The sequence below is a fragment of the Pseudomonas sp. NPDC087614 genome, from assembly GCF_044743485.1.
Classification (GTDB): Bacteria; Pseudomonadota; Gammaproteobacteria; order Pseudomonadales; family Pseudomonadaceae; genus Aquipseudomonas; species Aquipseudomonas baetica_A.
This window is the reverse complement of the sequence record NZ_JBIUWN010000039.1, coordinates 6,392-54,132: the sequence shown is the minus strand read 5'-3', so window position 1 is coordinate 54,132 and position 47,741 is coordinate 6,392. Positions and strand designations below refer to the sequence as shown.

The window sequence follows — 47,741 nt, the reverse complement described above, 5'->3', positions numbered from 1 at the left end:
CTGTCGATGGCCTGTTTGCCCAGGATCACCAGTTGAGGCTGTTCCTTGTCAACCACGGCCTTGAGCAGCTTGGCCACGGCGAGGGAAGTCAGATCTTCAGCGGATTCGACGAGGATGGCGCGGTCGGCACCCAGAGCCAGCGCAGTGCGCAGTTGCTCTTGAGCGGTGGTCGGGCCGATGGAGACGACGACGATTTCAGTCGCAACACCTTTCTCTTTAAGGCGTACGGCTTCTTCCACTGCGATTTCGCAGAACGGGTTCATCGACATCTTGTCGTTGGCGAGGTCTACGCCGGAATTGTCCGCCTTGACGCGAACCTTGACGTTGTAATCCACAACGCGTTTGACAGCTACAAGAACCTTCATGGATTCCTCGTTACTCTCCGGTGAAAAGAAAGTCGCCTAGGCGAACCTGGCGGTTGATGCTCATCGGGCTAAAAGGGCACCTCTAAAAACGCCGGCTTGTGTCGGGGTGATTTCACGAAGTGGAGTGCGATGACCGTTCGTCAGTGGTGACCGATAAGTCATTGATCTTCACGCTGTGTAAACTGCGCGCCAGGCCTGCGCTGCGCATCACCTTGTATTGCCTACGCCCTGTCTTTAGAGGTGCTCTTGAAACCGCCAGTCTGCCTACGGCGAGCGCAAAACCGCCCGTATATTGACCGGAACGCCTATTCCGGTCAATACGGCAAAATGGTCACTCATAAGCCGCGCTTCTTTGATTTCTCTGGGCTGGAGCCAATTCAAACAAACGTTTGTATTGGACGCTCGGAGTGGTGTAGATATAATGCGCCCCCTAGAGAGAAAGGTGGGTTTTCCAATATTCCCTTTGACGTTAACGTAAAGGCAATAGCGGATGCGACATCGAACCTCCAAATTAGAAAAAAAACTGTTGAGCCTTGAGTAGGAGATAGCCTGTGGAACGCGAATACATGGAATTCGACGTGGTCATCGTCGGTGCCGGCCCCGCTGGCCTGTCCGCCGCCTGCCGTCTGAAGCAGAAGGCCGCCGAAGCCGGTAAGGAAATCAGCGTCTGCGTGGTCGAAAAAGGCTCTGAAGTCGGCGCACACATCCTTTCCGGTGCCGTATTCGAACCCCGCGCTCTGAACGAATTGTTCCCGGACTGGAAAGAACTCGGCGCCCCGCTGCACACGCCGGTGACCCGCGATGACATTTTCGTGCTGAAAAACGCCGAAAGCGCGCAAAAAATCCCCGACTTCTTTGTGCCCAAGACCATGCACAACGAAGGCAACTATATTATTTCCCTCGGCAACCTGTGCCGCTGGCTGGCTCAGCAGGCCGAGAACCTGGGTGTGGAAATCTACCCGGGCTTCGCAGCTCAAGAAGCGCTGATCGACGAACAAGGCGTGGTCCGCGGGATCATCACCGGTGATCTGGGCGTTGACCGCGAAGGCAACCCGAAAGAAGGCCTGTACACCCCCGGCATGGAACTGCGTGGCAAATACACGCTGTTCGCCGAAGGTTGCCGTGGCCACATCGGCAAGCAACTGATCAAACGCTACAACCTCGACAGCGATGCCGACGCCCAGCACTACGGCATCGGCCTCAAGGAAATCTGGGAAATCGACCCGGCCAAACACCAGCCAGGCCTGGTGGTACACACCGCTGGTTGGCCGCTGGACATCATGGGCACCGAGAACACCGGCGGCTCGTTCCTCTATCACCTGGAAAACAACCAGGTTGTAGTCGGTCTGATCGTCGACCTGTCCTACAGCAACACCTACCTGTCTCCGTTCGACGAGTTCCAGCGCCTCAAGCATCACCCGGTGCTGGCTCAGTACCTGGAAGGCGGCAAGCGCATCAGCTACGGCGCTCGTGCCATTTGCAAGGGCGGCTTGAATTCGCTGCCGAAGATGGTCTTCAAGGGTGGCGCGCTGATCGGTTGCGACCTCGGCACCCTGAACTTCGCCAAGATCAAGGGCAGTCACACCGCGATGAAGTCCGGCATGCTCGCCGCCGAATCGGTGGCCGACGCGCTGTTCGCCGAAAAGGATGGCACCGAAGAGCTGAGCACTTACGTCGACGCGTTCAAGAAGAGCTGGCTGTACGACGAACTGTTTGCCAGCCGTAACTTCGGCCCGGCGATTCACAAGTTCGGCGCCATTGTCGGCGGTGGTTTCAACTGGCTGGACCAGAACATCTTCGGCGGCAAACTGCCGTTCACTCTGCACGACACCAAGCCGGACTACGCCTGCCTCAAGCTCGCCGCCGACTGCAAGAAGATCGACTACCCGAAACCCGACGGCAAACTCAGCTTCGACAAACTCAGTTCGGTGTTCATCTCCGGTACCAACCACGAAGAAGAACAGCCGTGCCACCTGAAGCTGACCGACCCGAGCATCCCGATCAGCAAAAACCTGCCGTTGTACGACGAACCGGCGCAGCGCTACTGCCCGGCCGGCGTCTACGAAGTGATCACCAAGGAAGACGGCGAGAAACGCTTCCAGATCAACGCCCAGAACTGCGTGCACTGCAAGACCTGTGACATCAAGGACCCTGCGCAGAACATCACCTGGGTCACGCCGGAAGGCGCTGGCGGCCCGACTTACCCGAATATGTAAGCCGAACCGCTGAACATCGAGGCTCCCGAAATGGGGGCCTTTTTGTTGCCCGCAATATTTGCATCACCACGAAACCCGCTCCCTCAGGCACTGTGGCAACTCAGGCTACGCGCTCGTCCCCCGGGCTGCGCTCGAAATAACGTTTGTACTCGCGGCTGAACTGCGAAGTACTCTGATACCCCACCCGATGCGCCACCTGCGCCACACCCAACCCCTCCGCCACCAACAACGTCTGCGCCTTCAACAACCGCAAGCGCTTGAGATACTGCACCGGCGACAACAACGTGCTGCGTTTGAAGTGTTCGTGAAACGTCGAAACGCTCATGTTCGCGCAACTGGCCAGCGTCTCGACATTCAATGGCTCGGTGTAATGCGCATGCAGATGGCTGATCGACGCCGCCACCCTCGCAAATTGCCCCTGCTGCTCGACCAACGCCCGCAACACATCGGCCTGCGGCCCCCGCAATGCGACGAACAACAATTCACGCACCCGTGCCGGCCCGAGAATCTGGCATTCCAGCGGATCGTGCAGACAGCTCAGCAGCCGTTCGACACAACCGCGCATGTCATCGTCGAGCACCACCGACGTCATCGACTCTGGCGTCTGCGCCGGAATATGCCGCCCCGGCGCGAGTCCCATCGCCAGCACCAACTCGCCCAGCAACACCCGATCAATCGCCACCGACACCCCTAGCAACGGCGCATCCGGCAAGGCGAAGGTTTCACATTCAAAAGGCACCGGCAGCGCCTGAATCAAATAGTGCCCGGCACCGTATTCCATCGTCCGAGGCCCAAGGAACGCCAGTTTGCTGCCCTGGGCGATGATCATCAGACTCGGCTCATAAATGTGCGGGCCACGGGCGACGTCGCAACTGGCGCGCAACACCCGCACACCCGGCAGTCCGGTCCGGGAGTAACCGTCGCGCAGTGCCAGCGGTTCAATCAGTGAAACCAGCCTGGCATTGGCATCAAGGTGACGGGTCAATTGCATCGAAAGTGTCTTCACAAAATTCATGGAAAAAGGGATGAAAGCATCATCGCAGATCCTTTTGCCTATGCGACCGATCAAACCTGCATGCCGGAGGATTAGGCATGAGACCCGGAGGAATCGTCATGGCCGGACCGGCGCACGGCGCCCAAAATGCGCCGCCTCACCTGTCACTGCTTTTGCGAGGTTTCACATGTACACCGCCATCGGCTATGCGGCCCAATCGGCCACCACTCCCCTCGCCCCGATGAAGTTCGAACGTCGCAGCCCACGGGCCGATGATGTCGCCATCGAAATCCTCTACTGCGGCGTCTGCCACTCCGACATTCACCAGGCACGCAACGAATGGGGCATTGCTGTTTACCCGTTGATGCCTGGCCACGAGATCGTCGGAAAAGTCACCGCCATTGGTACGAATGTCACCCAGCATAAAGTAGGCGATCTGGTCGGCGTTGGCTGCATGGTCGATTCCTGCCGCACCTGCGAAGCCTGCCAATCGAACCTTGAGCAATATTGCCTCGAAGGCCCGACCATGACTTACGCCACCCCGGATCGGGTCGACGGCAGCAACACCATGGGCGGTTATTCGGACAGCATCGTCGTCAGCGAACACTTCGTGGTCCGCATTCCGGAAAAACTGGCATTGGCCAGCGCCGCACCGATCCTCTGCGCCGGCATCACCACGTACTCGCCGCTCAAGCACTACGGCGTCAAGGCTGGCGACAAGGTCGGGATCCTCGGCATGGGCGGCCTGGGCCACATGGGCATCAAGTTCGCCAAAGCCATGGGCGCTGAAGTGACCTTGTTCACCCGTTCGGCGAGCAAGGCTGAAGAGGGCCGTCGTCAGGGCGCCGATCATGTGATCGTCTCCACCGACGCCGAGCAGATGAAAGCCGCCGCCGGTTACTTCGACTTCCTGCTCGACACCATTCCCGTGCAACACGACCTGAACCCGTACCTCGACACCCTGCGTTTTGATGGCGTACACATTCTGGTCGGTCTGATCGAGCCGGTTGATCCACCGGTGCACGCCGCCAAACTGGTATTGGGTCGTCGCGTACTGGCCGGTTCCTTGATCGGCGGCGTCGCCGAAACCCAGGAAGTGCTGGATTTCTGCGCCGAGCACAACATCACCTGCGACATCGAAATGCTCGATATCCGCCAGATCAACGAAGCCTACGCCCGGATGATCGCTGGTGACGTGAAATACCGTTTCGTGATCGACATGGCAACGCTCAAGGTTTAAATCTTAAGCCCGAGCTCTGCCGACAGCCGGGCTGTGACCCCTTTGATCAGGGGAATCAGCTCGGCCATTTTTTCCAGTGGCATGTACGGCACGGTGCTGGCAATGCTGATCGCCGCGACGATACGTTTGCTTGCATCGCGGATCGGCGCCGCCACGCAACGGATCGACGGTTCATTGTCTTCCAGATCGAACGCGTAGCCACCAGCGATGTATTCAGCCATTCGCTGCTCAAGCTGTTCCCAAGATTGCTGGGGATGCTGCGGCCAGAACTGACTTTTCCCACCCGCCGGCAGGCTGATGTCGTACAGGCGCTGCCAATCCTGCGGCGAATCATCGAGCATCAAGGCCTTGCCGATCCCGGTGCGCGCCAACGGCATTCGATGGCCGACCCGCGAACGCATTTCGGGGCCATTGCGTCCCGGATTCTTCAGCAGATACAGCACTTCGTCGCCTTCGCGAATCCCCAGGTGAACGGTGTCTCCGGTCAGCGCTGACAACTCGTCCAGATACGGCCCGGCCAGACTCACCAGCGGCAACTCTTCGCGCGCCTGAAACCCCAACTCAATCAGCTTCGGCCCGAGCAAATACCCGACCTGCGGCACCACGCGCAGATAACGCTCGTCGACCAGACAACTGGCCAGTCGATGAGTGGTGCTGCGCGTCGTGCCGATCAGCCGTGCGATCTCCTTGAGATCGCGGGCGCCACTGGCCACGGCCTGCACCACGCCCAAGCCGCGCAGCAGCGTTTGCGTGCCGGTGGGCGCGGCGTCCTTGGTTTTTTCCGGGGCGTCTTCCTGCATATCCAGCCTTTACCGTTGAGCGAGGGAACGGGCGGCATTATGGTCGCCCGATGCTGACCACTACAACTTGATACGTTCGACCTTGCCCACCAGCAGCACGTAGGACAAAGCGCCGATCAACGCGAGAACCGCGATATAGGTGATCGCCGGGGCAAATGAATCGCCACTGGCGAGGAACCCGATCACGATCGGCGTGGCAATCGCCGACAGGTTGCCGATGAAATTGAACACCCCACCGGTCAGGCCGAGCAGCCGCGCCGGCGCGAGGGTCGACACCAGCGACCAGGTGATCGATGCCAGGCCGTTGCCGAAAAACGCCAGGGCCAGGAAGGCGATCACCAGCGGCGTCGACTCAACGAAGTTGGCACCGATGATCGACGTGGAGATCAGCAACCCGCCGATGATCGGCAACTTGCGCGCAAACCCTACGGTGTAGCCGCGACGAATCAGCAAATCGGAAAAGAACCCCGAACACAGCACGCCAATGAACGCCGCGAGAAACGGCAGCGACGCCAACAGGCCGGACTTGATGAAGTCCATGCCGCGGTATTTCACCAGATAAGTCGGGAACCACGTCAGGAAGAACCACAGCGTCGAGTTAAGGCAGAACTGACCGAGGTAAATGCCCCACAACTTGCGCTGGCTGAGAACGATGCCCAGATCTGTCCAACTGAATTTGGCTTTGACCCTGGCAGACTCGGCCTGGATATCCACCAACCCGCCGCCCTCACGAATCAGATCGATTTCCGCCTCATTGACGCCTTTGAAATCTCGCGGCTCGCGATACACCGCGTACCAGATCGCCGCCCAGATGATGCCCACTGCACCGGTCGCAACGAACACCATGTGCCAACCGAATTCGTGTTGCAGCCAGGCCAGCACCGGGGTGAGAAAGGCCAGTCCGACGAATTGCCCGGAGGTATAGAAACCGATCGCCGTGGCGCGTTCGCGCTCAGGAAACCAGGTGGTGACCACGCGGCTATTGATCGGATAGGCCGGTGCCTCCAGCGCGCCGACGGCCATGCGCAGGACGAACAGCGCGATGAAACTGGCGGCGAAGCCAAGCATCACCGTGGCCACCGACCACAGCAGCAGCGCGACGCTGTACAGGATGCGCGGCGGCACTCGATCCACCAGCCAGCCGCCGGGGATCTGCATGGCGGCGTAGGTCCAGCCGAACGCGGAGAAAATCAGGCCGACGTGAATCGGGTCGATGCCCAGCTCAGTGGTCAGCGCCGGCGCGGCAATCGACAGGTTGCTGCGGTCGAGGTAGTTGATCACCACGGTGATGAACAGCAACACCATGATGAAAAAACGCTTACGGCTAGGCGTGACTAAAGACGCCTGCCCGGTGAGGGGTTGCGGTTGCATGGGGATGCCTCTTGTTATGTTTATTGAGGTCGTTGAATGCAGATACCCCATCCATGGAGATCTAAATGGTGGGAGCGGGCTTGCTCGCGAATGCGATGTGTCATCTGATGCAACATCGACTGACAAGCCCTCTCCCACAGGGGGACATCAGTGATGTCGGTGACTCACCACTCGGCAAAACTGCCATCGGCATGGCGCCAGATCGGGTTGCGCCAGCGGTGGCCGACGGCCGCACGTTCGATCACGTATTCCTCGTTGATCTCGATCCCCAGGCCGGGCCCATTCGGGATCTTCACGAAGCCTTTGTCGTAATCGAATACCCGCGGATCTTTCACGTAGTCGAGCAAATCGTTGCTCTCGTTGTAATGGATGCCCAGGCTCTGCTCCTGGATAAACGCGTTGTAACAAGCCGCGTCCAATTGCAAACAAGCCGCCAGCGCAATCGGCCCCAACGGGCAATGCAGCGCCAATGCCACGTCGTAGGCTTCGGCCATGTTGGCGATCTTGCGGGTTTCGGTGATGCCGCCCGCGTGGGAAGCATCCGGCTGGATGATGTCGACGTAACCTTCGCTCAACACCCGTTTAAAATCCCACCGCGAGAACAGTCGCTCACCGAGGGCAATCGGCGTGCTGGTCAGCGGCGCCAGCTCTTTCAACGCTTCATAGTTTTCGCTGAGCACAGGCTCCTCGATAAACATCAGTTTGTACGGATCGAGTTCCTTCATCAGCACCTTGGCCATGGGCTTGTGCACCCGGCCATGGAAGTCGACACCGATGCCGACGTTCGGCCCGACCGCATCACGCACGGCGGCGACGTTGGCCAACGCGAGGTCGACTTTTTCGAAGGAGTCGAGAAATTGCAGCTCTTCGGTGCCGTTCATTTTTACCGCGGTAAAACCACGACTGACGGCCTCTTTCGCGGCGCGTGCTGTATCGGCCGGACGGTCGCCACCGATCCACGAATACACACGGATCTTGTCGCGCACCTGACCGCCGAGCAGATCGCTGACCGACACACCGAGGGCCTTGCCCTTGATATCCCACAGGGCCTGATCGATGCCGGCCAGTGCACTCATGTGGATCGCGCCGCCACGGTAAAAGCCGCCGCGATACAGCACCGTCCAGATGTCTTCGATGTTGCGTGGGTCTTTGCCGATCAGGTAGTCGGACAATTCTTCTACGGCGGCCGCCACTGTGTGCGCGCGACCTTCAACCACAGGCTCGCCCCAACCGGTCACGCCTTCGTCGGTTTCGACTTTGAGGAAACACCAGCGCGGCGGGACGATGAAGGTGGTGAGTTTGGTGATTTTCATCTTGTTGTCTCTCTTGTTGGATGCGCCAGCGTTCTTAGCGAAGGACTTTCCAGGCAGTGACATAGGCCTTGGCATTGACCGCCACTTGCTCCGGCGTCATGCCCGGTTTGAATAGCCCGGAACCGAGGCCGAAACCTTTCACTCCGGCGTCGATAAATACCTGCATGTTGTCCGGGGTAATGCCGCCGACAGGCGCCAGCACCGTGCCCGTCGGCAACACCGCCAGCCAGGCTTTGACGACCGCCGGGCCCATCTGCTCGGCCGGAAACAGCTTGAGAATGTCTGCGCCCTCCGCCAGCGCCGCAAACGCTTCGGTCGGTGTGGCCACACCCGGCGACAGGTACAGCCCCGCCGCTTTCGCGGCGCGCAGTACCTTGGCATCGCTGTGCGGCATGACGATCACCTGGCCGCCCGCCTCTTTCACCAAGTCGACCTGCTCCGCCGACAACACCGTACCGGCACCGATCAGGCAATCGGCGGGCAAGGTCTTGCGCAGGATGCGGATACTTTCGTACGGCGATGGGGAATTAAGCGGTACTTCTATGACGCGAAATCCGGCTGTATACAGGACTTCTCCGACAGCGGCGGCTTCCTGCGGATACAGGCCCCGCAGGATCGCGATCAGACCGTTTTGCGCCAATGCTTGCTTGAGCATGTCAGGCCTCCAGTCAGGGTTAACGGGATGAGGGATCAATCAGTCCGGCGGCCAGCGCCAGTTGCCACAAACCACGCTCGGTGGCCTGTTCGGCCAGCGTGACCTTGGCGAAACCGCAGGCATCGAGGGCGCGGCTATAGCGCGCGCAGAGTGGCGCGTTGCCGATGAGGATGATCGAAGGAAGATTCGGGTTGTTGCGGCGACGCCGTTGCACTGAGGCGAGCGCCGCCAACTCATGACCGATCATCAGGCCGGACAGATAATCCGCTTGGGCCGTCGGGCTCAGTTCACCGGTCAGCCCCAAGGTACGGGCGCTAAACAACGTCGAGAGCACGCCGAGTTCACCGTCCGCCGACAGAGCCACCTGTACGCCCCGGTCAAACGCCTGACCATCGAACGCCGCACCTTGCTGTTGGGTACGGCCGAGGATGCTGTGATCACTGAGCACGGCGAATACTTCGCCGGTCATGAAGGTGTCGAAATGCGTGATGCAGCCATCGACCACCTCCACCCATTTCGAGTGACTGCCCGGCAGGCCGATCAACAGCTCATCGCCCGCCTCGACCGGAAGATTCTGCAGAACGCCGAGGACTTGCGTTTCTTCGCCGCGCATTACGTTCGGCAGACGCGAACGCTGAATTACGCCCGGCACGATATGCACTCGCGTACCGCGAAGACTGACAACTGTTTGTAGGGAGTTTCCGAGATTGGCGACGTTCGCCGGCGTCTCGCCGTAGGCCGCTTCGCGCCAGCCCTGAGCACTGCCGACCATGCCGCAAGCGATCACCGGCAGATCCGGCTGCGCATCGAGCCAGTCGCCACACGCCTCGTCGAAGGCCAGTTCAAAACCATCGGTGCATTCGCGACCGTTGATGACTCGCGGGGTTTTCGGCAGTTGCATGATCCCGGACGACAGCGAGCGCTGCTCCAGCACCACACCGCCCGCCGCAAGTTTGTAAGCACGTAATGAGGTCGTCCCCCAGTCGAGCGCGATCAATTGCGCCTGCATCGCTTCACCTGTTTTGTTTTTGGCAGTGAGTGCGACGGACTATAAACCTTGGCGCAGGAAAATCTCAATATATAAATATCAATCCCATATTATGGGATACGAGTGTGCGGCAAGTATTGCTTTTCGCAGCCTTTAACATGCCGATCCGCTTCCACTCGGCCATCGCGCACCGGACATGTTCAAGGAAGAAATGTGTACGAGCAGGCGTTCATTCTGACTCTGCATGCGATTAAATTTCGCTCCTCTAATTCAGCGTCCAAGTCCTTGCAGTTCATCTGCGTTTCACTCGATGAGTCCTTCACTCTATAAAGCATGAGGCCCGCGTTAAAGGCTACCCCGTTGGGAGGCGATCCACCCCTCACCATATTCATTCAGATTCCTGAGACCAGGCACTGGAAACTTTCATGGCTTTTTCGCGGAGCGCTCCAGCACATACCTGAAGTATGAAACGGCAACGCACCAACTCCACCCGCGGGGCTTGTCAGTTTGCAAGAACAGCAAATAAACGTTATTCAAACACAGAAAAAAATCGCTCACACCTGGCCGAGTTCTGAGCCTCGGACATATAAACAATGCCTACGCATTAGGCTGACCAACATCCTACAAGGGCTCTGCAGTCTGGATAAGCGAATTCAATACCAACTTTATTTCTGAAGCGGGATCTTTATGCCCTTGCAATATCAACCCCTCCGACAGAGCGGTGAATGTCTTTGCAAGATTGGCGCACTCCAACGGAGGCTTCTTTCCTGAATGATTGAATATAATCGCAATCAACTTGCCCAAGGCCTCACTATTCTCCTGATGCAGAGCGTAGTAATGCGCTGAAAACTCCTCATCGCGCAAAGCAATCAGTTGTAACTCCGCATCCAAAATGGCACAACTGGCGTTATTTTTAAGCGTATCGATATAAGAATTCAATCCATGCACCAGTTCTTCTGATGAATACCCGGCAGCCAGCGTGACGCCCAGCCGATCGATTTCAACCCGCTTGAACCTCTGGGTTAATTGCAGAAGCAAGTCTGACTTGCTGGTAAAGTTTGAAAAAAAAGCTCCCTTTGAAAAACCCGCCTCCTCAGATATAGCATTGACACTCGCGGCATGAAAGCCTTTTCTAACCATAAGATCAGTGGCGGTATCGAACAATTTATCCCGTGTTACTTGCTGGCTTTCTTCACGACCCATTCTCTTCTTAATCACACCCTCGGCTCCTCTGGCCAAACAAAAAAAATCTATTTGTAACTAAATGTAATGAACTTGCCATTCACTGCGAATACGAATTTAACGACTATACCTTATACCAGACTACCTTAATCAATTTACATTTAAGCTTTTAAAATGTGCCATGTAAATGCCATGCATGGAAACGGAGGCGGCGAAATGCACTGCGTCGACATGCAACCCCGACAGTGCAAGCGCTTGCAACTCATAAAGAGGTGGCAACTGCAGCACGCTCAGGCACTTCGGTATCCAACCGGACGCGTGGCCCACCCGATCGAATCAGCAAGGCTGTCTTGGGGCTCCCCCAAAGGAAAGCGGCGAGCGACGAAAAATTCCCTTCAATGGCCTCAATTCTCCCAAACCAGGTGAGACGACCACTACCATAAAATCTACAAACTGCTGATTTTAATGGATTTTAATCCAACTCAACGACCTCCCCCCTACAACCAAAACGAAATACCGCTTGATTTTCAGATACCGAATGGTTTTTACTTGCGCCGTTGGTTCAGCCAACACCTGATCAGAGCATTGAGCCCCGTGACATCAATCTCAATGCAGCAGCAGGTTACCCCACAGGAGCTGGATTTTAATGGAATATGCCTTTGTTACAGGCGCTACTGGCCTGCTCGGTAATAATTTGGTTCATGCGCTTTTAAAGCGAAACATCAAAGTAAAAGCACTGGTTCGTTCCGTAGAGAAAGCCAGGAAGCAGTTCGGCAGTCTGCCTGTCGAATTTGTCGAAGGCGATATGCTCAATGTCGACGCCTTCAGCCATGCCCTGCAAGGCTGTGATGCCTTATTTCATACCGCTGCCTACTTCCGCGACAGTTATAAAGGTGGAAAACACTGGCAGAAACTGTATGACACCAACGTCACCGGGACCGAGCAATTATTGCAAGCCGCCTACGCCGCCGGCATTCGTCGTGCAGTCCATACTTCATCCATTGCCGTATTGAAGGGCAACAAAGATGAGGTAATCGATGAGACGATGTCCCGCAGTGAATCGGAAGCTGATGATTACTACTTGAGCAAAATACTGTCCGAGCAAAAAATCCAGGCGTTCTTGTTAAAACACCCGGACATGTTTATCGCGATGGTATTACCGGGCTGGATGTTCGGCCCCGGGGATATCGGCCCGACCTCATCAGGACAGTTCCTGCTCGACTTTGTCGGAATGAAATTGCCTGGTGTGCTGCCAGGCAGTTTTTCCGTAGTAGACGCCCGGGATGTGGCGGAACATCAGCTCGCAGCCATCACACGCGGCCGATCCGGAGAACGTTATCTGGCAGCCGGCAATCATATGAACATGAAAAGCATCTTCCAGGTTCTCTCCAGTGTCAGTGGCGTAAAAGCCCCGGAGCGAAAAATCCCGTTGTTCATGCTGCGAATAATTGCCTTGATGTATGAAGGTTATTACCGAGTGACAAAAAAACCGGTGCTCATCAGCACTTCCACCGTAAAACTCATGGAGCAAGAGCAAGGGCGCACTCATTTCAGCCATAACAAAAGCCTGAAAGAGCTGGAATGCAAGTTTCGCCCCGTAGCAGAAACACTGACCGACACTCTGGACTGGTATCGAAAGAACAACTACACAAATGCATAGTTGAAACACTTTATCTGTAGCCTGCCTCTGTATTACTTTTTTTGTCTAACCATTACTTCAAGGATTGAGAGGGGTTGGTAAATGAAAAGCCTTTCATATAAAGAAGGTTTTCTGCATCGTTTCGTCGGTTTTTCAGAATCGTTCCCGGACCACGTTGCGATCAGGAACCTGGACGCGGAAGAAGAGACTGTCACTTACCGTGGGTTGCGAATAAAGGCTGAAGAGTGCAACGGCGCACTGAAAAATCTAGGTGTATTACCAGGTGACAAAGTGGCGGTTGTTCTACCCAATGGGGTGGAGTTCATCGCTTACTACCTGGCGATCATCGGGCGCGGGGCGACTCCGGTTATCCTCAACTACAAACTGACGCCATTCGAAATGAGCAGCGTCATCAGTATTGCCCGCCCGACGCTGGTCGTGACGACCGAAACGCTATTCAAGCAACATAGCGAGACATTTCAGCCTGCCTACGGCGTTCATCACTCCTTGGTGTTGAACACCGCAAGCGAGCCATCCCCTTCCCTGCCCGACAACGCAACGGCCGAATCACAGCTTCCTCGACAGACCGAACCTTTGTTATTGCCTGAAGGCAATCCGATCGTCTCGGTACAGTTCACGTATAGGGGCACCGGCAAACCTCTGGCCGTTCCTCACCGCTACCTTGACCTGACGCAATCGAGCGATGGACTGCATGAGCATTTTCATCTTCAAGGGGTCGGATCCGTTCATCTGGTGACGCTGCCGCTGTATGCCATCTTCGGACTGTCCGTGATGATGGTCTTTCCATTGAGCGTGGGCGCCACCCTGCTCATGACCAACACCCTGCTCAATAGGGATCTGGCGGAAGTCTTGTCCCGTCATCAGGTCACTTTTGCCTGCCTGGTGCCTGACGTCATTCGTTACTTCAATACGCGACTGGCCAAACGCAAAGGCGCGCTGTTGCCGATGCACCCACAACTGATGATTTATTCAGGTGGCAGCCATCTACCGGCAGACGAAGCCGACAAACTGGGAAGGCTGCTGGGGTGCAATCCGGTGCTGCAAGGCTATGGATTGACCGAGAGCATGCCGGTGATAGTCCAGAGCTCGATCGACAAGGTCCATCGTGGCGCCATGGGCCAGCCGATTCGCAACGTAGAACTGCGGGTCGTCGATGCTCAGGGTCAAGACGTCGCAACGGGGCGTATCGGCGAACTGTTGATACGCGGCCCGATGGTTATTGACGGATACAACGATGCCGCGCAAGCCAATGCCCGGTTCTTTCGTGAAGGCTGGCTGCACACGGGAGATCTGGTCTGGCGGGACGATGATGGGCATGTGTTCTTCTATTGCCAACGCCTGCGAATCTCGAAGATCAAAGCGCAAATGGTCGACCTGACCGAAATCGAATCCATTGCCCTGAAGCATCCTTGCGTGGTGCGCGCGAAAGCTTACATCGTCCCTGACAACAAGGAGGTCAACGTATTGCACCTGTGCGTCGAAGGGAGCGGTGACCTGACCCAGAACGCTATCTCCACCCTGCTCTCGCGCTACCTCTCAAGCTTCAAACTGCCTAGAACCATCGAGATTGTCTCTCTCAAGGAAGAGATCCATGCCAGCAAATAGCACACAACCGGTACTGGCCGTTTTCGACTTTGACGGCACACTGACCGACAGACATACGTTCTGGCGCTACATGCGTTTTATCGTGGGAACCCAGTCGTTCTGGCTAAGGATCGTTCCCCTGCTGCCCAAAATGCTCAGTGTGATCCTTGGCATCACACCGTTGATGCAGGCGCGCCTGGCGTTCATTGCCTGCTACCTGGGCGGCCTGTCAGTTGAGCAAGAGCGCGAACATGCCAAGTATTTCATTAGCGAACAGCTACCGCTCTGGCTCAGGCCCGAAGCCTTGCGCCGGCTGCAATGGCATCAGTCCATGGGCCATGTCACGGCACTGGTCAGTAACTCGCCGGAGAACTATCTGATTCCCTGGGGGCAGGCAGCAGGTTTTGACTATGTATGTGGCACCCGCCTGGCGACGGCGAAGAACAAACTCACTGGCGGGATATCAGGTACCAACTGTGTTGAGAGAGAAAAAGTCACACGGCTCAAAGGCTGTTTGAGCAACCTTGATGATTTTTACATTTATGCCTACGGAGATTCATCAGGTGACGATGCCCTGCTCGGCATTGCCAACTCTCCCTTCTATAGAAACTGGTACTAACAGATGAACACTCTGAGCACGTTGGCACCCAAGCACCTGGGCCTCGGTAGAAACCCGACCGTCATGATCGTCGGTGCTGGCCCTATAGGGCTGTCCCTGGCAATCATGCTGAAGAAGTGGGGCGTCTCTTTTCGCATTATTGAAAAGAATGCCGGCCCCTCCACCGCCACCAAGGCAATGGCCATTCACTCCAGAACCCTGGAAATTTTTCGCGATCTGGGTGTTGCCGATCAGGCCATCAGCGACGGGTTCACGATCAACCAGTTTTCGGTGCAGTCGAACGCCAAACGGGTACTGAACTACAACTTCTCCTACCTGGATACAACCTATCCCCTGCTTCTCAGCCTGCCACAGCCGCAAACAGAAAAGATTCTGCTTGAGCGCCTTAAGAAGTTGGGGGTGGATGTCGAGTGGAATACCGAACTGGTTGATATAGAAAACCAGCCGGGTTCCGTGCGAATGACGCTTCATCATGCGGACGGTGACGACGAATCCTTCAGCAGTCGGTGGGTGGTCGCGTGCGACGGTGCTCGCAGCAACATCAGAAAACGTCTTGAGATGCCCTTCGAAGGATCGTCCTACGACCGTTTCTTCATGCTGGCCGATGCCGATATCGAGTGGTCTGGCAGCAAGGACGAAGGGGCTTTCTTCCTCGGTGCGCAGGACGGCTATGTGGCGGTCGCACCGATCAGCGCGCAATCGCGTTATCGACTGTTCATCGAGATGCCCTACGACCTGCCGCCAGAAGGCGAGCGGCCGTCCTTGAGCCTGGAGAACTTTCAGCGGTTGTGCGAAGGACGCGGGCAAAAGATGACGTTGTCCAATATTTCATCGACTACCATCGCCTCTTTTCAACATCGTCGCGTGCAGTCGCTGCAACAAGGCTCTGTGTTTCTGGTGGGCGATTCGGCTCATATCGGCAGCCCGATCGGCGGGCAATGGATGAACCTGGGTGTTTCCGAGGCTTACAACCTGGCGTGGAAAATGGCCTATGTCGATCAGGGCCTGGCGGATCAATCACTGCTGGAAAGCTACAACGAAGAACGTTATCCGGTTGCCCTGGAAGTCGAGAACACGGCACACCGACTGACCGCATTGATAACCCTCAGGCATCGCGCCCTCGTTTGGCTGCGCGACAATGTTCTGCCACTGCTGAGCAACAGACGCAAGGTTCAGCGCACGTTGCCCACGATGATTTCCGGTCATCAGTACCACTACGGCAAAAGTGATTACATTCAAGAATCACTGACGAAAAAGCAGCGCATGAATTGGGACAAAAAAGGGAAGAAACCCGAATTCCAGACGACTGCACCTCGCGCAGGTCAACTGGCTCCCGATGTTGAGTTGTGGCAACGGCAGGGTTTGCCGCAAAAACGCTTGATCGACTTGTTCCAGGGAACCTTCACACTGCTGATTTTCAGCGCAGCCGATCAGTTTTCTCCCTTGCTACCGGGCTATTGCTCGCTGGCCGAGTCGGTAGAGAAGGATTACCCGGGCATCAAGGCTTATTGCATCATTGATGCATTGAGTAGCTCCGAGCTGCCTTTCTGGCACTCAACGTTGTTGGACCCCGATTGGCGGCTGCACAAGCGCTACCACGCCAAAGAGGGCACATTGATGCTGATTCGTCCTGACGGCTATATCGCTTTCCAGGGGGCTGATGCAATCACGCTCTTCACTTATCTGAACGTAAGATCCGGGCTGCTCAAAGGGGCCAGAAAAACAACATCTTCCGAGATCGACGCAGTGGAACTCCAACTTTAAGTCTCTATATGGCTACTGCCTGTTTGCTTCATTGAGTGACACAGGGCCCAGCCTTGGGCCATGACTTTTGATTTCTTGTTGATAGAAAACATATACCGACTTTGGTTAGGAGAACCCCATGCGCGCCCAACTCAACGATGTTGTGCAGGAATTCATCGTGTCCAATGGAAAAATAGCGCATAGCTATTTCTCTCTTTCAGAAAAAATCATTGATTCACTTTGCGATTCCAATATCGAAAAAGAGTCCATATTGATGCGTTTGCTAGAGCAGGCCGAAACGGTCACTGCGCATTACTTCAACGCTCATCAACAAGTCCTGGAAGGTGTTTATGCCAATGGGGTTGAAACCCCCGTCAATAGAAGCCTGCCCGCCCTGGAGCCCGTACACGCCAACCCGGTAGTGCTGGCATCGGCAACCGTTGCCGACCAAACGCCTGCGCTCAGCTACGCGCAATGGTTGCGCGCCGAAATAAGTTCGGTTACTGGATTCAAGAAGGAACAAATCGACTTCGATCAAAGTTTCGAGAGTTTGGGCATCGACTCCCTGGGGCTGGTCGATATTTTCGAATCCCTGGCTCAACACTTTCCGGAAAAGAAAGAACTTACCTCATTACTCTTTGATGCGCCCTCGCCTACCGTCCTGCTGGCACGACTTGAAGCCAATCCGCAGGCGCCTGTCGTGAATATCGAAACATGGGTACTTGAGCAATTGGCGAATATCACCGGTTTTACCGCTGACCAGATCGACCAGAAGCAAAGCTATGAAAGCCTGGGCCTGGACTCCCTGGTGCAACTGGACTTCCAGGAAGCGATCGTCGCTTTGTGGCCGTCACTCAAGGCCAACAGCACGGAGTTGGTCAACGCCAAGTGTCCACAGGAAACAATCGTATTGATTAAAGCCGCCCTGGCCACCCCCGAATCCACCTCAGGCATACCCAGCCAAACGCAACCATCCAGCACACCAGCCCCCCAGGAGCCGCTAAGCAATCTGCTTTTAAACGCCCTGTCCCCCCTGATCCCCGACGCGCCACAGCCGATCGACATCGAGACGCCTTTCGCGCAGTTGGGGCTCAGCGGTTTTGCCCGCGAAACCCTCTGCCAATCAATGGCGCAACAGTGCCCTGTCAGCGAATTCGCCGGTGAGGCGCTGATGTCGCGTCGTACGCCGCAAGACGCCATGTCGTTGCTGAAAAAACTGGGCTGAGCCGCTGTAAAAAAATGGAATGGAACCCGGTGATCGCAAAGATCACCCGGCATTTTGACAACCAGGAGAACGGGTATGAGTGGCGCGGTAACGACAGAGGGTGATTTTTGCTTCAGTGCAATGGCTGGAGAGTTTCCCGGGGCCCCCTCAACGGATGCGCTTTGGCACTTGCTCGCGCAGGGACAGGTAGCGCCCATCGATTCGATGCTGACACGCTGGGAGCTGGATAAGGCGACAATCTATTCGGCCAAGAAAGGGGAAAAGGATCGTACTTACCTGGACAGTGCTTTTTGCCTGACCGATGACGCATCGACCCCTTCACGCCATGAAGGACGGCAGGTCGCCATCGGCAAGAAAGTACTCCAGACACTCCTCACCCAGCTTGCCGCACAAGGCTCGGTATTGATCAAGGAGCGCACCGCGTTGGTGGTCGCGACGTCCTGGAGCGATGAGAGTTACTTCGTCACCGGCGTCTGCGCAACAGCCAATACACCACGCGGTTATACGCCGGGTGAGCAAGTCGCTGAACTGGCGGCGGCTTTTGCCTTGGGTGGCCCCGCGTTATCAGTAGACACCGCCTGCAGTTCGTTCCCCTATGCAATCGATATGGCCCAAGCACTGGTCAACAGCGCACAGGCAGACAACGCGATTGTCATGGCACTGAACACCGTGCTGCCGCCGGCGCTGTTTCTGGGGTTCTCGCAGTTGACCGCTTTTTCCTCCCGAGCCCAAATGCAGGCGTTCGGCCAGGACGCTGACGGCATTGTGCCGGGCGAATGTGCGGTCGCCTTTCTGGTCGAGCCTGTCTCGCAGGCCCTGATTGCGAAGCGCCGTCCCTTGGGGGTTTTGCGGGCATTGGGACTGTCGGCCGACGGCGCCGAAGGTTCGGTGTTTGCGCCAGGCAAACAGGCTCAATGCACGGCTTACCAGCGTGCCTATATCGGTCTTGACCCCAACGACGTCGACTACATCGAGACCCATGGCACCGGTACACCGCTAGGGGATGCGACAGAGCTGGACTCGTTGAACAGTTTCTTCGCCCCTCATCGCACAGCAGGCAAAAAGATAATGATCGGTTCGATCAAATCCGTCATTGGTCACCCATTGGCCGCCGCCGGAGGCGCTTCGCTCGCCAAGGCATTGATGATATTGCGTCACAAAGGTATTCCCCCTCAGCCCGACTACCGTCCCAGCGCAAAAGTCGATGAGACCTGCCTGCAGTTGGCCACAGCGCAGGTACAGCCCCTGGCAGATCGTCCGTCGGCGATTCGGGTTGGCATATCCAGCTTTGGTTTCGGCGGCGCCAATGCGCATCTGGTGGTGGATGAGTACATTCCCGACAACCGCGCTGCCGTCCCCCGGGTCGCCCCCGGCGTGCTGATGCTGGACCTTGCCATTGTCGAGGCTGAAGCGGCGATCGGCAGTCACTTCTCATTGCAGGCGCTCAAGCAACAACTCGATCAGCCAGCAGCACCGTCAGTCAGTTTCCCTTATGGGCGCTTCGTTGATTGCGCCGCCACTGCGGGCCAGCCGTTACTGGGGAAATTCCTGTCGCAGGATCGCGTCATTGATATAGACGGTTTCGGCATGGGGCCCAAACATCTGGCCCATGTCGATCCGTTCAAGCTGTTGGTCACCGATCGCATCAATCATTTACTGCAACGCCTGCCAGGCGTGGCCGGCTCACCCGGCACTGCGATGGTCATGTGCTGCAACATGGGTGGGGAGCGTTTCAGCAATGCGTATAGCGGCGCCCACACGTTCTATTCCAAGGCTCAAGGCATGCCGCCCGGTGTGGAGGTGACGGATGTGGCCACCATGTTGCCGAACATGTTGTCCGGCTACCCGGCGAAAATTTTTGACTTCAAAGGTTTCCATCAAACACTGGTCGGCACCCCTGGCTTGTTCTGGCAAACCTTGCTGGCATCGCAGCAGTGGCTCAAGGGCGGCGTGACGACGCTCTTGCTCGGTGCAGGGCGTTTTATCAGTGGCGAAATAGAGATCGAACGCGCCCGGCACTCAGCGACACGGCAAGGCGAAGGGGTGGGGGTGATCGCTCTGCGCCCCTATCTACCAAGCTCCAGCGACAAGCCTTTACTGGTGATCCGCGCAGCAGTCTTGGCCCATGCCGCGAACACGCTGCAAGAGGCTTGCCAACTGCAGGGCAAAGCGCTGAGTCAATACCAGAACATTGAAGTCTGCGAACTGCAGCCTGATGCAACTCATGCCAGCAGTTCACTGCAAGAAATGACCGGTTTTTTGGCCGAAGCCAGTGGCATCGAAACCCTGTTGGCGGTGCTGTTGAGTGCCTCGGTTCACACGGTGATCGAGGTGCGCGAAGCCGGCAAGGCTGTGATGTGGTTATTTACTGAAAAACTTCGGGAGTGGCGCACGACCGCCGCCGAACCCGCCGCGGCCGTCAAGCATCCCTTCACGTTGCGTTTCGCTCACTCGGCGCCCCAGGCGTTGCAGAAGGTCATCTCGCCTGCACACCCTGTCAGCCTGGTGAGGGAGCCGCGACACGACGGTGTCGACGTACTGGAACTGAGCGAGTTGCTGACCAGCACCCTGCTCTCGGGGCTACGTGTCAGAACTCGCGCTGTGGAGGGACTTCTCGCACTGCACCGTGGCTCGCAAGCCCAGCGCCCCGCGCACTGGCAACGTCGCCCGGAGAATATCGTGATCGCCAACGTCCAGCGTGGCCCTCAGTCACTGCACGCCCAGCTCGTGGTGAATGAAGCGCACCCTTACTTCTTCGACCATCCACTTGATCACATCCCCGGCATTTTATTGCTCGAGGGCGTGTTGCAACTGATTGAACTCGCCATGCCCCCACTGAGCGGCCGAGTGGCCTATGTCAAAAACCTGAGTATCAAGTTCCAGCAATACGTACAGAAGCAGGGTGCGATTGAGCTTCATCTGGAGCAAGGCAAAGACCCTCAGGTCTTCAATGCCAAGGTCATGCAGGCCGGCAAGTTGATGTGCACATGCATCCTTGGCATGGCTTACAACTCGGCGTTCGAAACATCGCCCGCCGGCGAATTCACGGCTGTTCGCTGCCGCGACAAGGCGTTGCTGCACAAGGCCAGAGAAGAAAACATCATCGTCAGTGACATAAGCGGTATCGCCCAGCGTTTGAGCGTAGACACGCTCAAACTGCCGGAAGAGCACATCTTCCAGGAGGGCGATCCAGAGCACTATTCGATGGTCTATTTCCTCGAAGTTGCCCGTCAGTGCTACATGCAGATTGCTCACAGCCATCTACGAATCCCACTCAATACCCCGATGAACCTGCTTGCCTTGAGTTTCACTCTCGATCGGCCAATCCCCAGAAACAGCCCCCTGTCATTGGCACCGCAAACCGGTTTTGACGCGCAGGATCAGCCCTTCAAAACGAACCGGATCTACATCGACCTGTTCAACCGGGGCGAAAAAATCGGTCAAGCGAATATTACCGCTCAAGTGCTGAGTCAATCCGCGCCGGCTGCGTGACAGCCCCACACAACAAAGGTGTCGCCGTGAACGATGTAAATGTGCAAGTCCGAGTCAAATCGCCTCCTTCTGAAATCTGGGAGATCTGGAGCAACTTCTCAGAAGCGCCGTTATGGGATACCGACGTCAGACATTGTGAACTCGATGGCCCGTTCCAGCCTGGAACGCGGGGCAAGTGCGTCCTCAAAAATGGCCTGAGCATGCCACTGAAACTGGAAGCGGTGCGGCTGCATGAAAGCTATCGGAACACGGCAAGACTGCTTTGGATCGACCTCGAGTTCGATCACCGGATGCACAGGCTTTCCCCGCATGAAACCCAGGTCACCCACAGCGCGAAGATCTCCGGCCCCTTCAGTTTTTTATACCGCGGGCTATTACGAAAGATGCTGACGGCAGCCATGACCACCGCACTGACCAACCTGCGCACCCTGGCGGAACAACGAGCTAAAGCGATGAACAGCCTCGTGTTCGAAAAACCTGACGCGCATTGCCAGCACTAAAAAAATACCGGGAACGGGCGTGTTGAACGCTCACGCCTGAGCAAGATTCGTCTACTTATCGATAACGGCACACTTCGGACCGAGCATGAACTTACTAAAAAACACCCAGTATCTCGTGATGGGCGTCATAGGCATGGGTTTCGTCAGCCCGGCGTCCAGTTCCGCCGACACACTCGGCCCCTACATCAGTGTCATGGGCGGCCTGAACTGGGTTGCGCCGCAAAACCTTAATCAGAACAACCTCGATTTTGTCGAGATGCAGTTCAATCACCCCTTAAACTCCGGCTACGCCACGGGACTGGCATTGGGCTGGCGCTTCCCCGTCGGGCTCAGACCCGAGGTGGAACTCAGTTACCGCAAAAACACACTGACCCAATTCAATAACCGGGTCTACGAAGGCGGCGGGAGCATCCCGGGCAAAGGCAAAGAGGAAGTCACCAGCCTGATGGCCAACCTCTGGTATGACTTCCTGAACCTCCCGGCGCCCTTCCGTCGGTTCACGCCCTACATGGGTGGCGGCCTGGGCTACAGCACCGTATCAATCAGTGGCCTGGAAGCCGGCGGCGTCCACTTCGGCAATACTCACCGCGACAACGTGTCGGCCTATCAACTCGGAGCCGGGGTCAGTTTCGAGCTCACCGATCAATGGTCCACGTCCCTGGATTATCGATACCTCAAGACGCGCGATGCGCACTTCGGCGACATTCAGGGCCTGCCCCAAGGCGATGTGCGCACTGACTACAGCGCCCAGTCATTAGTGCTCGGCCTGCATTATTGGTTCTAAGCGGTTAAATGCATCGACGCCTGGCACGGCGTCGCTATGACAAGCCTGAGGATTGAATAACGCCACTGCTGTTCCACGACGATATTCGGTGTCACTTCGTTTCGCTGTCACAGTGCCTGTTGAAGTTGGCCAAATTTTCATGGCCAATCTCAAAGCAGATGTCTGCAGCCGACATCACTGTTTGCAACAACAGCCGGCCGGCGCGCTGAAGGCGTGCTGGCCGGCGTGTTCAAACATTAAAACCAGGTTTCCATTTGTATCCCGTATTGCCAAACACCTCCGGCGTTGAAGTCCGTCTTGCCGAAGTTGTCTGTGGAACTGTATCTGTCCAGATCCGAAGACCAGTTCATGAAACTGGCGAATACTCGTAATTCGGGACGTGTGAGAAGGTCTCCAACGTCAGGCTTGAAGGTCGGAGCGACCGTGAATTTCCAGAAGTTACCGTCGACCGCATTGCGTTGCCTGTAGCCCTTGGGGTCGAGGTCCATGGTTTGCCAGCTCATTTCGTAGGCCATCTCGAAATTGCTGTTGATTGCATTGGCCAAACGCACGTTCAGGGTCATCCAGCGGTAGTCGTCACCCTTGACGTATCTGTCCTTGCTCTGTTCGGCCAGCAAGCTGGGGCCGATACGCCAGCCGGGGGCAATGGGTGTCTCACCATAAAGCGCCAGGCGCAGAGCGCGGGCGTCGTCGATCAGTTCGCCATCCGAACCGATGTTCTTGACCTCTGCCCCCAAACCTTGTCCATAGAGCAGCGCCGTTTTGAAGAAGCCTTCCCGGCCGAAGAAGTTTTTCTGATGATTGGCCAACATGCTGTGCAAGCCGGAATCCGCAGGCGTCAGGCCTGCTTGATTGCTGCGATTGCCGAAGTCGTTTTTCTTTGAGCCAATGCCATTGAACATCCACTGCCACTGACCATTATCGAAGAACTGGTTGGAGGTCAGGATGTAGCTTTGCACATCGGCATTGACACCGCCCTCACTGAAATCCCCATAGCTACGCCCGATCAAAGAGTAGTTGGAGCGCCAGTTCTTGTTCATCTGCACATCGTAGATACCACCTCCGGTGCCGGCCAGATAGACCACGTCGGAGTCCAGCCAATGGATATCGAAGTTATCCCTGTCGAATCGTTTGCCTGCCCACAAGGTGGCGTTCTCGAACACTGAGTTGCCCTTGAAGGCGGCAAGATGATCGAGCTCGGTAAAGACCTGACGCACGTTCAGGTTGCTCTCGTCGGCCGTCCAGTCATTGGAGCTCTCCACACCATCGGCGATGGACACCGTGAATTTGGCGCGGGTGCCGTTCTGCGCATAGGTTTCTTTCGACAGGTCTATACGCATGTAGGTGTCGTCTTCGTTGCCGAGTCGCCCGACAGCACCACCAACTGAGCCGGCCGGCGTTGTATAAGGCCCGCCACGGCCTCCACCAAGCCCCTCGTCAATCAGCAATCCGGAGCGGGCATAGCCTTTGAAGCTGAACCCGTCTGTAAGGTGTCCAGTACTGCCCGTTTTTTCCATGCTGTCCTGACGGGCTTCGAGTTTTGCCAGCCGGGTATCCAAAGCAGGCGTCGAATGGGCGGCGGCAGTGGACGCAGCGGGCTGCAAAGCGGGAGTGGCGAGTTTGATTTGCTGCAGTTCCCTGGCGAGCGCCTGGGTTTGCTGTTCGGCTGCGGCTGCACGCTGTTCCGCTGCGCTGGCACGGGCTTCAAACGCGGCCATGCGCTCTTCCAGAGTCGCGGCCTGAGAGGTGGCCGCCGATGTGCCGAGCACGCCTGCGAGTAGCCAGCCTGATGCTTTCTGCATGTGGATTTCCCTGTTTTGTTTTTATTGTTTTGTTCCCGCGACCGGCCATTTTTCGTCAGTTGTGAATTGTCGCAATCGACGAAAAAAAGGATGCCCCATCGCAAATACGCTGCTACATTTGGCGATGTTAACGTTAACTTTTCTAAAAACAAAAATAAAGGGTGCTCAATGAAACATCTGAAATCTCTCCTGCCAACCACACTGTTCGCCCTCTGTGCCGGGTTTCCATCCCTCTCGAACGCAGCCCATTTGACGATCTCGTGCGGTGCGGTGGGTGCGGAGTTACAACTCTGCAAGGAGGCTGTCGAGGCGTGGTCGAAACAGACCGGCAACAATGTCGAGGTGGTTTCCACGCCCAACTCGGCGACCGAGCGGTTGTCGTTCTACCAGCAGATCCTCAGCGCGCAGTCCGCCGACATCGACATCATTCAAATCGATATGGTGTGGCCGGGGATGCTGGCCAAACATCTGCTGGATCTGCGCGAGGTGCTTCCTGCCAACGCGACCCAGGGCTACTTCCAGGCACAGGTGGATAACGCCACGGTGAATGGACGGTTGGTGACGATGCCGTGGTTCACTGACTCGGGCCTGCTGTATTACCGCAAAGACTTGCTCGAAAAGTACCACCAGCCAGTTCCCCAGACCTGGCAAGAAATGACCGCGACCGCCAGAAGTATTCAACAGGCCGAACGCGCTGCCGGGAACCCCAATGCGTGGGGTTACATTTTTCAGGGGCGCGCCTACGAGGGCCTGACGTGCAATGCGCTGGAATGGATCAGCAGCCAACCGCAAGGCGGACTGGTCAATCCACGAGGCGACATCGTGGTCAACAGTCAGGCCTCGAAAACGGCTTTGACCCTGGCGAAAAGCTGGGTAGGAGACATCTCCCCGCGTGGCGTACTCAACTACACCGAGGAGGAAGGACGTGGCGTATTCCAATCGGGAAATGCGCTGTTCATGCGTAACTGGCCGTATGTCTGGGCCTTGGTACAAAGCCAGGACAGCGCCGTAAAAGACAAGGTTGGGGTCGCTCCCCTGCCCCGCGGCGGCGAAGCCGGCACACATGCCTCCACCCTCGGTGGCTGGGGCCTGGCGGTATCGCGCTACAGTGCCAACCCAAAACTTGCCGCAGAACTGGTGAACTATCTGACCAGTGCCCAAGAGCAAAAACACCGTGCCCTGATTGGCGCCTATAACCCGGTTATCGAGTCGCTGTATCAAGACCCCGAATTGCTCGCGGCCATGCCTTATTACGCTCAGTTGCACAGCATTCTCAACGATGGGGTGATGCGCCCCGCCTCCATCACTGCCGATCGCTATCCACGGGTCTCCAATGCGTTCTTCGATCGAGTGCATGGCGTGCTGGCGGGCGAGTTGCCTGTCGATCAAGCGCTGGCCGAACTGGAAAGCGAACTCACGCGTATCAAACGCCGGAACTGGTAAGCCACAAGGAAGGAAATCACCATGTCTGCCTCCACTACACTCGCCCCCGGCGACGAAGAGCACCTGCTCACTCGGGAAACGCCGGTACAACGCCGTCGCGTTCGCGCCGCGTGGCTATTCCTTAGCCCGATGTTGCTGTGCCTGGCCCTGGTGGCGGCCTGGCCGCTGCTGCGCACATTCTGGTTCAGCCTGACCGACGCAAGCCTGGCCGAGACGGGCGATGCAACCTTTGTCGGCTTGAGCAATTATCTGTTTCACAGCAGTGCCGGCTGGTCGGGCATCCTGGTCGATCCGCAATGGTGGAATGCGGTGCGCAATACGTTGCATTTCACTGTGGTGTCGGTGGGACTGGAAGTCGTCCTGGGGCTGCTGGTGGCGTTGCTGTTGAACATCAAGTTCACCGGCCGTTCGCTGGTGCGTGCGTTGATTCTGATTCCCTGGGCGATTCCAACCATTGTCTCGGCGAAGATCTGGTCATGGATGCTTAACGACCAGTTCGGCATCATCAATCACCTGATGCTGAGCCTCGGCCTGATCGATGCGCCTCTGGCCTGGACAGCCGATGCAGATCTGTCGATGTGGGCGGTGATCATCGTCGACGTCTGGAAGACCGTGCCTTTTGTCACGCTGCTGATGCTCGCGGCCTTGCAGATGTTGCCGAGCGATTGTTACGAAGCCGCCAGGGTCGATGGCATTCATCCGCTGAAAGTGTTCTGGCGTGTCACGCTGCCACTGTTGATGCCTGCTCTGCTGGTGGCGGCCATCTTCCGCATCCTCGACTCCTTGCGGGTATTCGACGTCATCTATGTGCTGACCTCGAACTCATCAAGCACCATGAGCATGTCGGTCTATGCCCGCCAACACCTGGTGGAGTTTCAGGACGTCGGTTACGGCAGCGCCGCTTCGACCTTGCTGTTTCTGGTCGTAGCGGTAATCGCCATGGCTTACCTGTACCTCGGACGCCGTCAACTGGAGGTCCGCTCATGAGCCCGCGCCTGCTGAAAAAAACCCTGCTGCGTCTCGGGTTCTGGTGCCTGATCGGGGTGTTGCTGCTGTATGCGGTCTTCCCTTTCTACTACGCCATCGTGACGTCGCTGAAGCCGTCCAGCGCCTTGTTCGAGGTGAGCTACTGGATCGAAACTCCCGACTTCTCCAATTACACGACGGTACTCCACCAAGCCTCATTCCTGCGGGCGATTGGTAATTCGCTGGTGGTTGCGTTGTGCGTAGTGACACTGGCGCTGTTCCTCAGCCTGACCGCCGCCTATGCCTTGGGAAGGGTGAAATTCCGTGGACGTGGCACGGTATTGATGATGGTTCTGGGCGTGTCGATGTTTCCCCAAGTCGCCGTACTGTCGGGGCTGTTCGAAGTGATCCGCGCCCTGGGTCTGTACAACACGTCTTTGGCGTTGATCCTGAGCTACACGATTTTCACCCTGCCCTTCACCGTCTGGGTGCTCACCACGTTCATGGGCCAACTGCCCCACGAACTGGAAGAAGCGGCAATCATGGATGGCGCCTCGCCCTGGGTCACGCTGACCCGAGTGCTGTTGCCGTTGCTATGGCCCGCACTGGTCACCACGGGTTTGTTGGCCTTCATCGCCGCGTGGAACGAGTTCCTGTTTGCCCTGACCTTCACCCTCACCGACACCCAACGCACCGTGCCAGTCGCCATCGCCTTGATTTCCGGCGGCAGCCCCCATGAGTTGCCTTGGGGATTGTTGATGGCCGCCTCCGTGGTGGTCACCGTCCCACTGGTGATTCTGGTGCTGATCTTCCAGCGCCGAATCGTTTCCGGTCTCACTGCCGGCGCGTTAAAGGGTTGATGCCCAACAAAGACAAGGAACAGCATCGTGATCAAATTGAAACTGGACAACGTGAACAAACAACTGGGCGGCGTACGGATTCTGCGCGACGTCAGCCTGGAGATCGCGGCGGGTGAATTCGTGGTGTTCGTCGGCCCTTCGGGCTGCGGAAAGTCGACCCTGCTGCGATTGATCGCCGGACTGGATTCGATCTGCGGCGGCGACCTGCTGATCGACGGGCGACGGGTCAACGACCTGGAACCGCGCGAGCGAGGCGTCGGCATGGTATTTCAGTCTTATGCGCTGTACCCGCACATGAGCGTCTACGACAACATCAGCTTTGGTCTCAAACTGGCCAAGACTGAAAAGAGCAGCCTGCGCGAGCGCGTGCTGAAAACAGCGCAAATCCTGCAATTGGACAAACTGCTGCAACGCAAGCCAAAAGAACTGTCCGGTGGGCAGCGTCAGCGTGTGGCCATGGGCAGAGCCATGGCGCGCGAACCGGACATTTTGTTGTTCGATGAGCCGCTTTCGAATCTGGATGCATCCTTGCGGGTGCAGATGCGCAACGAAATCGCCCGGCTGCATGATCGACTGGCCTCGACCATGATCTACGTCACCCACGATCAAGTGGAAGCGATGACCCTGGCTGACAAAATTGTGGTGCTCAATGGCGGTCGCGTAGAACAGGTCGGTTCACCGCGCGAACTCTATGAGCGCCCGGCCAGTCGCTTTGTTGCCGGTTTTCTCGGTTCGCCAAAAATGAACTTCCTTGCGGCGCGCCTGCATGCGCCGGGCGAAACCAGCCTGATCGACACCGCCGTTTTGGGTATGACCGCCCTGCCCTTCGACAGCTCGAACCTGTCGGCGGGCACGCAGTTGAGCCTCGGAATTCGTCCGGAGCACGTCTCGCTCAAGGCGGCGGATGGAACCGCCGGCGTCGTCGTGACCGGGGTCGAATACCTGGGCAGCGAAACCTATGTGCACCTGGATACCGGTCAGGACGAGCCGCTGACCTGTCGTTGTGAGGTCAGCGCCAGTTGGCAGGTGGGCGATCGGGTCGAATTGCAACTGGACATCGACAACCTGCACCTGTTCGACGCCGACGGCGCAGCCTTGAAGCGCCATCCTCAAGCCACTGAAACCCTGCCCGACGGCGTCCCTCTGCGCCCGGTACGAGCACGCGCCCTATGACCTTGTCTTTGAAGACCCTGAGCGATCCAATGCCTTGCACCCTTGACCTTGCGCAGCGTGCGCTGAGTGATGGCCTGTCCCGCGTCATCCAGGATTATCGACCCGGTTATCATATTGCCCCCCCGGCAGGCTGGATGAACGACCCTAACGGGGTCGTGTACTTTCGGGGCGAATATCACGTTTTTTATCAACATAACCCCTTCGAAGCGAAATGGGGCCCGATGTATTGGGGTCATGCCAAGAGTGCCGATCTCGTTCATTGGCAGCACCTACCCATAGCGCTGGCACCGGGCGATGACTTCGACCGTGACGGATGTTTTTCCGGTAGCGCTGTGGTGTGCGCAGATACCCTGGCACTGATCTACACCGGACACACCTGGCTGGGGGAAGTGGGTGACGAGCGCTTGATCCGTCAAGTGCAGTGCCTGGCAACCAGCACCGATGGCATCCGGTTCGTCAAGCATGGCGCCGTCATCGAGACCGCGCCGCAAGACACGATCATGCACTTTCGTGACCCCAAGGTATGGAAGGAGGATGACTATTGGTACCTGATTGCCGGCGCACGCCTGGGCGATAGGCCGCTGCTCCCGCTGTACCGTTCCACGGATCTGCACGTTTGGGAGTTCCTTGACTATGTATCCAGCGGCAGCGAGGGCGATGGCTATATGTGGGAGTGCCCGGATCTGTTTCGACTGAACGGACGCGATGTGCTGCTGTACTCCCCCCAAGGCATGTCATCCCAAGGTTACGACCGACTCAACAAGTACCAGACCGGTTACCGAGTGGGCCGACTCGACAGCGACTGGCACTTCACTGGCGGGCCTTTTATCGAGCTGGATAACGGCCACGATTTCTATGCCGCGCAAACGCTATTGGCCGCCGATGGCCGGCGCCTCGTGTGGGCATGGCTCGACATGTGGGAAAGCCCGATGCCGAGCCAGGCCCATCACTGGTGCGGCATGCTCGGTTTGCCACGCGAACTTGAACTGTGCGCCGATCGCCTTTGCGTGTTTCCGGCACGGGAGCTCACCGCTCTGCGCACAGCGCCATTACCGGGCACGCTTTGGTGGGAGGAGTCGGGAGCCCGGTGGGTGCCAGAATTGAATGGCGATATGCTCGAAATCCATGTGCATCTGGACTTGCTCGGCTGCACCGACGGCCACCTGGGCATCGCCTTGCGCTGCAGCGTCGATGGCCAGGAAGAAACGCGGCTCTACTACGATGCGTCACTGCAGCGTCTGGTGCTTGACCGTAGCCGCTCGGGTACGCAAGTCACAGGTCAACGCAGCGTGTCGATAGACCCGACACAAGCGCGACTGGAACTACGGGTGTTCCTCGATCGCTCATCGATTGAGGTGTTCGACGAAAACGGGCGCTTCAGCCTCAGCAGTCGCCTCTACCCAAAGCCCGACAGTCTTGGCGTGAAGCTTCTTGCAAGCGGCAGTGGCGGGCGCGTCTCGATTACCAGGGCATGGCCTCTCGCCTCGGGATGGCTATGAGCAGCGTCACTCGAGTCGCGAGAAGCGCGGGCTATGTGTCATGATTCTGCGTCAATCTGATCGGTTTCGCCTGACATGACTTCAGTGAAAGACGTTGCACTGCTGGCCGGCGTGTCCCTGATGACGGTTTCTCGAGCGCTCAACAACCCGGAAAAACTGAGCCCCGAAACCCTTCTGCGGGTGCGTCGCGCCATCGATGAACTGCAATTCGTACCGAGCTTGTCGGCGCGCAAAATGCGCGGCGACAACCTCCAGTCGCGAACCATCGGTGTGTTCGCGCTGGACACCGCGACCACACCGTTTGCCGTCGAGTTGCTGCTGTCCATTGAACAGACCGCGCAGCAGGCGGGCTGGAATGTGTTCATCCTCAACCTGTTGAGCAACCCACCCACCGACCAAAACATCGACCTGATGTTGTCGCACCGTCCCGACGGGCTGATCTTCAGCGCCATGGGCTTTCGCCAGGTGTGCATTCCCGAGCGTTTGAAGAGCAAACCACTGGTACTTGCCAATTGCCTGGCGGATGACAGTCGCCTGGTGAGTTATGTGCCCGACGACGAAACGGGGCAGTATCGCGCTGTACATCACGCATTGAGCCAAGGCTATCGGCGCCCTCTGTGTATCAATCTGCCAAAACAGAGTCTGGCCTGGGACCTGCGACAAAAAGGCTTGCAGCGTGCCTGCCAGGCATTTGGCCTTGCGCCTGACGCAGTCCTGCAATACGACCTTTGCGATCATGATGCCTATGGTGAAGCCGCCGCCATCCTCGACCGGCACATCATTGAGGGTCGTCCCCAGTTCGACATTCTGATCTGTGGCAACGACCGCATTGCCTTTTGTGCCTATCAGTTACTGTTGGGCCGTGGCCTGAAAATTCCCGACGATGTCGCCGTTCTCGGCTACGACAACATGATCGGTATTGCTGAGCTGTTCATCCCGCCGCTGACCACAGTGCAACTGCCGTACTACGAGATCGGTCGCAAGGCTGCCCGGCACCTGATCGAGTCCCTCGACGAATCGGGAGCCCAGCCAGTTGATTGTCCATTGGTGATCAGGGCATCACTATAAGCATTAGGTGATAGCACACCCGCTTGCTTTCGATTGGCCATTCGTCTGTCACGTCCCCATCGGTGTTCAGCCTTCGGCGAACTCGCGCAGCACCTTGCCATCCATGCGATACCTCACCCATTCTTCCTGTGGTTGGGCGCCGAGGGATTTGTAGAAGTCGATGGCCGGGGTGTTCCAGTCGAGCACGCTCCATTCGAAGCGGCCGCAGTCGTTGTCACAGGCGATTTTTGCCAGATGGCGCAACAGGGTTTTGCCGGCGCCGCCACCGCGTTGTTCCGGGGTGATATAGAGGTCTTCGAGGTACAGGCAATTGCTGCCCAGCCAGGTCGAATAGCTGAAGAAGAACACGGCGAAACCGATGGGCAGGCCGTCGCGCAGGCAAATCAGGCCATGGGCGGTGGCGCCTTCGCCGAACAGGCTGCGTTCGATGTCGACGACGCTGGCGATGACTTCGTGGCGGGCCTTTTCGAAATCTGCCAGTTCGGTGATGAAGGCGAGGATCTGCGGTGCATCGCTGGGGGTCGCCGGGCGGATTTCGATCGACATGAACGGGCCTTGTTGGAAATTGGAAAGCGCCATACTAAGGCGCGACGGAGCGCTCGTCACATGGCAATTCAACGCTTGACCTTGGCAGGGCCGGGCAGCTGATGATTTAACGCCGCGCCCACAACAATAGCGCTCACCTCAAAGGATGCTAATGAACCCTAACGCTTTTGTACCACTGGCGACGTTGGCAACGGATCTACTGCCCCACGCCCTTGAGCCTTCAGACGACGGTGCTCACGACCTCGCGCACCTGCAGCGGGTCTGGCACAACGTGCGTACGTTGCAGGCCGAGGAAGGCGGGGATCTTGAAATAATGCTGGCCGCGGCGCTGTTGCACGATTGCGTGGCCATCGAAAAGAACTCGCCGCAGCGCTCGCAGGCCTCGCGTCTGGCGGCGGAAAAAGCGTCAACGGTGCTGGCAGAACTGAACTGGCCGTCAGCAAAAATCGCCGCGGTTGCCCACGCCATTGAGGCGCACAGTTTTTCCGCCAACATCGCCGCGCTTACCCTCGAAGCAAAAATCGTCCAGGACGCCGACCGTCTCGATTCGCTGGGCATGCTCGGCGTCGCTCGCACGTTCTATGTCGCCGGGCGCATGGGCTCGGCGCTTTACGACCCGCAAGATCCCGAAGCGAAAGAACGCAACTACGACGACACACGCTTCTGCCTCGATCATTTCCAGACCAAACTGCTGCACCTCGCCGACGGTTTCCAGACCGCCGCCGGTCAGCGTCTGGCGCTGATCCGTCATCAACGCCTTAAGGGTTTCATGGAGCAATTGAAGGAAGAAATCGGCGTCGCCTGAGTGCAATCGCGCTCGACCGTTCGTCGCTCATCAGGCACCAATCCGATTCGAGGGCAGACCAACGACAGGTAAGGATTTCAATCACTGGAGAAGCCCTATGATCCCGTCAAGGTTGACCGCCCTCGTATTCACCGCCCTGCTCTGCCCCGCGGCATTCGCCGCCACCGCTACAGGAACCGGCCCGACCGATCCGGTCGAACACCCCAAAGCCCCCGCCATCCAGAGTACCCCCGGCATGAATACCGATGGTTCGGGCGTCAACGTTGCTCCGCCAGCCACCGGCACCGACCCGCGCACCCAGGGTAACGATCCTGGACGTCAGGGCGGAACGTCCGGCAACCCGGTGCCACCTGTGAACTCAGGTGCCGGCGCGAGTTCGAAAACCACCACCGGTGGTTCGGGCTCCGAGGGTTCCAGCCAGTAGTTCGCCGACGCGAGCGTCCTATTCACATCCATGAAGAGGTAACCATGAACGTCGATAAAAACCTGGAAAAAGAAGTCCTCACTCGCCTGCTGCACGCCCACCCAAGTGGCTTGGGCAAAGAGGTGCTGGACAATTATCGCGGGGAGAAAGTCGTGGCCAGTGCCCTCGCCGCTTTGCAGGATCGCGGGCTGATTCACCATGGTCATGTGACGTGCAACGAGGCTGGCGAACATTCGTTGCACCTGCCGATCAAGCTCAGTGCCGCCGGGGTTGAAGCGGCGCGCAAGCTGGATCTGCAGTAGTCGCCGGGCCGTTCGCCGCACGTGCGGCGGACGGCCGAATCAGCCTGCGCTGATCAGCGCATCCACCTCAGCACTCTGCGGCGCGGTTGCCGGCCCCCAGCGAGTCACCGCCAACGCGGCGGCCGCATTCGCCCGCCGTGCGGCGTCAAATGCCGAAAGCCCCTGCGCCAACCCGGCCACAAAGACCCCGGCATGGGCATCCCCGGCACCATTGCTGTCCACCGCATTCACGGCAAACCCAGCGACATGCCGACGCTCGCCAGCTTGCTGAACCCAGCACCCTTGCGGCCCGTCGCGCACCACCATCAGCACCTCGCTGGGCAGGAATTCTGCGAGGCGATCAAGCGCAACAGAAATCTCTTCAGCCCCGGTAAAGCGCCGCGCTTCGAGGCTGTTGCTGGTCCACACGTCGATGCGCGGCAACAACGCCTGCATCAGCGGCGAGTCCGGCGATTCGACGAGCGGCCCCGGATCGAACACCACACTGATCGACGCCGGCAATGCCAGCGTCCAGTCGAGCAAGGCTTGGGCCTTGCCTTCGTGCAGCAGGCTGTAGCCGCTGAGATAGACGTAATCGCCCGCCTCGGCCGCCACGCTGTTCAAATCGGCCTCGGTCACCTCACCCTCAGCACCGATGTAGGAAATGAAACTGCGCTCGGCCGAAGCATCAGTCAGCGCCACACACAAACCGGTGTCGCGTTGCGCAGGTGCGCTGATGCCGATGTGAATGCCTTCAGCGTTCATCGCATCACGCGCCAGATCGCCGAAACGCCCGGTGCCGTGACGACCGAGATAGACAACCGGCAGACCATTACGCACAGCCGCCGCCATCACATTGAAGCCGCCGCCGGCCTCGAAACCGGCAGACTGGGCCAGCACGTCACCGCCGACTTGCGGCAGTTTTTCCACGGCCATGACCAGGTCGATGATGACCTGGCCGGTGTGCAACATCTTAGGCATGAGCATTCTCGACTAGCGCGGCGCGGCGATCTTTCGCCCCGCCGAGCAGGAAGTAAATGCCACCGGCCACCACGAACGTCACGATCCAGCCGAGACCGTTGTGGCCCAGCCACGAATCAGACAGGAAGCCCTTGAACCAGACGTTTTCGGCGGTGGTGCCAATGGTGGTGAAACTGAAACCCAGCACGATGGCCATCGCCCACGCCCCGAATGCGCGCCACTCGATCCCACCGTGATACCAGTAGGCGCTGCTCGGGCTGACGTCGAGCAGGTCTTGGGGGCTGTAGTAATGACGATGGATCAGGTCGACCACAAAGATCCCGACCCACGCGGTGATCGGCACCGCCAGCAGGGAAATGAAGGTGATGAACGGGCCGTAGAAACTGTCGGCGATCAGCATGAAGTAAATCGAACCGGCGAAGATTGCGACGATGTCGACCACCACTGCGTAGACGCGTTTGACCTTCAGGCCCAGGGTCAGCGTGGTCAATCCGGCGGAGTACACCGACAGGTTGTTCGACAGCAGCAGGCCACCGAATGCGGTGATCAGGTACGGCACCGCCATCCAGGTCGGCAGCATGTCGCGGATCGCCACGATCGGGTCAGTCGCCGATGCCAGGTCGTTATTGCCCACCGACAACAGCCCGCCGAGGGTGATCAGCAACACCAGCGGAATCCCCGCACCGAACGCCGCCGACGCCACAAGACGCACGGCGTTGACGCTGCGATGCTGATAGCGCGACATGTCGGCGCCGGCATTGGCCCAGCCGATCCCGGTGCCGGCGGCCATGGTACCGATACCGATCATCATGGCGCTCATCGGCGCTGGCGTGGCGTTGAACACCGCGCTCCAGTCGATGGTGGCGCAAAGGAAACCGCCGACCAGAATATTCAGCGCGCCGAACACGTAAGTCGCCCACTTCTGGATGACCAGCAAAGTCGCATGGCCGAGGCCGGAGACCGAGAGGGTCAGCAGCACGAAAATCGCGATGAAAATCAGCGTCAGCACCGGGGCACTTTTTGCCTCGACCGGCGAGCCGAACAGGATCGAACACAGCGACAGCAGCACGAATGCGGCGGTGGTGGTGTTGACGGTTTCCCAACCCAGACGCGACATCAGCGAGACCAGGGTCGGGCCGATGTTGCCGCGCACACCGAAGATCGCCCGCGACAAGGTCAGGCTCGGCGCGCGGCCACGACGACCGGCAATGGAGATGATCCCGACCACCGCAAACGAACCGGCGGCACCGATGATCGCGACGATGATCGCCTGCCAGATCGCCAACCCGCGAAATGCCACCAGCGTCGCGCCCAGCGGCAAGCCGAGAATGGAAATGTTGGCCGCGAACCAGACCCAGAACAATTGCAGCGGGTGGCCGTTGCACTCGGCTTCCGGGACCGGTTCGATGCCGCGTGTTTCCAGTTGCCCGGCGCTTTGCCCGACGTTTGATGAACTCATGAAAGTGCTCCTGTTTGCCTTTTTTGTGGTTGTGGCAATGACGCGAAACAACTAGACATCCCCCGGCCGTCCTGGGCCTGTCCGTGCGATCCATTGCGGGTTGAAAATTCAAGAATGCGGTGATCCATTCGCGAGCAAGCCCGCGATGGCGTCAGTTCAATCAGCGCAGGGCCAACAGCCCTTGCACCAAAGGCTCAAGCTCCAGATCATTGACGGCTTTGACCGTTGCAATCATCGGCGCAGGCCAACTCTCAAGACCCAGGCAGGCCCCGAGCATCGCCCCGAGCATCGCTGCGATGGTGTCAGTGTCGCCGCCCAGACTGGCCGCCATGCACAGCGCATCAAACGCGCTCATCTCGCCGACGGCCACTTGCTGCGCCAGCGCAAACGACACCACCACCGACTCTTGCGAGGCCACCGAAGTGCCGATCACGTCGTAGAGCAGATCGGCCAGCAGCGCCTTGTCGCTGTCGACGCTGATGGTGCGCGCCCAACTGATACGCGAAGCCATGCGCCCACCGGCCACCCAGTGACCGTGAGATTGCGCTTGCTGAGCGATCTGCTGGCCGAGGTTCAACGCCTCGCCCAGATCCATGCCATTGATCCCGGCTGACACCACCGCGGCCACCGCCGCCGCACTGGAGATGCCCAGCGTGGTGTTGTGGGTAACCTGACAGGCCTGCACCACCGCCGCGATAAAGCGCTCAGGGTCGGCGACATTCGCCGCGATCCCCACCGGGGTAATGCGCATCGCCGCGCCATTGGTCGTGCCGTAACGCCCAGCTTCTTCCGGCGAATGGCCGGCGAGGATCATTTCGATGGCGCGCTTGGTCGATGGGCCGAGCAGGTCCTGAGAGCCTTTGGCCTGCATCTCGGCTTCCCACTCGATCAGTCGTTGCGCCAGTAGCCCAGGCTCGATGCGACCGTTGCCTTCGACCAGCAACTGGCCGACCAGAATCGCCTGTTCGGTGTCGTCGGTGATTGACCCCTTGGGCATGTTCGCGGCAATCGGTTGCAGCGGGCCGGCATCCTGCAGATCAGTGATCTGGCCGAAGCGGGCCTTGATCGTTTCGCGGTTCAGCGATTGCGTCGGCATGCCCAGCGCATCACCGAGGGCCAGGCCATAAAAAGCACCGAGGGCACGGTTGAGCGTGGTCATTTCGACTCTCCAAACTGCAGGTGAAGACGGAAATGCACCGGATCGAGCAGGCTTTCGACCTGCTCCATGAAACGGTTCTGCCGGTCGTAGGTGGTGCGCAGGGCCTTGAGAAATACCGTGCCCACCGGGCGGCCAAGCAACTCGGCATCTTCGGCATTCAACGGTTCGGCACCGATCCACTGATCACCGCGCTCGCCGATATAGCCATAGGCGGCCAGAGTGATGGTCAGGGAGTTGTCGATCAGACCGACGCGCGGCAGGCTTTCCAGGCCGCCGGTGGCCGGCATCAATGAGCGTTCGAGGGACACCAGCGTGCCATCGTTGGAGCGACGACGGCGGTCGAGGGTGATGAACTGGTCGGTACCGAAACGCGCCAGCAAGTCGGGCCGGGTCACGGCTTCCAGACGCAACACTTGGGTGTTGATCAGCGCCCCGCTGTCGGCCAGTGCCTGCGCCCAGCCGCTGCGCTGGTCAAGCGCCACACCGTCAAATGTGACGATGGAGCCGACACCGCTTTGCGTGGCGATGTACTTGCGCCGCTTCAGTTCGGCGAGCGCTTCGCGCAATGTGCCACGGCTGACTTTGAATTCTTGAGCCAACTGATGTTCGCCGGGCAACAGAACGCCGTCCTCCATGAGGCCGCTTTCGATGCGCCGGACGAGTTCGTCGACCACCCGTTGTTTCTTGTCAAATCGTACCTGTCTAATCATGTACAAATTGATACCCGAAACGGGCATGACCAAGCAAGGGGAATTTTGGAGATTGGACAGAAGGCGGGAAAGCTGCGGTCCATTGTGTGCGAGCCTGCTCGCGAAGACGTCGGGTCAGTCAATATTTCCGGCGACTGATTCAGCGCTTTCGCGAGCAGGCTCTCGCCCACAAGGATGAGGGGGGTCAGCGTTGCTTGAGGCGGTCGATTACGACAGCCAAGAGCAGAATCGATCCACGGATCACGTACTGGTAGAACGTATCGATGTTCTTCAGGTTCATCGCATTCTCGATGATCGCCAGAATCAACACCCCGGCAATCACATGCCGAATCATGCCGATCCCGCCGCTCAGCGAGACCCCGCCCAGCACACACGCCGAGATCACGGTCAGCTCGAAACCCTGACCAATCATCGGCTGCCCGGAGGTCATGCGCGACGCCAGAATCACCCCGGCCAACGCACCGATCAAACCGTGCACGGCAAAGATGATGATCTTGGTGCGATCAACGTTCACCCCGGCCAGCAACGCCGCTTCCTGGTTGCCACCGATGGCCATGGTGTTGCGACCGTAGGTGGTGTAATTGAGCAGCCAGCCGAAAAACACAAAACAAACGACGGTGATCACGATCGGCACAGGCACGCCGAACAACTGGCCGTTACCGAAAACAAAGAACGATTCCTGCGACACGCCCACCGCTTTGCCGTTGGCAAAAATGTACGCCAGCCCCCGCACGATCTGCATGGTCGCCAGCGTGGTGATCAACGCGTTGACCCGCAACTTGGCAATCACGATCCCGTTGATCAGGCCGACAATCAGGCCCATCAACAGCGCCGCACTGACCCCGAGGAACACGCTGTCGGTGTCCCGCATGACCACCGCCGCCACCACCCCGGCGCAAGCAATCACCGACCCCACCGACAAGTCGAAATGCCCCGACGCCAGGCAATAGAGCATGGTGCAGGCGGCGATGCCGGTCGTGGAAATTGCCAGGCCCAGCCCTCGCATGTTCAGCGGCGAAAGGAAGTTGTCGATCAGCAAGGCGCAGGCGACGAAGATGGCCACCGCTGCCAGCAACATGACCCAGTCATCGAGGAAGCGCCGCATGTCCAAAGGTTTGCGCTCGGTGGGCAGGGTTTCGTTTTGGGTTGTCATCATAGTCACCTCTCAGTTCGCCACGCCGTCAGCGCGGTGGCGCGGCAAAGCCAGTTGCAGCAGGTTGGATTCATTGGCCTGTTCGCGGCTGACTTCGCCGCGCAGGGCGCCTTCGCAGAGCACCAGAATGCGGTCGGAAATTCCCATCACTTCCATCAGATCGCTGGACACCACGATCACCGAAATACCGTCGGCGGCAAGGTTATGGATGATCTGGTAGATCTCCGCTTTGGCACCGATGTCGATGCCGCGAGTCGGTTCATCGAGCAGCAAGACCTTCATCGGCATCGACAACCAGCGGCCGAGAATGGCCTTCTGCTGATTGCCGCCGGAGAGGAATTTGATCTGCTGGCCGGCGTGGGGCGTTTTGACTTTCAACGCCTTGATCTGCTTGTCGGCGTTGCCCTTCTCCCACATCCCGCGCAACAGGCAACCGAGACCCGAATGGGCGCCGCGCGCGCTGATGTTGATGTTCTCGGCAACGCTGGCCAGCGGGATGATGCCCTCCTTTTTGCGGTCCTCTGGACACAACAGAATCCCGGCGGCAATCGCGTCGCGCGGTGAGCGCAGTTTCAGTTCATGGCCGCGCAGTTCGAGGCGTCCGGCGGTGTGGCGCTCAAGTCCACTGAGCAAACGAAATAACTCGGTGCGCCCTGCCCCGACCAGCCCGAACAAGCCAAGAATCTCGCCCTTGTGCGCCTCGAAACTGATCGGTTCACGCAGGCCCGGGCCGAGCAAACCGTCGACCTTCAGCGCCACGGCACCGCGTGGACGATTGCGGTAATCGTAGATGTCCTGAATGTCGCGCCCGACCATGCAGGTCACCAGTTGATCGTGGGTCAACTGGCTCATGTCGTCAAAAGTGCGCACGTAGCGGCCGTCCTTGAACACCGTTACCGCATCGCAGAGGCGGAACACCTCCTCCATGCGATGGGAAACGTAAAGCACGACTTTGCCTTCGTCGCGCAAACGGCCGATGATCGCCATCAAGCGGTCGATCTCACGGGCCGAGAGGCTGCTGGTGGGTTCGTCGAACGCGATCACATGGGCGCCGCGCGACAACGCCTTGGCGATTTCCACCAGTTGCCGCTGACCGAGTGACAAGCGACCGACCTTGGTCTGCGGATCGATTTCGTCAGCCAGACCTTTGAGGCAACTCAAGGCTTGCTGGCGCAGCGCACCGCGATTGATCAAACCGAAACTGGCCGGCAGATGCCCGAGAAACAGGTTCTCGGCGACGGTCATTTCCGGCACCAGATGCAGCTCCTGGTGAATCACCGCGACACCGTTGCCGATACTGTCGGCAGTCGATTTGAAAGCCATCGTCCGGTCGCCGATCTGCAACTCACCGCTGCTCGGGATGTAAGCGCCACCGAGGATTTTCAGCAGGGTCGATTTGCCGGCGCCGTTCTCGCCCATCAAGGCATGAACCTGCCCCGGATGCGCGACGAAACTGATGCCATCCAGCGCTTTGACGCCGGGAAAGGTTTTGCCGATCCCATTGAAGCGCAGGCTGGCGCCCATGCTGTGTTCTTGTGTCTGTACTTGCGCGTGCATAAAGCCACCTCATCACACCGATCAAACGGCCCGGCTACCCGGGCCGTTGCTGCGTCAGTTCCACAAACCGATTTTTTCCAGCTCTTGCTTGAAGTTCTCGCGGGTGATCAGGGTGACGTCGTCCATGGCCGTGTACTTCGGCGGCTCTTTGCCGGTGGTGACCCACTCGTACATCATCTCGGCGGTCTTGTAGCCTTCGATGTGCGGGCTCGGCAGCATCGAACCGTAGAAGCCACTGTTGGGCTTTTTCAGCTCGCCGATCGCGTCGGTGCCGTTGATGCCGATGCCGATCACGTTAGCCGCAGCAAAACCGGCGGCTTCGGTGGCGCGTACGCCGCCGAGCACGGTGTTGTCGTTCATGCCGCCGATGATCAGGTTCTTCGCCGCGCTCGGCAGTTTCACCAGCGCCGAGTTGGTGGCGTCCATGCTGCCCGGTACGTCGAGGGTCTTCAGGGCTGCGAACAGAATATGGTCTTTGGGCATGCCCGCCTCTTCGAGGGATTTGACCGAGCCGTCGGTGCGCTTCTTGCCGGTGTCGAGTTCGTTGTAGGTGTTGACCACCGCGTACGTTTCTTTCCAGTCCCAGTTACGTTTCTTGGCTTCGGCGGCCATGGCGGCGCCTTGCTTCTGGCCGACTTCGAACGCGGCCATGCCCAGGTACGGCACGTCTTCCATGAACTTGCCGTTGGCGTCGACGAAGCGGTCGTCCACGGCAATTACTTTGAGGTCATTCCTTTTGGCTTTGGCCATGATCGCCGGGCCCAGGGACACGTCCGGCGGGCAGATCACGAAGCCCTTGGCACCGTTGGCCGCGAGGCTGTCGATGGCCGACAGGGTTTTTTCGCCATCCGGCACGGCAATCTTGATCAGTTCAAAGCCTTTGTCCTTGGCGGCTTTCTCGGCGAAGGCCCATTCGGTCTGGAACCACGGCTCTTCGGCCTGTTTGACCAAAAAGCCGATCTTCACGGTATCGGCAGCGAGCAGCGAACTGCTCAGACTGAACGCGGTGACCGCCAGGGCGGCACTGCACAGGGTACGAATCCCGAAACGACGTTTCATAAGCTGACTCCTTGTTATTTTTTTTGAGCAATATTTGAAAAGCGTTAAAGCGGTTGAAGCGGGTTCCTGCAAAGCCTGTAGAAAATAGTCATATCGTATGATGATTGGATTTCAGACGGACTTATCCGCGCGAAAACCCAATCAGTCAGTCGTGGTACATCACCGAGCGACCACCATCGACGGTGATGCACGAGGCGTTGATAAAGGGTGCTTCATCGCTTGCCAGAAACACCGCCGTCATTGCCACTTCAATCGGCTGACCGATGCGTTTGGGCGGGTGCAGATCGAAAGCGCGTTGACGCTCGGCGTGCGGATCGGCGAAACCGTTCCAGTAATCGACGTTCAATTGAGTCTCGATGTAGCCCGGCGCAATGGCGTTGACGCGAATACCCTGCGCCGCGTACTCGATGCCCAGCGCACGCGTCAGCCCGAGCAGGCCGTGCTTGGCCACCGGGTACGGGAAACAGCCGGGAATGATGTGGCTCGAATGGGTCGAGGCGATGTTGATGATGCTGCCGATGCCCTGCTCGATCATCTGCGGCAGTACCGCTTTGCAGCCATACCAGGCGCCGTCGAGGTCGATGGCAAAACAACGGCGCCAGTCCTCTTCGGTCATTTCCAGCGGATCCCGGAACACGTTGACCCCGGCGCAATTGACCAGCACGTCGATGCGGCCGTGCAACTCGACCGCGCGTCTGGCCATGGTGTGCAGGTCCTGCTGGCGCGACACATCAGCCCTGATCGCCTGAACGTCGTAGCCCTGTTGGCGCCAATGGGCTGCAACCTGCTCGACCTTCTCACCCTGAATATCGCTGATCAGCAGTTTCGCTTGCTGCGCAGCGAAGGTCGCGACGATGGCTTCGCCAATGCCTTGGGCGGCACCGGTGAGCAGCACAACTTTGTTTTTCAGACGCTCGCCCTTCGGCGGCGCGGGCACCGGCGGCAGGGTAAGTGGTTCAGCCATGGATCAGGACTCCTGTTCGCAAGCGCAAAAAAACCGGGCATCTGACGATGTCCGGTCTGGAAGGCGTTTGGAACAAAACAGGCAGGCGCGGGCAACGGTATCGGGCCGTTGCGAGACGCGGACTCCACATGGGAGTGCAATAGACATTCGCTGCATCACTTCACCTGTTTTGTTCTTTTTAAGTGTGAGTGCGTGTTACTGCTGGAGCCGACTATAAACCCGACCGCCAAATAATCTCAATATATAATTTCTCATCCCATATTTTGGGATCTAGCCTGCAAATCGCGTACAGCGTTTTCCTGCAACATCAACCCGCATCGATAGCACAGCACCGTCCAGCGGGTGGTTGCGCGAGCTCTTGGCACTGGTGATGTAAAGGGTTTTCAGGTCTTCACCACCGAATACGCAACTGGTCGGGCGGCTGACCGGCAGATCGATTTTGCGATCAACCTTGCCTTCAGCCGTCAGTCGCAAGAGGCAGCTGCCGTCCCAACGCGCATTCCATACATAACCTTTTGCGTCCATTGCCGAACCGTCCGGGCCGCCCTGTTGATCGGGGCCGTACCAGATGTAAGCGGTGTCGAGGTTGCCGTCGGTGTGGATGAAATAGCGATAGAGGGTGCTGTCGAGGCTGTCGCCGAACAGCAGCGTTGTGCCGTCGTCGCTCCACAGCAACGTGTTGGGAATGCCCAATCCGCGCAACAACGGCGTGACGCGTTTATCCGGATCGATACGGAACAGGCCACCGGAGCGGCGGATGATCGGCAGATCTTCGCCCTGTTCGCCGATGTTGTTCTGCATGGTGCCGAGCCACAAGCGACCCTGAGCATCACAGCGCGCTTCGTTGGGGCGGTTGCCGGGTTGCGGGTCGGCGATGCAGAACAGGGTCAGTCGCGGTTCAAGGCCGGGGGAGTCGAGATCGAGTCGATAGACGCCACTGCTGAGGGTCACCAGGGCATCGCCGCTGTTGCACGGGATGAACGCGGAAATGTGTTCTGGCATCTGCCAGATCTGCACATTCTGGCCGATCAGGCGCAGGGCTTGCTTGCCGGCAATATCAACCCAGTACAGCGCCTGGGTCGGGGCATCCCAGAAAGGGCCTTCACCGAGTTGGGCGCGGTGTTGGGTAACGGCAGTCCACGTCATGGCAATTCCTTTGGTCATTCTTGTTTTCAATGTGGGAGTGGGCTGGCCCCCACAGGGGAATGTGTGGGTTTCAGCTGGCTTTTTTGTCGGCCATGACTTGCGGGTAAAAGCGCTTGATCGCCAGATCCGCGTTATCGATCAGGGTCATGCAGGCCCACACACCGCGTGCGCAATCGCGAGCGGCGATGGCGTCGGCCATGTCTTTGTGGATCGGCAAGGTGCGGCGCAGTTCATCGGGGTCGGCGGCGGACACTTCAAACGATACCGCCAGCAATGCGCCGAGGGCCGGCACCATTTGTTCGATGAACTGGTTATGGCTGGCGGCAAGAATACATTCGTGGAAGGACTGGTCGGCGCGGTTGTAATCCGTGCCACTGTCGACCGCACGCTCGAGAGCGTTATAGGCCAGTTGCACGGCCTGGATCTGATCAAGGGTCGCCCGCTCGCAAGCCCAGCGCACGGCCATGGGCTCAATGGTGCGGCGCAGGTCGAGCAAGTCATCGACGAAGTTTTCCGGCAGCCCGTTGCGTGACAGCCAACCGACGACTTGCGGATCGAACAGGTTCCAGCGCCGCACCGGCAATACCCGCGTGCCGACCTTTGGCCCGACTTCGAGCATGCCTTTGGCGACGAGGGTTTTGATGGCTTCGCGGATGACCGTACGACTGACGCCGAGTTGCTCGCCGAGATCAGCCTCGACCTTGATGGACTGCCCCGGCTTTACCTGGCCGGCGGCGATCCAACTGCCCAGCCAGTCAACCGTGGACGCATGAAAGCTGCTGGACATGGACACCTCAAAGCGGTTCGCGATGGGTGCCTACGCTAATCATCATACGATTGGGTGTCAAATCAGATTTTGTCAGTTAACACGAAAACCAGTGTGGGAGCGGGCTTGCTCGCTCCCACATTTGGATTTTTGTTAAGGCTCAAGACCAATGCGAAAGAACTCGCCGCCGCTCCAAACCCCGAGCCAGCGCTGGCCGTCAATTTCGCGGCTGACCGCCAGTTCTACCAATTGATAAAACACATTGCGGTGGATCAACGCCTCAAGGTTGGTTCGTACATGCACATACGGCGCAGGTTCTTGCGTGAGGGGGTCGATCTCGACGCGGATCGCATGTTCCGGCCCCGCCTCGGCGGTCTCGTCGACATTGGTGGTAAAGCGAAGCACCTGCGCCTCGCCCTCACCTTCAACCTCCACGGCAATCGCCACGAACGGTGCATCGTCGACCTTGATCCCGACCTTCTCAACCGGAGTAATCAGGAAGTAATCATCGCCATCGCGGCGGATGATCGTGGAGAACAGTTTGACCATTGGCTTTCGCCCGATCGGCGTGCCCAGGTAGTACCAGGTGCCGTCCCGGGCGATGCGCATGTCGATGTCGCCGCAAAACTCCGGGTTCCACAAATGCACCGGCGGCAGGCCTTTGGTTTTGGGAATCTGTCCCAACAGGTCATTGGCTTTTTGCGGGCCACTCATGGCGTACTCCTTGGTTTATTGGTCGCCGATCCCCAGCAGGCTGCGCGCATACTGCGCCAGTGGCGGGCCGATCAGGTCTTCAGGTTTGTTGTCGTGGAACGTCAGTAAACCGCCACGACTCTTGATCCGTGCAGTATCAATCAAATACTGGGTGCTGGTCTCGATCAACATGATCTGAATCACGCCACCGTCGATGCCGAGGCGATCCACCGCCTCCTGATCGAGCCACTCATCAGAGTTGCCGATACGGTCATCAGACTTGGCGAAACGCGTGTACAGCAAGTAGTGAGCGCCGGCATCGCGGGCTTCGCCCATCGCCTGATCGAGGCCTTCCGGCGCACGCGCGCGGCGTACCATCGGAAAGTATTCGACAAAGCCCTTGAAGGCTTCTTCAGCCACCACGTTTGGCCGCGGATAAGAACCGCCCGGCGGCGCAAACGCGCCCTGAGCGATGTAGATGAACGAGTCCGGCTGAATGCGGAAGTTGTTCACACGGCGACTGTCACTGTGATCCAGCAGCCCCGCGTCGCTCATCTGATAGCGAGTGCCCTCGGCCATATCGCTGACAGTCATACAGCCGCCAAGCGCCAAAACGGCCAGCAGCAAAACCAGGCTACGCATCCTCATCCTCCAGAAGCCGGTGACGGAAAACCGGCGAATGGCCGTTGGATGCAGCTTTTGCGCCAGCTCACGAACTTTATCGAGTTATACAACGCATTGGCGAGCAAGCCCGCTCCCACAAGTGGAAGGCATTCCAAATGCGGGAGCGGGCTTGCTCGCCAATGCGGTATGTCAGCCGCCGATAATCTTCATGACAGTCGCGCCGCCAGAAAACGCGACTTCCTGCTTGTCGCCCAACGCCTTGACCAGTAAGCGCTGCAACGTCGGCAATGCCTGGTGCCGCGGTTTATCGAGTAAATCACCGACATAGTGGCGGTTGCTCGACGACAGGCAGCCATGCAGCCAGCCAGTCGACGACAAACGCAGACGCGAACAGGTACGGCAGAACGGTACGCTTTCGTTGGCGATCACACCGAAGTTGCCCGCCCCGGGAATCGCGTAACGCACGGCCGTGGCATCCACAGGCGCGTCGGTTTGCGCGTATTCGTAGCGCTCGCCAATCAGGCTCAGCAGTTGCTGCAGGCTGACGAACTGTTGCAGGAAGGCATTGGAATCTTTGGCCAGGTGGCCCATTCGCATCAGCTCGATAAAACGCAGCTCAAATCCGCGTTCCAGGCAGTAATCAAGCAACGGCATCACCTGATCGAGGTTCTGCCCCCGCAACGGCACCATGTTGACCTTGATCTTCATTCCCGCCGCTGCAGCCTGATTCATCCCATCAAGCACGGTAGCGAGATCGCCGCCACGAGCGATGCTACGGAACGCACTGGCGTCGAGGGTATCAAGGGACACGTTGATGCGCCGCAGACCGGCATCTACCAACAAAGGGAGTTTTTTCGCGAGGAGTTGACCGTTGGTCGTCAGGCTGATGTCGTCCAGGCCCATCTTGCCGACAGCCGTCATGAACGATTCGAGTTTGGGGCTGACCAGCGGTTCGCCACCAGTGATGCGCAGCCGCTCGATACCCGCGGCCTCGATCAGATACGCCACGCCGCGCGCCATGGCTTCGGCCGACAGTTCATCCTGCGCAGCCACCAGCCGCTTGCCGTCAGGCACGCAGTAGGTACAAGCGTAATTGCAGGCTGAAGTCAGACTGATCCGCAAATTGCGAAAACGCCTGCCTTGACGGTCAACGATCATGATCACTCCGGCAATAGAAAATCGAGCCGCTAAAACTTGACTCACAAATCAAGTTTTAGCAAGCCCTATGCCTGAGTATATTCCTGCGGTACTGCGTCATGTAGCGAAAACATGACGCAATAAGGCAACTGAATGGCTCAACTGCCTGGAGGGATTTCCGGATCGCGCTTGCGCTTGTTACCCATGCGCACGCCGATGTCCATCAGGAACTGGAAGAAACCTTCCTGATCTTCCAGCACATTGCTCCAGAACGGCGAGTGATACAGCGCGACTGCGCCATGCACCAGCGCCCAGGACGCGCAGTAGTGGAAGTACGGCGGCACGTCTTCGAGCTTGCCTTCGCTGATACGCCCCTTGATCAGCAAGGTCAGGCGCTCGAAGTTCGAGGCACGGATCTTGTGCAGCTCCTCGACCATCTCCGGCACCTGATTGCCCTTGACCACCTTCTCTTCGAGGCGATCGAACAGACGATAGCGCTGCGGGTCGCGCATGCGGAATTCGAAGTAGGCACGGGACAGCGCTTCTTTGTCCTTGTCGACGTCGGCCGAATGCAGCAGCTCATTCAAATCGCGCTCGTAATCGAGCATCAGGCGCAGATAAATCTCGGCCTTGGACTTGAAATGCTTGTAGATCGTGCCTTTGCCGATACCCACGGCATCAGCAATCATCTCGACGGTGACAGTGTCTTCACCTTGTTGGAGGAGCAGCGTGTGC

43 protein-coding genes are annotated in these 47,741 nt (G+C 58.2%); 19 read left to right on the top strand and 24 right to left on the bottom strand.

The features are described from left to right. Window positions 1-365: electron transfer flavoprotein subunit beta/FixA family protein (locus ACIOWA_RS16070; RefSeq protein ID WP_401160667.1), on the bottom strand; the 365-nt coding region annotated here is incomplete at its 3' end. 551 nt (window positions 366-916) lie between these two features. Between ACIOWA_RS16070 and ACIOWA_RS16065 the strand changes: the two genes are divergently transcribed. Next, complete coding sequence (locus ACIOWA_RS16065) at window positions 917-2,581, top strand: electron transfer flavoprotein-ubiquinone oxidoreductase (RefSeq protein ID WP_339464910.1); 1,665 nt, start codon at window positions 917-919, stop codon at window positions 2,579-2,581. Between the two features lie 100 nt (window positions 2,582-2,681). Here ACIOWA_RS16065 and ACIOWA_RS16060 read toward each other — a convergent pair whose 3' ends face one another. Further along, window positions 2,682-3,572 (bottom strand): AraC family transcriptional regulator, encoded by an 891-nt coding sequence (locus tag ACIOWA_RS16060; protein WP_339464909.1) that lies wholly within the window; start codon window positions 3,570-3,572, stop codon window positions 2,682-2,684. Window positions 3,573-3,762: 190 nt separating this feature from the next. Here ACIOWA_RS16060 and ACIOWA_RS16055 point away from each other — a divergent pair, with 190 nt between their 5' ends. Continuing rightward, window positions 3,763-4,815: an NAD(P)-dependent alcohol dehydrogenase gene (locus tag ACIOWA_RS16055; RefSeq protein WP_339431113.1), complete on the top strand. Its 1,053-nt coding sequence runs from the start codon at window positions 3,763-3,765 to the stop codon at window positions 4,813-4,815. On the opposite strand, the gene ACIOWA_RS16050 is transcribed toward ACIOWA_RS16055, so the two are convergent. The 6 genes from ACIOWA_RS16050 to ACIOWA_RS16025 form a co-directional block, all read right to left on the bottom strand. Next, the gene (locus ACIOWA_RS16050) at window positions 4,812-5,615 is read right to left on the bottom strand and encodes an IclR family transcriptional regulator (RefSeq protein WP_339431112.1); all 804 of its coding nucleotides are present in this window, start codon (window positions 5,613-5,615) and stop codon (window positions 4,812-4,814) included. The genes ACIOWA_RS16055 and ACIOWA_RS16050 overlap by 4 nt on opposite strands. Window positions 5,616-5,675: 60 nt before the next feature. Beyond that, entirely contained in the window at window positions 5,676-6,986 is a 1,311-nt protein-coding gene (locus ACIOWA_RS16045; RefSeq protein WP_339431111.1) for an MFS transporter, read from the bottom strand. Window positions 6,987-7,150: 164 nt separating this feature from the next. Then, window positions 7,151-8,299, bottom strand: a complete 1,149-nt coding sequence (dgoD, locus tag ACIOWA_RS16040; RefSeq protein WP_201230986.1) for a galactonate dehydratase — start codon at window positions 8,297-8,299, stop codon at window positions 7,151-7,153. Window positions 8,300-8,333: 34 nt separating this feature from the next. Beyond that, a complete protein-coding gene (locus tag ACIOWA_RS16035; protein ID WP_339431109.1) occupies window positions 8,334-8,954 on the bottom strand; it encodes a 2-dehydro-3-deoxy-6-phosphogalactonate aldolase in 621 nt (206 codons plus the stop codon). 19 nt (window positions 8,955-8,973) lie between these two features. Beyond that, window positions 8,974-9,963, bottom strand: a complete 990-nt coding sequence (locus ACIOWA_RS16030; RefSeq protein WP_339493593.1) for a 2-dehydro-3-deoxygalactonokinase — start codon at window positions 9,961-9,963, stop codon at window positions 8,974-8,976. 600 nt (window positions 9,964-10,563) lie between these two features. After that, window positions 10,564-11,160: a TetR/AcrR family transcriptional regulator gene (locus ACIOWA_RS16025; RefSeq protein WP_339431107.1), complete on the bottom strand. Its 597-nt coding sequence runs from the start codon at window positions 11,158-11,160 to the stop codon at window positions 10,564-10,566. Between the two features lie 610 nt (window positions 11,161-11,770). Here ACIOWA_RS16025 and ACIOWA_RS16020 point away from each other — a divergent pair. The 8 genes from ACIOWA_RS16020 (at window position 11,771) to ACIOWA_RS15985 (ending at window position 22,731) form a co-directional block, all read left to right on the top strand. Further along, window positions 11,771-12,784, top strand: a complete 1,014-nt coding sequence (locus tag ACIOWA_RS16020) for an SDR family oxidoreductase (protein WP_339431106.1) — start codon at window positions 11,771-11,773, stop codon at window positions 12,782-12,784. A gap of 81 nt (window positions 12,785-12,865) precedes the next feature. Continuing rightward, window positions 12,866-14,389: a class I adenylate-forming enzyme family protein gene (locus ACIOWA_RS16015; RefSeq protein ID WP_401160663.1), complete on the top strand. Its 1,524-nt coding sequence runs from the start codon at window positions 12,866-12,868 to the stop codon at window positions 14,387-14,389. Beyond that, a complete protein-coding gene (locus ACIOWA_RS16010) occupies window positions 14,376-14,987 on the top strand; it encodes an HAD-IB family hydrolase (protein ID WP_339431104.1) in 612 nt (203 codons plus the stop codon). Before ACIOWA_RS16015 ends, ACIOWA_RS16010 begins: the two co-directional genes overlap by 14 nt. Window positions 14,988-15,050: 63 nt before the next feature. After that, window positions 15,051-16,751, top strand: coding sequence for an FAD-dependent monooxygenase (locus ACIOWA_RS16005; RefSeq protein WP_401160661.1), 1,701 nt, complete (start codon window positions 15,051-15,053; stop codon window positions 16,749-16,751). Window positions 16,752-16,869: 118 nt separating this feature from the next. Then, the gene (locus ACIOWA_RS16000; protein WP_401160659.1) at window positions 16,870-17,955 is read left to right on the top strand and encodes an acyl carrier protein; all 1,086 of its coding nucleotides are present in this window, start codon (window positions 16,870-16,872) and stop codon (window positions 17,953-17,955) included. Between the two features lie 75 nt (window positions 17,956-18,030). Further along, window positions 18,031-21,447 (top strand): beta-ketoacyl synthase N-terminal-like domain-containing protein, encoded by a 3,417-nt coding sequence (locus ACIOWA_RS15995; RefSeq protein ID WP_401160657.1) that lies wholly within the window; start codon window positions 18,031-18,033, stop codon window positions 21,445-21,447. A gap of 26 nt (window positions 21,448-21,473) precedes the next feature. After that, complete coding sequence (locus ACIOWA_RS15990; RefSeq protein ID WP_401160656.1) at window positions 21,474-21,947, top strand: SRPBCC family protein; 474 nt, start codon at window positions 21,474-21,476, stop codon at window positions 21,945-21,947. 85 nt (window positions 21,948-22,032) lie between these two features. Further along, window positions 22,033-22,731: an outer membrane protein gene (locus ACIOWA_RS15985; protein WP_401160655.1), complete on the top strand. Its 699-nt coding sequence runs from the start codon at window positions 22,033-22,035 to the stop codon at window positions 22,729-22,731. Window positions 22,732-22,967: 236 nt separating this feature from the next. Here the strand turns inward: ACIOWA_RS15985 and ACIOWA_RS15980 are convergent, their stop codons facing one another. Beyond that, on the bottom strand, window positions 22,968-24,533 hold the full coding sequence (locus tag ACIOWA_RS15980) for a carbohydrate porin (RefSeq protein ID WP_339431098.1): 1,566 nt from the start codon (window positions 24,531-24,533) through the stop codon (window positions 22,968-22,970). A gap of 168 nt (window positions 24,534-24,701) precedes the next feature. On the opposite strand from ACIOWA_RS15980, the gene ACIOWA_RS15975 reads away from it, so the two are divergent. The 6 genes from ACIOWA_RS15975 (at window position 24,702) to ACIOWA_RS15950 (ending at window position 31,542) form a co-directional block, all read left to right on the top strand. Beyond that, window positions 24,702-25,976, top strand: a complete 1,275-nt coding sequence (locus tag ACIOWA_RS15975) for an ABC transporter substrate-binding protein (RefSeq protein ID WP_401160653.1) — start codon at window positions 24,702-24,704, stop codon at window positions 25,974-25,976. Window positions 25,977-25,997: 21 nt separating this feature from the next. After that, entirely contained in the window at window positions 25,998-26,963 is a 966-nt protein-coding gene (locus ACIOWA_RS15970; protein ID WP_339431096.1) for a sugar ABC transporter permease, read from the top strand. Continuing rightward, window positions 26,960-27,802, top strand: a complete 843-nt coding sequence (locus ACIOWA_RS15965) for a carbohydrate ABC transporter permease (protein ID WP_339431095.1) — start codon at window positions 26,960-26,962, stop codon at window positions 27,800-27,802. The genes ACIOWA_RS15970 and ACIOWA_RS15965 overlap by 4 nt, the downstream gene beginning before the upstream one ends. Before the next feature lie 27 nt (window positions 27,803-27,829). Then, a complete protein-coding gene (locus ACIOWA_RS15960; RefSeq protein WP_401160650.1) occupies window positions 27,830-28,975 on the top strand; it encodes an ABC transporter ATP-binding protein in 1,146 nt (381 codons plus the stop codon). 29 nt (window positions 28,976-29,004) lie between these two features. Continuing rightward, window positions 29,005-30,474 carry a glycoside hydrolase family 32 protein gene (locus ACIOWA_RS15955; RefSeq protein WP_401160669.1) on the top strand — a complete coding sequence of 490 codons (1,470 nt, stop codon included), beginning with the start codon at window positions 29,005-29,007 and terminating at the stop codon, window positions 30,472-30,474. Between the two features lie 75 nt (window positions 30,475-30,549). Further along, entirely contained in the window at window positions 30,550-31,542 is a 993-nt protein-coding gene (locus ACIOWA_RS15950; protein WP_339431092.1) for a LacI family DNA-binding transcriptional regulator, read from the top strand. A 66-nt stretch (window positions 31,543-31,608) separates the two neighbouring features. On the opposite strand, the gene ACIOWA_RS15945 is transcribed toward ACIOWA_RS15950, so the two are convergent. Next, window positions 31,609-32,088: a GNAT family N-acetyltransferase gene (locus ACIOWA_RS15945; RefSeq protein WP_339464899.1), complete on the bottom strand. Its 480-nt coding sequence runs from the start codon at window positions 32,086-32,088 to the stop codon at window positions 31,609-31,611. A gap of 151 nt (window positions 32,089-32,239) precedes the next feature. On the opposite strand from ACIOWA_RS15945, the gene ACIOWA_RS15940 reads away from it, so the two are divergent. From ACIOWA_RS15940 to ACIOWA_RS15930, 3 genes are all read left to right on the top strand, one after another. Further along, on the top strand, window positions 32,240-32,893 hold the full coding sequence (locus ACIOWA_RS15940) for an HD domain-containing protein (RefSeq protein ID WP_401160648.1): 654 nt from the start codon (window positions 32,240-32,242) through the stop codon (window positions 32,891-32,893). Window positions 32,894-32,990: 97 nt separating this feature from the next. After that, window positions 32,991-33,317, top strand: a complete 327-nt coding sequence (locus ACIOWA_RS15935) for a hypothetical protein (RefSeq protein ID WP_339431089.1) — start codon at window positions 32,991-32,993, stop codon at window positions 33,315-33,317. Window positions 33,318-33,361: 44 nt separating this feature from the next. Next, a complete protein-coding gene (locus ACIOWA_RS15930) occupies window positions 33,362-33,619 on the top strand; it encodes a hypothetical protein (RefSeq protein WP_221729325.1) in 258 nt (85 codons plus the stop codon). Between the two features lie 39 nt (window positions 33,620-33,658). On the opposite strand, the gene ACIOWA_RS15925 is transcribed toward ACIOWA_RS15930, so the two are convergent. The 14 genes from ACIOWA_RS15925 to ACIOWA_RS15860 all read right to left on the bottom strand — a co-directional run. Then, window positions 33,659-34,579 carry a PfkB family carbohydrate kinase gene (locus tag ACIOWA_RS15925; RefSeq protein WP_401160646.1) on the bottom strand — a complete coding sequence of 307 codons (921 nt, stop codon included), beginning with the start codon at window positions 34,577-34,579 and terminating at the stop codon, window positions 33,659-33,661. Further along, the gene (locus ACIOWA_RS15920) at window positions 34,572-36,038 is read right to left on the bottom strand and encodes a purine-cytosine permease family protein (protein ID WP_401160644.1); all 1,467 of its coding nucleotides are present in this window, start codon (window positions 36,036-36,038) and stop codon (window positions 34,572-34,574) included. Before ACIOWA_RS15920 ends, ACIOWA_RS15925 begins: the two co-directional genes overlap by 8 nt. 160 nt (window positions 36,039-36,198) lie before the next feature. Further along, window positions 36,199-37,197: an ADP-ribosylglycohydrolase family protein gene (locus ACIOWA_RS15915; RefSeq protein WP_339493601.1), complete on the bottom strand. Its 999-nt coding sequence runs from the start codon at window positions 37,195-37,197 to the stop codon at window positions 36,199-36,201. After that, on the bottom strand, window positions 37,194-37,907 hold the full coding sequence (locus ACIOWA_RS15910) for a GntR family transcriptional regulator (protein ID WP_339431085.1): 714 nt from the start codon (window positions 37,905-37,907) through the stop codon (window positions 37,194-37,196). The genes ACIOWA_RS15915 and ACIOWA_RS15910 overlap by 4 nt, the downstream gene beginning before the upstream one ends. Before the next feature lie 184 nt (window positions 37,908-38,091). Further along, entirely contained in the window at window positions 38,092-39,060 is a 969-nt protein-coding gene (araH, locus tag ACIOWA_RS15905) for an L-arabinose ABC transporter permease AraH (RefSeq protein ID WP_339431084.1), read from the bottom strand. A gap of 12 nt (window positions 39,061-39,072) precedes the next feature. Beyond that, complete coding sequence (gene araG / locus ACIOWA_RS15900; RefSeq protein WP_339431083.1) at window positions 39,073-40,617, bottom strand: L-arabinose ABC transporter ATP-binding protein AraG; 1,545 nt, start codon at window positions 40,615-40,617, stop codon at window positions 39,073-39,075. Between the two features lie 54 nt (window positions 40,618-40,671). After that, a complete protein-coding gene (locus ACIOWA_RS15895) occupies window positions 40,672-41,676 on the bottom strand; it encodes a substrate-binding domain-containing protein (RefSeq protein WP_401160641.1) in 1,005 nt (334 codons plus the stop codon). Between the two features lie 145 nt (window positions 41,677-41,821). Continuing rightward, the gene (locus ACIOWA_RS15890) at window positions 41,822-42,640 is read right to left on the bottom strand and encodes an SDR family oxidoreductase (RefSeq protein ID WP_339464896.1); all 819 of its coding nucleotides are present in this window, start codon (window positions 42,638-42,640) and stop codon (window positions 41,822-41,824) included. A gap of 270 nt (window positions 42,641-42,910) precedes the next feature. Further along, window positions 42,911-43,786, bottom strand: coding sequence for an SMP-30/gluconolactonase/LRE family protein (locus ACIOWA_RS15885; protein WP_401160639.1), 876 nt, complete (start codon window positions 43,784-43,786; stop codon window positions 42,911-42,913). A gap of 70 nt (window positions 43,787-43,856) precedes the next feature. Next, the gene (locus tag ACIOWA_RS15880; protein WP_339431079.1) at window positions 43,857-44,573 is read right to left on the bottom strand and encodes a FadR/GntR family transcriptional regulator; all 717 of its coding nucleotides are present in this window, start codon (window positions 44,571-44,573) and stop codon (window positions 43,857-43,859) included. A 132-nt stretch (window positions 44,574-44,705) separates the two neighbouring features. Beyond that, the gene (locus ACIOWA_RS15875; protein ID WP_339464895.1) at window positions 44,706-45,266 is read right to left on the bottom strand and encodes a DUF1285 domain-containing protein; all 561 of its coding nucleotides are present in this window, start codon (window positions 45,264-45,266) and stop codon (window positions 44,706-44,708) included. A 15-nt stretch (window positions 45,267-45,281) separates the two neighbouring features. Then, entirely contained in the window at window positions 45,282-45,887 is a 606-nt protein-coding gene (locus ACIOWA_RS15870) for a DUF4823 domain-containing protein (protein WP_339431077.1), read from the bottom strand. Between the two features lie 171 nt (window positions 45,888-46,058). After that, window positions 46,059-47,027 carry a GTP 3',8-cyclase MoaA gene (locus ACIOWA_RS15865; protein ID WP_401160636.1) on the bottom strand — a complete coding sequence of 323 codons (969 nt, stop codon included), beginning with the start codon at window positions 47,025-47,027 and terminating at the stop codon, window positions 46,059-46,061. Window positions 47,028-47,164: 137 nt separating this feature from the next. After that, window positions 47,165-47,741 (bottom strand): TetR/AcrR family transcriptional regulator (locus ACIOWA_RS15860; protein WP_401160634.1); only part of this gene is annotated, 577 nt, incomplete at its 5' end.

Excerpts from the sequence above, each read along its gene's own strand:
- ACIOWA_RS16060 (WP_339464909.1), bottom strand. The coding sequence starts at position 3,572 with ATGCAATTGACCCGTCACCTTGATGCCAATGCCAGGCTGGTTTCACTG.
- ACIOWA_RS16055 (WP_339431113.1), top strand. The coding sequence starts at position 3,763 with ATGTACACCGCCATCGGCTATGCGGCCCAATCGGCCACCACTCCCCTC.
- ACIOWA_RS16050 (WP_339431112.1), bottom strand. The coding sequence starts at position 5,615 with ATGCAGGAAGACGCCCCGGAAAAAACCAAGGACGCCGCGCCCACCGGC.
- ACIOWA_RS16045 (WP_339431111.1), bottom strand. The coding sequence starts at position 6,986 with ATGCAACCGCAACCCCTCACCGGGCAGGCGTCTTTAGTCACGCCTAGC.
- dgoD (WP_201230986.1), bottom strand. The coding sequence starts at position 8,299 with ATGAAAATCACCAAACTCACCACCTTCATCGTCCCGCCGCGCTGGTGT.
- ACIOWA_RS16035 (WP_339431109.1), bottom strand. The coding sequence starts at position 8,954 with ATGCTCAAGCAAGCATTGGCGCAAAACGGTCTGATCGCGATCCTGCGG.
- ACIOWA_RS16030 (WP_339493593.1), bottom strand. The coding sequence starts at position 9,963 with ATGCAGGCGCAATTGATCGCGCTCGACTGGGGGACGACCTCATTACGT.
- ACIOWA_RS16020 (WP_339431106.1), top strand. The coding sequence starts at position 11,771 with ATGGAATATGCCTTTGTTACAGGCGCTACTGGCCTGCTCGGTAATAAT.
- ACIOWA_RS16015 (WP_401160663.1), top strand. The coding sequence starts at position 12,866 with ATGAAAAGCCTTTCATATAAAGAAGGTTTTCTGCATCGTTTCGTCGGT.
- ACIOWA_RS16010 (WP_339431104.1), top strand. The coding sequence starts at position 14,376 with ATGCCAGCAAATAGCACACAACCGGTACTGGCCGTTTTCGACTTTGAC.
- ACIOWA_RS16005 (WP_401160661.1), top strand. The coding sequence starts at position 15,051 with ATGATCGTCGGTGCTGGCCCTATAGGGCTGTCCCTGGCAATCATGCTG.
- ACIOWA_RS16000 (WP_401160659.1), top strand. The coding sequence starts at position 16,870 with ATGCGCGCCCAACTCAACGATGTTGTGCAGGAATTCATCGTGTCCAAT.
- ACIOWA_RS15995 (WP_401160657.1), top strand. The coding sequence starts at position 18,031 with ATGAGTGGCGCGGTAACGACAGAGGGTGATTTTTGCTTCAGTGCAATG.
- ACIOWA_RS15985 (WP_401160655.1), top strand. The coding sequence starts at position 22,033 with ATGAACTTACTAAAAAACACCCAGTATCTCGTGATGGGCGTCATAGGC.
- ACIOWA_RS15980 (WP_339431098.1), bottom strand. The coding sequence starts at position 24,533 with ATGCAGAAAGCATCAGGCTGGCTACTCGCAGGCGTGCTCGGCACATCG.
- ACIOWA_RS15975 (WP_401160653.1), top strand. The coding sequence starts at position 24,702 with ATGAAACATCTGAAATCTCTCCTGCCAACCACACTGTTCGCCCTCTGT.
- ACIOWA_RS15970 (WP_339431096.1), top strand. The coding sequence starts at position 25,998 with ATGTCTGCCTCCACTACACTCGCCCCCGGCGACGAAGAGCACCTGCTC.
- ACIOWA_RS15965 (WP_339431095.1), top strand. The coding sequence starts at position 26,960 with ATGAGCCCGCGCCTGCTGAAAAAAACCCTGCTGCGTCTCGGGTTCTGG.
- ACIOWA_RS15955 (WP_401160669.1), top strand. The coding sequence starts at position 29,005 with ATGCCTTGCACCCTTGACCTTGCGCAGCGTGCGCTGAGTGATGGCCTG.
- ACIOWA_RS15950 (WP_339431092.1), top strand. The coding sequence starts at position 30,550 with ATGACTTCAGTGAAAGACGTTGCACTGCTGGCCGGCGTGTCCCTGATG.
- ACIOWA_RS15945 (WP_339464899.1), bottom strand. The coding sequence starts at position 32,088 with ATGTCGATCGAAATCCGCCCGGCGACCCCCAGCGATGCACCGCAGATC.
- ACIOWA_RS15940 (WP_401160648.1), top strand. The coding sequence starts at position 32,240 with ATGAACCCTAACGCTTTTGTACCACTGGCGACGTTGGCAACGGATCTA.
- ACIOWA_RS15935 (WP_339431089.1), top strand. The coding sequence starts at position 32,991 with ATGATCCCGTCAAGGTTGACCGCCCTCGTATTCACCGCCCTGCTCTGC.
- ACIOWA_RS15930 (WP_221729325.1), top strand. The coding sequence starts at position 33,362 with ATGAACGTCGATAAAAACCTGGAAAAAGAAGTCCTCACTCGCCTGCTG.
- ACIOWA_RS15925 (WP_401160646.1), bottom strand. The coding sequence starts at position 34,579 with ATGCCTAAGATGTTGCACACCGGCCAGGTCATCATCGACCTGGTCATG.
- ACIOWA_RS15920 (WP_401160644.1), bottom strand. The coding sequence starts at position 36,038 with ATGAGTTCATCAAACGTCGGGCAAAGCGCCGGGCAACTGGAAACACGC.
- ACIOWA_RS15915 (WP_339493601.1), bottom strand. The coding sequence starts at position 37,197 with ATGACCACGCTCAACCGTGCCCTCGGTGCTTTTTATGGCCTGGCCCTC.
- ACIOWA_RS15910 (WP_339431085.1), bottom strand. The coding sequence starts at position 37,907 with ATGATTAGACAGGTACGATTTGACAAGAAACAACGGGTGGTCGACGAA.
- araH (WP_339431084.1), bottom strand. The coding sequence starts at position 39,060 with ATGACAACCCAAAACGAAACCCTGCCCACCGAGCGCAAACCTTTGGAC.
- araG (WP_339431083.1), bottom strand. The coding sequence starts at position 40,617 with ATGCACGCGCAAGTACAGACACAAGAACACAGCATGGGCGCCAGCCTG.
- ACIOWA_RS15895 (WP_401160641.1), bottom strand. The coding sequence starts at position 41,676 with ATGAAACGTCGTTTCGGGATTCGTACCCTGTGCAGTGCCGCCCTGGCG.
- ACIOWA_RS15890 (WP_339464896.1), bottom strand. The coding sequence starts at position 42,640 with ATGGCTGAACCACTTACCCTGCCGCCGGTGCCCGCGCCGCCGAAGGGC.
- ACIOWA_RS15885 (WP_401160639.1), bottom strand. The coding sequence starts at position 43,786 with ATGACGTGGACTGCCGTTACCCAACACCGCGCCCAACTCGGTGAAGGC.
- ACIOWA_RS15880 (WP_339431079.1), bottom strand. The coding sequence starts at position 44,573 with ATGTCCAGCAGCTTTCATGCGTCCACGGTTGACTGGCTGGGCAGTTGG.
- ACIOWA_RS15875 (WP_339464895.1), bottom strand. The coding sequence starts at position 45,266 with ATGAGTGGCCCGCAAAAAGCCAATGACCTGTTGGGACAGATTCCCAAA.
- ACIOWA_RS15870 (WP_339431077.1), bottom strand. The coding sequence starts at position 45,887 with ATGCGTAGCCTGGTTTTGCTGCTGGCCGTTTTGGCGCTTGGCGGCTGT.
- ACIOWA_RS15865 (WP_401160636.1), bottom strand. The coding sequence starts at position 47,027 with ATGATCGTTGACCGTCAAGGCAGGCGTTTTCGCAATTTGCGGATCAGT.